The sequence below is a fragment of the Coleofasciculus sp. E1-EBD-02 genome (assembly GCF_040218245.1).
Classification (GTDB): Bacteria; Cyanobacteriota; Cyanobacteriia; order Cyanobacteriales; family Coleofasciculaceae; genus Coleofasciculus.
The window spans coordinates 1-57,671 of record NZ_JAVJQN010000124.1 but is presented as its reverse complement, the minus strand read 5'-3'; the positions used below and the strand labels follow the sequence as shown (position 1 = coordinate 57,671).

Annotated in this window: 48 protein-coding genes and 2 pseudogenes (1 of these 50 running past the window's edge); 14 read left to right on the top strand and 36 right to left on the bottom strand. The window is 46.0% G+C overall.

The window, feature by feature from the left end; genetic code table 11:
- Nucleotides 1–958, bottom strand: the 5' portion of a protein-coding gene (locus tag RIC07_RS20420; protein ID WP_446396120.1) for a DNA cytosine methyltransferase. Its footprint begins 104 nt before the window's first position; the window shows 958 of its 1,062 coding nt (coding positions 1–958); it begins with the start codon at nt 956–958; the stop codon falls past the left edge of the window.
- Nucleotides 959–1,379: 421 nt separating this feature from the next.
- Here RIC07_RS20420 and RIC07_RS20415 point away from each other — a divergent pair, with 421 nt between their 5' ends.
- A complete protein-coding gene (locus RIC07_RS20415; RefSeq protein WP_446396119.1) occupies nt 1,380–1,634 on the top strand; it encodes a type II toxin-antitoxin system Phd/YefM family antitoxin in 255 nt (84 codons plus the stop codon).
- Nucleotides 1,627–1,890, top strand: a pseudogene (locus RIC07_RS20410) (Txe/YoeB family addiction module toxin). Before RIC07_RS20415 ends, RIC07_RS20410 begins: the two are co-directional and overlap by 8 nt.
- A gap of 304 nt (nt 1,891–2,194) precedes the next feature.
- On the opposite strand, the gene RIC07_RS20405 reads toward RIC07_RS20410, so the two are convergent.
- The 5 genes from RIC07_RS20405 to glgB all read right to left on the bottom strand — a co-directional run bounded on the left by RIC07_RS20405 (nt 2,195) and on the right by glgB (nt 10,861).
- Complete coding sequence (locus RIC07_RS20405; protein WP_446396118.1) at nt 2,195–3,589, bottom strand: IctB family putative bicarbonate transporter; 1,395 nt, start codon at nt 3,587–3,589, stop codon at nt 2,195–2,197.
- A 224-nt stretch (nt 3,590–3,813) separates the two neighbouring features.
- Nucleotides 3,814–5,547 carry a tetratricopeptide repeat protein gene (locus RIC07_RS20400; protein ID WP_446396117.1) on the bottom strand — a complete coding sequence of 578 codons (1,734 nt, stop codon included), beginning with the start codon at nt 5,545–5,547 and terminating at the stop codon, nt 3,814–3,816.
- A gap of 147 nt (nt 5,548–5,694) precedes the next feature.
- On the bottom strand, nt 5,695–5,805 hold the full coding sequence (locus RIC07_RS20395; RefSeq protein WP_446396134.1) for a hypothetical protein: 111 nt from the start codon (nt 5,803–5,805) through the stop codon (nt 5,695–5,697).
- 62 nt (nt 5,806–5,867) lie between these two features.
- Complete coding sequence (gene gghA / locus RIC07_RS20390; protein ID WP_446396116.1) at nt 5,868–8,399, bottom strand: glucosylglycerol hydrolase; 2,532 nt, start codon at nt 8,397–8,399, stop codon at nt 5,868–5,870.
- A gap of 197 nt (nt 8,400–8,596) precedes the next feature.
- Nucleotides 8,597–10,861: a 1,4-alpha-glucan branching protein GlgB gene (gene glgB, locus RIC07_RS20385; protein ID WP_446396115.1), complete on the bottom strand. Its 2,265-nt coding sequence runs from the start codon at nt 10,859–10,861 to the stop codon at nt 8,597–8,599.
- Between the two features lie 155 nt (nt 10,862–11,016).
- On the opposite strand from glgB, the gene RIC07_RS20380 reads away from it, so the two are divergent.
- Nucleotides 11,017–11,301, top strand: a complete 285-nt coding sequence (locus RIC07_RS20380) for a rhodanese-like domain-containing protein (RefSeq protein ID WP_446396114.1) — start codon at nt 11,017–11,019, stop codon at nt 11,299–11,301.
- On the opposite strand, the gene RIC07_RS20375 is transcribed toward RIC07_RS20380, so the two are convergent.
- From RIC07_RS20375 to RIC07_RS20330, 10 genes are all read right to left on the bottom strand, one after another.
- Complete coding sequence (locus RIC07_RS20375) at nt 11,294–11,800, bottom strand: DUF4384 domain-containing protein (RefSeq protein ID WP_446396133.1); 507 nt, start codon at nt 11,798–11,800, stop codon at nt 11,294–11,296. The two genes, RIC07_RS20380 and RIC07_RS20375, sit on opposite strands and share 8 nt — an antisense overlap.
- 255 nt (nt 11,801–12,055) lie before the next feature.
- On the bottom strand, nt 12,056–12,496 hold the full coding sequence (locus tag RIC07_RS20370; RefSeq protein ID WP_446396113.1) for a hypothetical protein: 441 nt from the start codon (nt 12,494–12,496) through the stop codon (nt 12,056–12,058).
- Nucleotides 12,497–12,666: 170 nt separating this feature from the next.
- Entirely contained in the window at nt 12,667–13,209 is a 543-nt protein-coding gene (locus RIC07_RS20365; RefSeq protein ID WP_446396112.1) for a hypothetical protein, read from the bottom strand.
- A gap of 275 nt (nt 13,210–13,484) precedes the next feature.
- The gene (locus RIC07_RS20360; RefSeq protein WP_446396111.1) at nt 13,485–14,222 is read right to left on the bottom strand and encodes a Uma2 family endonuclease; all 738 of its coding nucleotides are present in this window, start codon (nt 14,220–14,222) and stop codon (nt 13,485–13,487) included.
- A 255-nt stretch (nt 14,223–14,477) separates the two neighbouring features.
- Complete coding sequence (locus RIC07_RS20355; protein WP_446396110.1) at nt 14,478–14,915, bottom strand: surface-adhesin E family protein; 438 nt, start codon at nt 14,913–14,915, stop codon at nt 14,478–14,480.
- Between the two features lie 128 nt (nt 14,916–15,043).
- Nucleotides 15,044–15,739 carry a hypothetical protein gene (locus tag RIC07_RS20350; protein ID WP_446396109.1) on the bottom strand — a complete coding sequence of 232 codons (696 nt, stop codon included), beginning with the start codon at nt 15,737–15,739 and terminating at the stop codon, nt 15,044–15,046.
- Nucleotides 15,740–15,769: 30 nt separating this feature from the next.
- Nucleotides 15,770–18,214 (bottom strand): CHASE2 domain-containing protein, encoded by a 2,445-nt coding sequence (locus RIC07_RS20345; protein WP_446396108.1) that lies wholly within the window; start codon nt 18,212–18,214, stop codon nt 15,770–15,772.
- Between the two features lie 180 nt (nt 18,215–18,394).
- Nucleotides 18,395–19,693: a DUF1822 family protein gene (locus tag RIC07_RS20340; protein WP_446396107.1), complete on the bottom strand. Its 1,299-nt coding sequence runs from the start codon at nt 19,691–19,693 to the stop codon at nt 18,395–18,397.
- Nucleotides 19,694–20,005: 312 nt separating this feature from the next.
- Nucleotides 20,006–21,388, bottom strand: coding sequence for a hypothetical protein (locus RIC07_RS20335; protein WP_446396106.1), 1,383 nt, complete (start codon nt 21,386–21,388; stop codon nt 20,006–20,008).
- 198 nt (nt 21,389–21,586) lie between these two features.
- Nucleotides 21,587–23,056, bottom strand: coding sequence for an ankyrin repeat domain-containing protein (locus RIC07_RS20330; RefSeq protein ID WP_446396105.1), 1,470 nt, complete (start codon nt 23,054–23,056; stop codon nt 21,587–21,589).
- Between the two features lie 130 nt (nt 23,057–23,186).
- Between RIC07_RS20330 and RIC07_RS20325 the strand changes: the two genes are divergently transcribed.
- The 4 genes from RIC07_RS20325 to RIC07_RS20310 all read left to right on the top strand — a co-directional run bounded on the left by RIC07_RS20325 (nt 23,187) and on the right by RIC07_RS20310 (nt 26,162).
- On the top strand, nt 23,187–23,657 hold the full coding sequence (locus tag RIC07_RS20325) for a DUF4079 domain-containing protein (RefSeq protein WP_446396104.1): 471 nt from the start codon (nt 23,187–23,189) through the stop codon (nt 23,655–23,657).
- Between the two features lie 187 nt (nt 23,658–23,844).
- Nucleotides 23,845–24,957, top strand: a complete 1,113-nt coding sequence (locus tag RIC07_RS20320) for an RNA-guided endonuclease InsQ/TnpB family protein (RefSeq protein WP_446396103.1) — start codon at nt 23,845–23,847, stop codon at nt 24,955–24,957.
- 296 nt (nt 24,958–25,253) lie between these two features.
- Nucleotides 25,254–25,577: a hypothetical protein gene (locus RIC07_RS20315; protein ID WP_446396102.1), complete on the top strand. Its 324-nt coding sequence runs from the start codon at nt 25,254–25,256 to the stop codon at nt 25,575–25,577.
- Nucleotides 25,578–25,676: 99 nt separating this feature from the next.
- On the top strand, nt 25,677–26,162 hold the full coding sequence (locus RIC07_RS20310) for a sterol desaturase family protein (protein ID WP_006098637.1): 486 nt from the start codon (nt 25,677–25,679) through the stop codon (nt 26,160–26,162).
- Nucleotides 26,163–26,290: 128 nt separating this feature from the next.
- On the opposite strand, the gene RIC07_RS20305 is transcribed toward RIC07_RS20310, so the two are convergent.
- On the bottom strand, nt 26,291–29,236 hold the full coding sequence (locus tag RIC07_RS20305) for a GAF domain-containing sensor histidine kinase (protein WP_446396101.1): 2,946 nt from the start codon (nt 29,234–29,236) through the stop codon (nt 26,291–26,293).
- A gap of 510 nt (nt 29,237–29,746) precedes the next feature.
- Here RIC07_RS20305 and RIC07_RS20300 point away from each other — a divergent pair.
- Complete coding sequence (locus tag RIC07_RS20300; protein ID WP_446396100.1) at nt 29,747–30,649, top strand: alpha/beta fold hydrolase; 903 nt, start codon at nt 29,747–29,749, stop codon at nt 30,647–30,649.
- Nucleotides 30,650–30,842: 193 nt separating this feature from the next.
- On the opposite strand, the gene RIC07_RS20295 is transcribed toward RIC07_RS20300, so the two are convergent.
- Complete coding sequence (locus RIC07_RS20295; protein ID WP_446396099.1) at nt 30,843–31,310, bottom strand: CYTH domain-containing protein; 468 nt, start codon at nt 31,308–31,310, stop codon at nt 30,843–30,845.
- A 61-nt stretch (nt 31,311–31,371) separates the two neighbouring features.
- Nucleotides 31,372–31,911: a Uma2 family endonuclease gene (locus RIC07_RS20290; RefSeq protein ID WP_446396098.1), complete on the bottom strand. Its 540-nt coding sequence runs from the start codon at nt 31,909–31,911 to the stop codon at nt 31,372–31,374.
- 406 nt (nt 31,912–32,317) lie between these two features.
- Here RIC07_RS20290 and RIC07_RS20285 point away from each other — a divergent pair, with 406 nt between their 5' ends.
- Nucleotides 32,318–33,406, top strand: a complete 1,089-nt coding sequence (locus RIC07_RS20285; RefSeq protein ID WP_446396097.1) for an RNA-guided endonuclease InsQ/TnpB family protein — start codon at nt 32,318–32,320, stop codon at nt 33,404–33,406.
- Between the two features lie 181 nt (nt 33,407–33,587).
- Here RIC07_RS20285 and RIC07_RS20280 read toward each other — a convergent pair whose 3' ends face one another.
- The 5 genes and pseudogenes from RIC07_RS20280 to yidD all read right to left on the bottom strand — a co-directional run.
- Nucleotides 33,588–35,123 carry a site-2 protease family protein gene (locus tag RIC07_RS20280; RefSeq protein WP_446380649.1) on the bottom strand — a complete coding sequence of 512 codons (1,536 nt, stop codon included), beginning with the start codon at nt 35,121–35,123 and terminating at the stop codon, nt 33,588–33,590.
- 82 nt (nt 35,124–35,205) lie between these two features.
- Complete coding sequence (gene murQ / locus RIC07_RS20275; protein WP_446380650.1) at nt 35,206–36,129, bottom strand: N-acetylmuramic acid 6-phosphate etherase; 924 nt, start codon at nt 36,127–36,129, stop codon at nt 35,206–35,208.
- Nucleotides 36,129–36,503, bottom strand: a complete 375-nt coding sequence (locus RIC07_RS20270; protein WP_446396096.1) for a DUF3110 domain-containing protein — start codon at nt 36,501–36,503, stop codon at nt 36,129–36,131. The genes murQ and RIC07_RS20270 overlap by 1 nt, the downstream gene beginning before the upstream one ends.
- A gap of 69 nt (nt 36,504–36,572) precedes the next feature.
- Nucleotides 36,573–37,277, bottom strand: coding sequence for a M15 family metallopeptidase (locus RIC07_RS20265; protein WP_446396095.1), 705 nt, complete (start codon nt 37,275–37,277; stop codon nt 36,573–36,575).
- 704 nt (nt 37,278–37,981) lie between these two features.
- A pseudogene (yidD, locus tag RIC07_RS20260) lies at nt 37,982–38,194 on the bottom strand (membrane protein insertion efficiency factor YidD); the annotation flags it as partial.
- 49 nt (nt 38,195–38,243) lie between these two features.
- Here yidD and RIC07_RS20255 point away from each other — a divergent pair.
- Nucleotides 38,244–38,951, top strand: coding sequence for a diacylglycerol/polyprenol kinase family protein (locus RIC07_RS20255; RefSeq protein ID WP_446396132.1), 708 nt, complete (start codon nt 38,244–38,246; stop codon nt 38,949–38,951).
- Between the two features lie 23 nt (nt 38,952–38,974).
- On the opposite strand, the gene RIC07_RS20250 is transcribed toward RIC07_RS20255, so the two are convergent.
- A complete protein-coding gene (locus RIC07_RS20250) occupies nt 38,975–39,565 on the bottom strand; it encodes a hypothetical protein (RefSeq protein WP_446396094.1) in 591 nt (196 codons plus the stop codon).
- Nucleotides 39,566–40,537: 972 nt separating this feature from the next.
- On the opposite strand from RIC07_RS20250, the gene iscB reads away from it, so the two are divergent.
- The 3 genes from iscB to RIC07_RS20235 all read left to right on the top strand — a co-directional run bounded on the left by iscB (nt 40,538) and on the right by RIC07_RS20235 (nt 44,192).
- Complete coding sequence (gene iscB, locus RIC07_RS20245) at nt 40,538–41,821, top strand: RNA-guided endonuclease IscB (RefSeq protein WP_446396093.1); 1,284 nt, start codon at nt 40,538–40,540, stop codon at nt 41,819–41,821.
- A gap of 338 nt (nt 41,822–42,159) precedes the next feature.
- Nucleotides 42,160–43,782, top strand: a complete 1,623-nt coding sequence (locus tag RIC07_RS20240; protein ID WP_446396131.1) for a TM0106 family RecB-like putative nuclease — start codon at nt 42,160–42,162, stop codon at nt 43,780–43,782.
- Nucleotides 43,783–43,940: 158 nt separating this feature from the next.
- A complete protein-coding gene (locus tag RIC07_RS20235; RefSeq protein ID WP_446357609.1) occupies nt 43,941–44,192 on the top strand; it encodes a hypothetical protein in 252 nt (83 codons plus the stop codon).
- Nucleotides 44,193–44,254: 62 nt separating this feature from the next.
- On the opposite strand, the gene RIC07_RS20230 is transcribed toward RIC07_RS20235, so the two are convergent.
- The 11 genes from RIC07_RS20230 to RIC07_RS20180 all read right to left on the bottom strand — a co-directional run bounded on the left by RIC07_RS20230 (nt 44,255) and on the right by RIC07_RS20180 (nt 56,173).
- On the bottom strand, nt 44,255–44,446 hold the full coding sequence (locus tag RIC07_RS20230) for a hypothetical protein (protein WP_446396092.1): 192 nt from the start codon (nt 44,444–44,446) through the stop codon (nt 44,255–44,257).
- A gap of 107 nt (nt 44,447–44,553) precedes the next feature.
- The gene (locus RIC07_RS20225; RefSeq protein WP_446396091.1) at nt 44,554–45,192 is read right to left on the bottom strand and encodes a ThiF family adenylyltransferase; all 639 of its coding nucleotides are present in this window, start codon (nt 45,190–45,192) and stop codon (nt 44,554–44,556) included.
- Nucleotides 45,193–45,436: 244 nt separating this feature from the next.
- Nucleotides 45,437–45,658, bottom strand: a complete 222-nt coding sequence (locus RIC07_RS20220) for a hypothetical protein (protein ID WP_446396090.1) — start codon at nt 45,656–45,658, stop codon at nt 45,437–45,439.
- Between the two features lie 228 nt (nt 45,659–45,886).
- Nucleotides 45,887–46,807, bottom strand: a complete 921-nt coding sequence (locus tag RIC07_RS20215; RefSeq protein ID WP_446396089.1) for a hypothetical protein — start codon at nt 46,805–46,807, stop codon at nt 45,887–45,889.
- A 139-nt stretch (nt 46,808–46,946) separates the two neighbouring features.
- Nucleotides 46,947–48,197 carry a hormogonium polysaccharide biosynthesis glycosyltransferase HpsP gene (gene hpsP, locus RIC07_RS20210; RefSeq protein ID WP_446396130.1) on the bottom strand — a complete coding sequence of 417 codons (1,251 nt, stop codon included), beginning with the start codon at nt 48,195–48,197 and terminating at the stop codon, nt 46,947–46,949.
- Between the two features lie 263 nt (nt 48,198–48,460).
- Nucleotides 48,461–49,630, bottom strand: a complete 1,170-nt coding sequence (gene hpsO / locus RIC07_RS20205; protein WP_446396088.1) for a hormogonium polysaccharide biosynthesis glycosyltransferase HpsO — start codon at nt 49,628–49,630, stop codon at nt 48,461–48,463.
- Between the two features lie 199 nt (nt 49,631–49,829).
- Entirely contained in the window at nt 49,830–50,822 is a 993-nt protein-coding gene (gene hpsN, locus RIC07_RS20200; RefSeq protein ID WP_446396087.1) for a hormogonium polysaccharide biosynthesis glycosyltransferase HpsN, read from the bottom strand.
- A 139-nt stretch (nt 50,823–50,961) separates the two neighbouring features.
- On the bottom strand, nt 50,962–52,656 hold the full coding sequence (gene hpsL / locus RIC07_RS20195) for a hormogonium polysaccharide biosynthesis protein HpsL (protein ID WP_446396086.1): 1,695 nt from the start codon (nt 52,654–52,656) through the stop codon (nt 50,962–50,964).
- A gap of 295 nt (nt 52,657–52,951) precedes the next feature.
- Entirely contained in the window at nt 52,952–54,415 is a 1,464-nt protein-coding gene (gene glmM / locus RIC07_RS20190; protein ID WP_446396085.1) for a phosphoglucosamine mutase, read from the bottom strand.
- A 164-nt stretch (nt 54,416–54,579) separates the two neighbouring features.
- On the bottom strand, nt 54,580–54,735 hold the full coding sequence (locus RIC07_RS20185; RefSeq protein ID WP_446396084.1) for a hypothetical protein: 156 nt from the start codon (nt 54,733–54,735) through the stop codon (nt 54,580–54,582).
- A 1-nt stretch (nt 54,736) separates the two neighbouring features.
- Entirely contained in the window at nt 54,737–56,173 is a 1,437-nt protein-coding gene (locus RIC07_RS20180; RefSeq protein WP_446396083.1) for a pentapeptide repeat-containing protein, read from the bottom strand.
- Nucleotides 56,174–56,460: 287 nt separating this feature from the next.
- On the opposite strand from RIC07_RS20180, the gene RIC07_RS20175 reads away from it, so the two are divergent.
- Nucleotides 56,461–57,300, top strand: coding sequence for a prephenate/arogenate dehydrogenase (locus tag RIC07_RS20175; RefSeq protein WP_446396082.1), 840 nt, complete (start codon nt 56,461–56,463; stop codon nt 57,298–57,300).
- Nucleotides 57,301–57,671 lie beyond the last annotated feature (371 nt).

The window sequence follows — 57,671 nt, the reverse complement described above, 5'->3', positions numbered from 1 at the left end:
AAGCAATTTCAGAAACCATGGGAATGCAAACTGAGTTTCCCACTTGCTTATAACATTCTCCTAAATTATTGTGGAGTTTAAAATCCTCAGGAAATCCCATAATCCTATAACATTCTTTAATCGTCAATTTGCGAACGGCGTTTTCTTCAGGAAGATAAATAAAGAATCGCCCCGATGTCTCTTGAGAAGGTATTGTAGGATGTATGCCTTCTACTGAATAAATTCTATTAGGTTGATGGTGAACCCTAGATAAATGATGAGTATTGGGTCTAACTCCTTTTTTCCAAATACTCTTATTATTCCGATATCCTACGAAAATTAATCCCGATTGCTGTTGTTTGGGTTGATCTATTAAGGTATAGCTGTCCGGCTCTAAATATTCAAAATTATCAGAATCGGATAGAAAATTTCTTAATTTCGCTCTAGAATTTATTGTTTTCAATTTATTAAAATTAAATTCTTTGTTCTTGGTAGCAACAATAATTATTCTTTCCCGGTTTTGGGGTACTCCAAAATCTTTAGAATTCAGCAGACTATAATTGACTTTATATCCCAAATCTTCTAAAGAGTACAAAATCACCTTTAGCGTTCTACCTTTATCTTGATGCATTAAATGTTTTACATTTTCCAGGAGAATAACCGAAGGTTTTTTTGCTGCGATTATTTCGCAAATGCGAAAAAACAATGTACCTCGTGTATCCTGAAAACCTCTTCTTTTACCACATATACTAAAAGGCTGACAAGGGAATCCCGCCGTTAAAACATCAAAAGCAGGAATACTATTAACGTCTATTTTTGTGATGTCACCTGCGGGTTTATCTGAAAAGTTATTAAAATATACTTCCTGACACTTGGGATCGATTTCACAAGAATATACGCATTCATAGCCCGTTCTTTCAAAGGCAATTCTAAATCCACCAATTCCAGCAAATAAATCAATAAATTTAATTTTTTCCATCCCTGTTTTTCAGCAAGTTTGATTCTCTATTATAAAACATGGTTGCACGTTCACGAAGCCCCAACAGGCACCAAAGAAAATTATCCAGTCAATACGGCTCCGTTAAGACATCTAAAATCAGCTTCAGATTAACCGACTGCTATTCTAACGCGATCGCGCTTACTTTCAGTGGATGCGATCTTTCCCTGTTCGACGGTAGGGGCGCACAGACGTGCACCCTTTATTATTGTCGTGCATCCTATATTTAACCAGCTATAAGATCACAACAATACTCAGTCTACTAAAATCTCGCGTTGGCGAAGCCTGTTCCGAAGGAACGTATCGCACAATGCCTTTGATCTGTATGCTAGGTCTGCCACTTTCTTGCTAGACTCAGATCAGCTAGGCTATACTTGTACAATTAAGCCGACAGCTTTTAGGAATGAAAGTCGTAACGTTTACTGAAGCTAGAAATAAACTGAAAGCCATTTTGGATCGGGTGGTTAATGATGCTGACTATACTATAATTACCAGACGGGATGCTGATGATGCCGTCGTTATGTCCCTTGAGTATTTCAATAGTTTGCTCGAAACCGTTCATTTGTTAAAGTCTCCAGCAAATGCAGCCCACTTAGAACGCTCCATTGCCCAATACAAACAAGGACAGGTAACAGAAAAAGATCTAGTAGATGAGTAATCGGAAGTTAGCCTGGACTGATGAAGCTTGGGAAGACTATCTTTATTAGCAAAATCAGGATAAGAAGACTCTTAAGAGGATTAATAAACTGATCAAGGCAACTAAAAGTCTTCCCTTTGAGGGGATTGGCAAACCTGAACCTTTGAAAGAAAATTTATCGGGATTTTGGTCACGTCGTATTGATGATACGAATCGTCTTGTCTACGCGGTAGATGATAATTATCTAACGATTATTTCTTGTCGCTATCATTATTAAGACAGTAGGGGCGCACCGACGTGCGCCCTTTATTATTGTCATGTATCCTATATTTAACCAACTATAAAATCACAACAATACTCACTCTACAAAAAATTCGCGTTGGCGAAGCCTGTTCCGAAGGAACGTATCGCACTCTACTGGACTGACACAGCTAAAATTGTGGAATAAATTTGACGTTTAAACCGGGCGCACGCCATGCGCCCCTACAATGCTAATCCACCAATTAAGGTGTGCCACGCCACTACCCAATCAACAAGCGGTTGCGATCGCACAACGCTTTATCCTCTTAGTTATGTGGGTACTAGCTATCCTGCACAGCCGTTGAGGTATCAGCTTGAGGCGGCAGATAATAACTGGCAATAATCGCCACCATTAACCACCATACTGTACTCACCTGAGGACGATACCAAACTGTGTCTACTAAACCATGAGACAACATTCCCGCTATCGTTGCGATCGCGGCAATTAACCAAAAGCCTTGAGGATTCCGTAGGGCGCGGAGTCGGTTAATTTGTTGTACACCACGATTCACCGTAACCACAAGTAGCCAGAGAAAGCAAAATAAGCCAATAAAACCCGTTTCAACTGCCACTTCCAAAAAGATAGAATAGGCACTCAACGCGGTATATTTAGGACGTTGGTATAAGGGATAAATCTTATTAAACGCATCATTCCCCGGACCAATACCAATAATCGGGCGATCGCGAATCATATCAATCACCGCCGCCCATACATTCATCCGGAAGTTATTACTACTATCTTCCCGTCCCGCAAAAATACTCGCCACTCGCACTCGTACTGGTTCAACAAATAGCACCGCCAGAATAATTACCGCCGCACAACTCCCCAGCATCGCAGGCATTGCCCAAGGACGCCATTTTTCTGGTAATTGGATACTATACCAATACACGACCAGAACGGAGAAGACAAACAGACAGGCGACAAAACCAATCCAGCCGCCGCGACTAAACGTAAGAACCAGACAAGCGGAATTCACTACAAACATGGTTAAAGCTAACGCTTTTGGAAGCCATCTCGTCCAAGCAAACATCGCCGCTAAACTCAACGCCACAGCCGGAATCAAATAACCCGCTAATAGATTCGGATTCCCCAAATAGCTATAAACCCGCGTCAAATCCGCCGCTGCTGAATTAGTATCAGTCCAGGTTGCCAACGCTTCTGCGCCAAAAAACCACTGTCGTATCCCGTAAACGCTAACAATTAACGAGGTATGCAGGAAAACGCCGATTACCCAAGAACGCAGACGGGTTGATCTGAGTACCCGTGCCATTAGCGCAAAGAGTAATAAGTATAGCGTCAGTTTCACCAATCCCTGACGGGCTGCCACTTTCACCGGGGACATGGCTGTGGCAACAGTGGCAACTGACCAATACAGTAATACCAACAGATGAATCGGTGTCACCTGGGGGCGTTCTCTCTCATCTGAGACAGTCAGCAGTAGCCAAAACCCCGCACAAGCAATTAACAACACGCCGATGAGTGCAGTAGAGACAAAGGGCGCAACCGCAAACACAATCGCCACAAGCAACGCGCCCAAGGGTTCCGCCCACTGAAGCAGCCAACTCCCCCGCCGCCAAGCTTGCAGCAATCCCACGACGCGATATAAATAGCTAGCGCCGCGCCACTGATAGAAACGTAAATTGGATAGAGTAACCTGTTGCCACACTGAATTCATAGAGTCGTGATTGGTTGATTAGTTACGATGTATGTCAAACATTATTTAATCAGCTTACTTCAGAGGAAGTGAATCGACTTCAGGATAAGGTTTAGCAAGAGGCGGTGAAGCCTTGGAATGGTGCAAGATTTCAGGAGATATCGCATCTGAACGTAGGGGCGCATAGACATGCGCCCTAATTAATGACGCGGCTACGAACATACGACGAATAGACAAACAATTGTTTATCCTTCCATTGTGTCCCTCTCAATAGCCGCCAGATTGATTTGTATATCTGCCCATTGATCAGGAAAATCATCGGGATTGTAAGCATCTAGGGCGGTTTTATAACAGGCTATAGCTTTTGTTCGATTTTGTTCCTTTTCGCCACAAATTCGCTGGCTGTAGGCATTCCCCAAATGATGGTGAGTCTCTGCCCAATTTAGGGGAAACGCCTCAAAGGTGTAAACGTCTAGAACCTCTTCACAGATAGCAATGGCACGTTCTAGATTCTCGGCTTTGTCTCCCTGAATCCGGTTAAAATAAACAGCCGCTAGATTTGTCTGGGTACTTGCCCAATAGTTGGGAAAATCCTCACGGGTGTAGACTTGTAAGGCAGCTTCATAAGATGCGATCGCCTTTTCTAGAGTCTCGGCTTTGTCTCCCTTGATCCGGTGACTGTAAGCAGTCGCCAGATTATTGTGTGTCATTGCCCATTGCTGGGGAAAGGTGTCACGAGTGTAAACGTCCAAGGCGGCGTGATAGGATGCGATCGCGATTTCTAGATTCTCGGCGGGTTCTCCCCGGATTCGATCCCCGTAAGCCGTACCCAGATTGTTTTGTGTCTCCGCCCAATCGCTGGGAAACTCGTCACGGGTACAAACTTCTAAGGCGGCGTGAAAGGATGCGATCGCGAGTTCTATATTCTCTGCTGTTTTCCCCCGCATTCGGTATAAATAGGCAGTACCCAGATTATTTTGCGTATCTGCCCAATCCAGGGGAAACTCCTCACGGGTATAGACTTGTAGGGCGGCGTGAAAGGATGCGATCGCGAGTTCTATATTCTCTGCCCTGTCTCCCTGAATCCGGTTAATATAGACATTCCCTAGATTATAGTGACTCCTTGCCCATTCGCTGGAAAACGCTTCACGGGTATAGACTTGTAAGGCAGCTTCATAAGATGCGATCGCGGATTCTAGATTCTCTGCCTTATCTCCCTGAATCCGGTTACTATAGGCAAGACCCAGAGAATTTTGCGTCATTGCCCAATCGCTGGGAAAAGCCTCACGGGTATGAACCTTTAAAGCCGCTTGATAGCTGGCAATGGCTTTTTCAATATTCTCCGCCAACTCTCCCGGAATCCGGTGACGGTAAGCCGTTCCCAGATTATAATGAAGCGCTGCTGATGCCCAGGTTCCTGGATGATTATCACAGGCAAACATACTCAGCGCTACCTGATACCCCGTAATCGCGATCTCCAGATTCTTGACTTGATCGCCCAACGGAAAATGCCTAATCCGGTTACTGAATTCACCGATAATTAAGGCAAGATTTTGGGCTTGTTCCGCCTTTATCTGAGTCTGAATTGACTGTCCCCAGTTGTCCAAAACTTGAGCAAAATTCTCATCCAACAAATGCACATTTTTCTGGATTAACCCATCGATAACCTCAGGATTCGCCTCACTCTCCAAAATAGAGGATAAGACTTGCTTGAGAAAATCAAGTTGGGCGTCGGGAGTCGAGGGTGAGGAGGATAATCCCAAAATCTGCCCTAGCTGATTCGCCATCCCCGTTAAAAACTCCGCCCCTTTTTCATCGCCTCTTTCTGTCAACACATCCACTACTAGCGCCATGGTTTCCACTAACCCGGCGTCTAGTAACTCGGAGTTATCTTGCAAAACTCGCCCTTCCTCGCCACCGGGACAGGTTAATAGGGTATTAATCAGCGTTAGATATGCTGTATAGCGTTGTTCATTCATGAGGCAATCAGAGGACAGAAACCAGGATATTCTAAATGTTTATGGTATAGCAAAAGACTGATTGAATCGGACACGGCAATGTTACCTACCACAGCTTAGGGATAATTGATTCGGTAGGGACACGATAGTATCGTGCCCTAATCTCATCTAATGTCTGACTCGTTCTAACAGCAGCGCCTGGGTATCTTGTAACTCAAACGATCGCAGATCACTCACCTCCAATTCTGGAGACGCGATCGCAATCTGCCATTTCTCCAGTTTGTAGTAAGCGCTTTAGCGCTTGAGGCACGCTTCGTGCCTACTACGAACGAAAATTTCCCTTAATTCACTCGTTCTAACAGTAACGCTTGGGTGTCTCGCAACTCAAACGATCGCAAATCACTCACCTCCAATCCCGGAGACGCGATCGCAATCTGCCATTCGTCCAAATCCAGTTGTAGCCAGTCTCCCAGCGTCACCGTAACTGGATCACCGCCCATGTGAGACACCATCGCCATCTGATACGGCGTTTCACTCGCCCCCTCCTCTGTAGGTTGACTCCGCAAGCCATAGAAAAGGGTGTAGTTATCCTCACTAATTCGATTAAACCGATCCAATCCCGATAAATTATGGCGCAACCAAGGATGATCATGACGGAAACGACGCAAGGTTAAATTAAACGCCGCTAATTCTGGCACCAAATAGTCCTCATAATTCCACACATTACAAGCTTGGTGCATATCTTCCATAAACGCCCTAGCAAATACCTTCAGCTTCCCGACATCTAACTCCGCCAACACCTGGGATTTTTCCGGTACATTCAGCTTCTGTAATTGCGCCGCCGATTTCCGCTTTGTTGCTTCCTGTTTAACTTCCTCTTTTTCTGACTCCGCCCCCAAATAACGCTGACATAAACTTGCCACTTCTTCTAAATCGTAATTCGTTTCTTCAATGGCGTCATAAAGTCCGCGCATAAACTGACGTAATTCATCAATCTTACGGAACCCCATTTGCTTCAGCCGGGGAAAAATATTGTCTTGGTCATTATACACATACTTTTCCACCTGCCAATCTAAAAATCCTGCTTCTTCCGCCGCCACTTTCACCCCATAGCGATCATCAGTATTGCGGAAAAAGCCCCAGGCGGCTTCCATGGTGCAGTTAATAAAGTCCATCGGTAAACCGGGACTAAACCCATACACCCATAGCGTCACAGCCGGATTATTATACGCCGTATTCAACACTTCCGGTAAACTTTTCCCCAAATTCCAATTAATTGGTAATCCGGGTTCGACTTGGGTTCCTCGGCGTAACGTATCATGGTTTCCACACCCAGTAATCCAGTTTTCGCCAACCTGCATCACATCACAGACTCGACGCCATTTCTTATCCCAAAACTTCTGCAAACCGGGGGTATTATGGGCAAAGATTAAGGGACCCCACTGAAACGCATCGGGCATAAATTCAACAATATCTCGATAGGTGGAAATCTCTTCCCACCCTTGGGCGGGCCACGGGCGTCCATCCTCAAAAATAGCAAAGAGTCGCCGCTGGTGTGACCCAATGTCTTGCACCACTGCGCCCATATCGTTCAGGTAGGCGTCATCATATTCCACCCGCCCGGATAGGGGGTTAAAAAACTTGAAATCCTGGGCACCATCCACGCGAATCCCATCAACGCCAAAATTATTTTTCCGCCGCTGCATTTCTAATAAGATAGCCCGGACAACGGGATTTTGATGGTTCACATCTTGACCGTACATATTCGGTCCTTTCAGGAAGCGCCCATTCAGAACGTCTAAAGCTTGGTTATCTGCATGACCATACACAATATCAAAGATGACTTGGATTGGACCCGTGGGGAAGGTGTGCAGGGTACTAATAAACTCCACTAATTCATCCGGGCGCAGGGTTTCCAAGACAGAGGGATTGGTGGCTGAAGACCCAAAAATAACGATATCATAACCCCAGTTTTGGATATCTGGTTTTTTCAGAGTTATTTTAATATCCTCGGTTTCGTAATCTACCTGTTCGGTTTCCGGGTCAATTTCGTCTAGGTCATCTTCATTGAAGATAAAAAACCCTTGCCCCAAATCATGTTCCATCCGATATTCTACGGTGGGTTCAATGGGGAGAAGTTGCACCGCATCATAGCCGATGTAACATTGTTCGGCTGGGGTTAAAGCGTCATTGGCGTTGATTTTTTCTGCAATCCGTTGATAGATGCGGGTTAATCCTGCCAGTGTCCCTTCTTTAGCGGCGGTGGTGATATGAATCTGTAAGATATTACGCGGTGGATGAACGCGAATAATCCCGGATTCATCGGCGTCCCCTTGACCTAAATACTCCAAGTCGCTGCGTTTTTCTTGTAACTGATTTAGGTCATAGAGTTCGGCGGGGGCGTAGACACCGTAAGGTAAGGAATAGGCTAAAACATCGCTAATGGTTTGGATTTCATTCTGAAAATCTAAGTATTTTAGCCAATAGAAGGAACCCATCTGGTCTTTGGTTCCCGGACGCATTCCGGAAACGACGCCCCAGAAATATTCGCCGTGTTTTTCCAGTTGCAGGTGTTCCCGATGAACTTTGACTTTTTGGTTAGGTAAGGTGGGGTCAATTTCGTTCAGGGGGGTGAGAACTTCCAGATAAATGTTCTTGGGTTGGAACATATCTGCCCCTAATTCCGGTGCCCAGAAGCCTATTTCGGTGAGTCCATCGGCACGGTGATGGGCACCGAGGCGGGTGGCTAATGTTTTGGCTTTGTGGAATATTGTGTCGTCGGATTGTTGAACGCTATCTGCCCAATCGAGGAGTTTTTGGGTTTCGTCGGCGATTAAGGTGATGGGTGTTCTTTTGGTTGCAGTTTTTGTCATGTTTATCTGGTAATTAATTAACAAAAGATTTGTTTTTGTCCCGTAAGCGGTGGCAGATTTTTTCAACGCAGAGGGACGCAGAGGTTCGCGCAGAGGGGCGCAGAGGGTTTTGGGGGTAGGGGCGCATAGCTGTGCGCCCACCGTCCACTTAAACCCTTACAAAGGACAAATGACTAATGACTAATGACTCTCTCCAACTACTTATTCCGGTCTAATTTCAAAATCAAAACGCCTAAGGGAGGTAGGCATAAATCAAGGTAATAAGACCAGCGGGGATGAGACCATTCCCCTGTCCAGCGACCGCCCATATTCCCCATATTGCTACCGCCGTAATTTTCAGCATCGCTGTTTAAGATTTCAGCATAGAAACCGGGTTCGGGGACACCTACCCAATAGTCGGGATGAGGTTGAGGGGTAAAGTTACAGACGGTGACAATAAAGTCATCCGAGTCTTTTGCCTTGCGAATAAACGAGACGACACTATTGTCAGCATCGTTACAGTCAATCCACTCAAACCCTTCATGAGAAAAGTCTTGGCTATAGAGGGCGGGTTCACTTTGGTAAAGGTGATTCAAATCCGCCATAAACCGCTTCAGTTGTTGGTGGGGTGCATGTTGCAACGCTCCCCAATCTAAGTCTGCCCAAGCATTCCACTCATTCCGTTGTCCGAATTCCATGCCCATAAATAGGGTTTTCTTACCGGGATGGGTGTACATATAGGCATATAAGCAGCGGAGATTGGCAAATTTCTGCCAGTCATCTCCCGGCATTTTACTCAGCAGGTTGCCTTTTCCGTGGACGACTTCATCATGGGATAGCGCCAGCATGAAGTTTTCGCTGAAGGCGTACATGATGCTGAAGGTGACGTTATTTTGGTGGTAGGGACGATATAGGGGATCTTTGGCAAAATAGTCCAGCATATCGTGCATCCAGCCCATGTTCCACTTGAAGCTGAAGCCTAAGCCGCCCAGGTAAGTGGGACGAGAGACGAGGGGCCAAGCGGTGGATTCTTCAGCAATGGAGAGGATGCCGGGATAATAGCCGAATATCTGATAATTCAGATAGCGCAAAAAGTCGGCGGCTTCTAAGTTTTCGTTACCACCGTACTGATTCGGTACCCATTCCCCATCTTTGCGATCGTAGTCCAGATATAACATGGACGCTACCGCATCCACGCGAATCCCGTCAATATGATATCGGTCAAACCAAAATAGGGCATTGGCTATCAGAAAGTTGCGAACTTCATTCCGGGCATAGTTGAAGACTAAGGTTCCCCATTCCTTATGTTCCCCTTTGCGAGGATCAGCATGTTCGTAAAGATGCGTACCATCAAAGAAAGCTAATCCGTGAGTGTCTTTGGGAAAATGACCGGGAACCCAATCCACAATCACGCCAATATCATTTTGGTGACATTGGTCGATGAAGTACATTAAATCTTGGGGAGTCCCATACCGGGAGGTGCAGGTGTAGTATCCGGCAACCTGATAGCCCCAAGACCCATCATAAGGGTGTTCGGCAACGGGGAGGAGTTCGACGTGGGTGAAGCCCAGTTCTTTGACATAAGGAATCAGGCGTTCGGCTAATTCCCGATAGGTGAGAAAGCGTCCCTCGGGTTTCTGGGAGACTTTCACCACGGGGCGAGTTTCCCCATCGGGTAATTGGGATGGAGTCTCGGCACTCTCATGCAGCCATGAACCCAAGTGAACCTCGTAAACAGAAATGGGTTGTTCTTGGGGATCACTATGGCGACGGCGTTCTAGCCAGTCTTCGTCGTGCCAAGTGTAGTCTAGACTATTGACAATTGACGCGGTTTGGGGTCTAATTTCCTGTTCAAAGCCGTAGGGGTCGGACTTGTGATAGATATGTCCGACGTGGTTTTTCACTTCGTACTTATAGTGTTCCCCGACGCCAATTTCCGGGATAAACAGTTGCCAAATCCCGTTCCCCAGTTGGCGCATCTGATGTTCGCGTCCATCCCAGTTATTGAAATCACCGATAACGGAGACATTGCGGGCGTTGGGTGCCCATACTGCAAAGTGAACCCCTTGGACGCCATTAAATTCAGTGGGGTGAGCGCCCAATTTTTCGTAAATGCGATGATGATTTCCTTCGGCAAATAGGTGAATATCAAAATCCGTCAAACGCGGAGAGCGAAAGGCGTAGGGATCATAGACTACCCGTTCATGCTCGCCTTCTTTAATCCGCAGTTGATAGTTGGCTAACTCGGGTATATCAATCTCACATTCAAATAAATGAGGATGACTGACAGCCTGCATTGGGTATTCTTCCCGTTCCGTGGGACGAATCACCCAAGCGGCGTCGGCTTTCGGCAGGTAAGCCCGCACAACCCAGCTTGTTTTACCCTCCCGTTCAACGGGATGAGACCCAAGAATTTCAAAGGGATCATGGTGTCGATTACTCACAATCCGATCGATTTGATCTGGGGAGATGGTTATTGTCATGGCGTTACCTTGTTTAACTTCCCAGACTTAATAGTAATCAAGATTTCTCCAGTGGCACAATTTGACGCTGGTGTAGGGGCGGGTTTCACCACTACTGTTTTAGTTTTACCCAGATGCGACTAAACCCGCCCTGACCGAAGGGCGACCCGAGTTAATTGAGTGGACACAGATTAGTGCAAGCAGGTATCCGTGTCAACTTAAGCCAAAACCCTTACCCATTCTGGTTTACAGCTTTTCAAGGCAAGCATAGCCTCAACCGAGACATTTCCTTATCGAACTTGGTAACGAAAGAATCGGCATTGACCATTCTGGATATTCGCGATCGCGCGGCTTTTAACCAGGCTCGGATCAGGGGTGCAATTCCTATGCCGATGGAGGAGTTACCAGATCGCGCCACAGCCAGTCTCGAACCGCAACGTGAGATCTACCTCTTTAATTGAGTGTTGATATAACTTCAAACGTGATCGACATTGCCGCGAATTGGCTAGTATCAACCGGGCTAATTCCTGAAGTCACGGAGACAGAATAGTCACGACTTGGGGTTAAATCAGACAGCAATTGTTCAATCACCTCAATCGGGGCAGGAAGTACCACAGGTTCACTGTCCAAATTTCGACGCTTGACGATAGTTTGTAACGCTTTTAAAGCATTTCGTACAGGCGTAACGCTAGCAATAATTAGAACCTCGGTTACACCCAGAGGTTTTTGGGTTTGCAGGTGAAACGTATCTCGACTAGGGTTGGGAATCAACAGCGTTTCACCTGCTTTCACTTGTGCCGCATCCTCTATCACCGCCCATTGATGGGGAAACAAGAGGGTTATCTCCCCTGTAGCATCAATGACTAAAACACTAACGTAGACAGGGCGAGGTTCATTATTGACGATGTGTAGCTGAACTGGGGTGGCGAGGGGTAATTGAGCAAAATGGGTAGAATTGATGCCTTGACCAGAAGTGGTGATAGAGTTTAATTTAGGTCTACTGCGTTTGGGAAAGACTCGGTTGAGGCTCTGTCGCCTCCTGTTCTTGAGGCGGGTTTTGATAATTGTCAGTAACCTGGTATGTTTCCGGGGTAGATGTTTTGTGGGTATTGATTTTGGCTGGAGAAGTGACGAATGAACTCAAATCTTGAGGTTCATCGTTAGCTGTACTGGTAGATAAATCCGTTTCGATGGGAGTTGGTTCAGTTGGATTGGCTAAATCAATATCCTGACTCCAATCGGGAATCTCTTCACCAATTTGCCGTCCATAGATCTGAAGTTTATTTTCTGACGACCACTATTGCTATTTATTTGTACTTCAGCTATGGCATTCTGAATGATTAGCTTTGACAATACTTTGCTTTTGAGAGAACCATCGTTTATAGCATCAGCAACTTGTAGAGCTTGCTCATGCTGCCAAGTGTCAGCGTATTCTTCACCCAGCTTAATTAAAGTTTCATCTTTTAATTCAGTAATCTCTATAACATTGGCAACTTTAAGAGCTGATTCTAGCCTATTGAATTTTCCCTCCCTTGAGTCTCTTCGATAATCAAAAGATACGCCGCGTATTCGATAAAGAGAATAGACTGAATATTTAGATATTTCTGAATAAAAAGCTGAAGGATCTACATACTGTACAGCTATTTGATGCAACACGGTTGCTTTTGTCTTAGGGTTTTCTATCGTACTGGCTAGTTGAGCTGCTTGATTCAGTATTGTAGAAGCTTGGTCATAAATATAGTAAGATGTTGCCCAAACAGCGGCGTAAATTACAAAGAAGCTATTGAAACAAATTTATAACCCTAGAACGGCGATTAAAATGCGACTTATCTGTTTGTGAATACGGACTTTTTGGCGTTGAGATTTTGATTTAGGGCTGGCTTGGCTGAGAGAATTGGCGATTCCAGAGGTTTGATACATCTGTGCCGTAACCACTGGCAGGATTTCGACGGTGGGGGTGCGGCTTTGGCTTGGGTGACGGCGAGATACCCTTGATACTCTTTCAGCTTGGTTTGAGCCGCCCCATAGTCTGAGCTAGAGGTAGGTACAGCCTTTAATAATCGAATCGCTTCTTGCCAACGACTTGTCGCTAACGCCCAATCCTCGCGCACGAATGCTTGTTCCCCAATCACCGTTGCACCTGTGGCTGTATCCAGGGCTTGTTGATAAAAATTAGGGGGTTTTGCCGCCGCTTGGGATGGCGATGGCTGAGGAGTTGAGGATTCTTTCGCTGTTTTTGATTTAGGCAGAGTATTGGCAGCTTCGCTGGTAGAAATAATCGGATTATGATTACCACAGGCAACTGTACCAAGTGCCAAGAGGCTGGATAAAAGAACTAATGTACTCTGGCGGAGAGAAACTTGACTCATGATTGATGATCCTCAGTCTTCGCGTTCTAATCCTCTATACTTCTGAGGGATCAATTGCTATGCACAAGTTGAGCTGTTCGTCGTCAGGACTTTAGCTTAAACAAAATGTAGGCGAGTTTCCGGTATGTAGTGGACTGACACAGCTAAAATTGTGGAATAGATTTGACCGTGAAATTGGGCGCACGCCATGCGCCCCTACAATTCTAATCCACCAATTAAGGTGTGCCACGCCACTACTTACTTACACAATTTAAATTTGTCTGAGTGAACCACACTTACAATTGTTCTGGGTCAATTCCTCTAGCTCGTAGTTTCTCCATCAACGCTTGATAGCGCTGTTGTTCTTGTTCCAATTGAGCCATTGCTTCCTCGGCGCGTTGACGTTCTTCTTCTGCTCGTTGACGTTCTTCTTCTGCCCGTTGACGTTCCTGTTCTCGGAGATGATCGAGTTCAACTGGAGTAAGAAATCGTTGTCCATCGGGGCGATAAATGACCAGGGTATCAGGGGTGAGTTCAAACCGTATTCCTAATCGTGGACTCACCCATCCATTCATATCTTCAATGGGGTCTAACCATTCTCCAGACCGCAATAAGCCAGTTAATTCGATGTCATCTGGATCATAAATGTAATATTCTTCAACACCGTAACGTTGATAAAATAAGAGTTTTTCTGCCATCTTTTTGGCACGGTTTCCTGGGGAGAGAATCTCAAAGACAACCTGGGGGACAATATTCTCTTCTCGCCATTGCTGATAGGAACCTCTGTCACCTTTCGGTCTACCGAAGACAACCATCACATCAGGGGCTTGGCAAGCTTTGGGTTTTCCCTGAACAGGATACCAAAGTAAATCGCCAGCTACGAATATATCAGCATTAGCCGCAAATAATATTTCTATATTTTCTTTAACTGTCACAATCCAGCGAAATTGTTTGGTGTTGTCTGCCATAGGTTGACCATCGCTGTCGGGGTAGATGATATCGGAGGCTGAATCAGTTTGCAATTGTTGGATCATATCACTGAGTCCATTGAGTTGGGTTAATTGAGGAAGGAAAAATCGTGTTAGTTCATTTATTTTTATGCCATAACGTAGGGGCGCACTGACGTGCGCTCAGAAATCTCGCCAATTCTATGGTACTATTGTAGCCTTGCCCAATTAAGTCTGTAGCCAAGGCTTTAGCCTAAAAAAAATCCTGGCTGAAACTATTGAAATACCATTGTTTTAGGTAATGTTATTTCCAAAATGGGATGCTCCCAGAAAACTGCGATATTACCTTGAGCAAACAAACTTGAGTGAAGCTTCTGCGGCAGAACCGGGTTCAGGTCTACCTCCTCTGCCATCTTCTCCATAGTTATAATCTTCAATTGTTTGTCCGTTAGCATCCAGAAACCGCACAAAACGCACCTGATAAATCTGATTCTGGCAATCCACCGCTATATAATATGTAGTGCTGTATACCTCTTGCCCAGGTACGAGATTCGGGTTGGGTTGTCCGTAGACTACATTTGACCAGAAGTAGCGCAAGCGCCCTCTGCCTTCAATCGTGGAGACATCAACGTGATAGGCGTTATTGTCTGTGTCGGTTTTGACTCTCACCCACTCACCCGCGATCGCAACAGGTGAGATGAAAATGGCGCTGGTGAGGGAAAGGAGGGTGAGTACTCCTTTGAGAGAACGGCGGTTGAGTTGAATTAAGGGATTCGTCATATCGATAGCCGCTTAAGGGTTTCTACCTGTTTATACATCTGAGGGGAAGATGCTATGCACCAATAGGTTATTCCGCTATCCTGGAATAGATCATAAGTTGGATTGACGCCGCAAACCCAACATCCTAATTAACCCGAACAAAACTGCTGGCGAGTTATCTGAAGAAAGTCAGTCAAAGCCATTGACGGATTTTCTACACTGTATGCCTGTTGCAACACATCTGCCCACATCTGACGAGTGGCAAAATATTCGGCTTTAGCATAAGCGATCGCCTCGGCTGACGCTCCTTCTTCTTGCAATTGCGCCTCTATCGTCATTAAATCCGAAGAGATGCGATCGCGTGTCTGTCGATCCACCATCTGAAAGGCGAGTCGGTAAAGGGGAACAGAATTCTCGGTAAATAATACCCAATAATAACGCTCTCCCGGTTGCAGCGCTTCCCCATCATACAAAAGCGTAGTCTCAGATGAACTCACTGGTTTACTCCACACCACATCCTGAGTAACATGATGCCACAGTTCAAATTTGCCAATCTGTTCTCCATCTTTGACTCGCCACATAAATAATGGGCGATTACTCCAAACTAAGGGAATCGCTAAGGGATTATAGGCGGGAGAAATTGGACAAACGGGACCTCGACTTCCTCCCGTTCTTCCCCGCGCTGGGGGTTCAGTGGTATTGTCGGATGATGAGTCAGTTTGATATAACTCTGACCAGGGTAAGGGTTGATTTTGAGCCAGCATTATCCTGGGTAGAACTAGCTGATATCCAACCAGGCAACTGGTTAACGTGATTAACAATAAACCTAGTTTGTCATTTGTCATTTGTCATTCGTCCTTTGTCATTAAGCTACACTATTTACGGCTTATCGGTAGCAGATAAATCCCCAAAGCTGCCCCAGGAATCAAACAAGGTAACAACATAGCACTGGTAATATAAAGCTGTAAACTAATCCCGCCATAAATCGCACATCCACTCACGAAAACTACCCAGCGTTTCCCCTTAACATTTCTCGGCGTTACTCTCAACCCCAATCCTGTTACCGATGATATCCCCTTTCCCAATACTACCGCTAACACCAACATCCATAAATCCGGAATTGGGACAACAAAGCGTTGATTTAAATAATGGTGAATTAAATAAGCGTGAATTTCCCCACCTGTCACCGTCTTGCGCCCTTCAAACCAATACCCCAATCCGACAGGTAACGGTAACAAATCCTCCCCTTCGTGCTTGATTCCCGCTTCCCCATATCCCCCTGGTGCAATCATCACCACCTGCTGAGACACATTCATCAATTGCGGCGACATGGCTGAATCTTCCAGAAGTTCCCACGCCGGAATCGTTTGATAAACCTGTGCAGGTGGAATGGAAAAGTCAATGATGGGATGGAACCACATTTGACCAAATTGGTAAGAAAATCCAGTAATTGACTGACGTTGCGATCGCGCCGAAAATACACCCCGATAATCTCGTCCATTTCTGTTTTTGAAATCCTCGCGAATTTGAGATAACAACTCCGTTTGACTTGTCAGTTGAGGAGTAATAACCGAGGGCGAATTGGATTCAGTGACTTGAGTCAATTCATGCGCCAAGGCTAATACATAAGCAAACGGCAATTTCTCAGACGCCGAACCCTCTGGTGATACCAGTTTCATATACCAAAACAGCAGATGAATTTCACCCGATAAACTCCAATTCGGACTAGCAATTGTGGGGAGTACATTTAACCATCCTTCTGTCTCATGAGATACCGACGCAAAAACAAAGGTTGTCGGTGTTTTCTGTTGTACAGCCGCTTGCAACGATTGCACTAAACTATCGTCATCTTCCCCATGAGGACGATCTAATAAATAATCAATTCCCACAACTTTAGCATCGGTTTGGCTTAACTTATCCACCAACTTTGCCAAATACTGACGATCCATCGGCTTGGGATCAGCAATAGCCGCTTGTCGAATCGAGGTTTCATCAATTTGTACTAACAACACCGGAGGCGGTTTTGTTGTTGAGATTTGTCCAGTCATTTGACGATATATCCCCTGAACCCAAACTCGCCGTTCTAATAACCAATCCTGTATAGGTAGTGATAGGCTGAGTACCGTGAGCAAAGATAGCGCGATCGCCTCTTTCGATGTCGGTAAAAGCTGCTTAAGCTGCTGCTTTATACCAGAAGGTGGAATCCGAAATAATTCAGCCTCGGCATGGCAAAATAAAGAAGGAATTAAGTAAGCTGAAGGATAGGTAAGATTCTTTTCCAACTTCAGCACTTGACAGGCGGCAATTAAACACTCCTGTACATTTTGATGTTGTCCTAATGCTTGCAGAAATCGCAATAAAAATACCTGCGCCACATCATTATGGATGGGTTCGCGCATCACAGCGACTTGGGATAATCCTAAATCAATTAAGGAATGGGCAAGACTTAATCCCTGACAGGAATTAAACAAGGCAAACTGTAATCCTCGCTCTTTTGCCAAGAGTAATTGGGGGATGATGTCCCGAATTGAAATAGAAGCATTGGGAGCAATTCCTAATTCTCCGCCCGTTAACGGTGTCTCATTACTATGTCCCGCAAATAACAAAACATCCCATCCCTGTTTATCAGCAATTGCTGCTGATATTTGCAGCTTTAATTCCGCAATATCCTGTCCCGGTTGCCAACCCATAAACTCAATATCGGCTATTCGAGATAGAGATTGCACCGCTGCGCGATCGCCTTGAAAATTGAGTCCAGTATCATCGCCTAAAATCACTAATACTCTTACCTTTTTCCGCCGAGATTGAGAGTTAGTACCAGCAGCTTGCCGAATCGTTACCGGGGTTCTGGCTAGGCGAATTCGGTCAGACGTTGACCATTCGGCACCAATTTCCCAGGCTTCCCAGGGTAGGCGTTCTAAGTCCACAGAATGACAGGTTAAAAATAAATTGATTGTGAGCGGTTGGTTGTCACTGGGGAGAGGGGTTTGCTGATAAAACTTAGCAATTTCAGCCCGAATTTCAAATAATTCCGCACGACGTAACCAATGGTGGAACTCAGATAATAATTTAGCTTCGGCTTGTACTAATTTAGTGTGCCAATCAATCGGAGGTGTGCTTAAACTTCCACTCCCTTCAATCCATCCCCGCAAGGCAGATTGATAATAACTCAAGTAAATTCGCTGCCATTCTTGGTAAAATGTACTCAGCGATTCCGGGTAAGGAACTGTCGCGCACAGTTGTTGTCCTTTTCCCCATGATAATTCAAAGACACAGGTTTGATTAAATCGTCGAATTGTTAAAAATTTGTCATTTGTCATTTGTCATTTGTTATTCGTCATTTTTCATTTTTCATTTTTCATTTGTCATTGGTGTGAAATTTAACTTAAGCTTAACTCCTCACCCCCAACCCCTCTCCCACGCCAGCCCTCACCCCCAGCCCCTCTCCCAAGCTTGGGAGAGGGGAGCAAGAGGGGAGAAAGAGCGGCTAGAATTAACAATCAATTGGGGCGGAAAACAAAAGGAGGCAAAGTTAAAGATGCTCCAGATTCATTAGATAATGTAACCGTAAATGCTTCCTCTACTGTACCGCCTACTTGAGCATAAATATATGTTTCCTCTGAATGAGGTTCTAGAACTCGTTCAATTAAAATACTATTTAAATCCCTCAAGAAAAATTGGATAGGCTGGGAAATCGTTGTCCCCGGAGTTGCTCCTAAAATTAATAATAATGTCCAAGCAGGGAGATTGTCAGGTGAGATCAGCGACCAAGTGATAGCATAGAGGCGTAAGGCATTATTTCCTAGCATAAAATCAGCATACCCCCCCCGCGCTATAGGTGGAATCGCTTTACCTGTGCGTTCTAGCTGCTGGAGAAGAACATTTAATTCTTGAGTTGGCGATCGCAAGGGAACAGCGTCTGGCGTTAGTGCAGGTAATAGAACCCATGATAGTTTCTGGGATAGTTCGTCAATTTCATCATTCAACCAAAGTCCCACATTAATCAGCGGTTCTTGCAGCCTTTGTAGCGTTGTTGAAGCTGTTGGCTTTGGATTCAATAACCATTGTCTTAACTCAGAATTTGTGAAAATAGCCACAGCTTGTTCCCAATTTAATACCTCCGATAATTCCCAATCGTCTGATTTCAATTGGGGGATAAGTGGCTCGAATTGAGCGACGGATACTGTTTCTTGACTCCTTGGGGGAATCGCGGGTAACTGAATCGCTTCCGGGTTGAGACAGCGCAAGTATAGTAGCAGGCGATCGGGATTTTCTAACCAATCTAGAGGTAAATTATAGGTCCAATCAGGTTCTGGAGCAAGTTGAGTTGTCGCCAATTGTGCTTGTAATTGATCGTAGCGAATTAATCCCGTAACTTGAATCTGTTTAAGTTCCTCTAATATTTCCACAATAATATAGAAATGTGCAGTAAATTCAGGTAAATCAAGGATGGCTCTGGGAACAGGAACCGTCTCTGATGCTAAGCATCCAATCGGAATAATGTCAAGGTTAAAATGACCGACTTTTACCTGGCAAACGGCTCCCAAAATATTGGCATAGTCCGGATAAAACACTGAACAGTCTTTATCGTCTATAGGCAGATCAGACGCCCAATCCTGAAGCCATTGTTTAAAGCCAAATAGGGCTAATGCATTTAAATAGGCTTGCCATTGTCGGGATTCGTGCTGAATCGGTTGGATTAGGTGTTTTGCCTGCTGAATTTGAGTATCCTCTAGAGTGATAGTCGTAATGGGTAAGGCTTCAAATTCAAGTGTTCTGTCACTGAAGTCGTTAATCATGACGCTAATTTTATAACTAGGTTTACTGTCTGAAACAGGCGAGAATCATTTCCTCTATTCTTCTATAGTTCTGAGCCTAAGATAGGTATGCAATTTTTGGGAATAGGGAACACCTCGACTTACCTCGACTTACTTCGGCTTGCCTCGACTTCGCTCGGCAACACGCTCAGTAACACGCTCGGTAACACGCTCGGTGTGTCTTATGAAATAGAATTGTAGGGTTAGGTTTTACTACAAACTATAACGATGGCGTTGACAAGAATCTTGTGTGCTTCCCTGAGATACTCCCTCGGATGATTGCCCAAACCCTAATCACGAATCAAACCGATCAATATATTGGCAAATTCGTTGAGCAAATAAACTTTTTAATGCAGCCTTTTTGTTCTTAAGTTCAGCCTCAATTTCTGCCTCCTGAATCATTTTGTCAATATCGTCTGCTAAAACCTGTTCAATCTGGTGATCAAGTGCTATGATTTGCTCTGGATCAGTACAAGCTTTTGCCAAGTCTACAATACACTCCAACAAACAGTTGAGCATCTGTCCCCTCACGGCGGCTCTGATTTGCTTGAGTTTCAACAGCCGACTTACTTGATACTGCGCCTTTAATCCCACTAAACTGGCAATATCTGCCATGGATTTTCCTTGACAGTGAAACCCGCGTAATGCCACTATAAATTGCTGACATTTCTCCGATTTTTTCCGATTGAGCTGAACCCGTTGCTCCTCAATAACTTGCTGAATTGCCTGATCTAAACAACTGACAAATTGTTGACGATAAGCGGTTAAAAAGAGTTGTTCTGTCTCATCAATGGTGGATGGCTGGTGCAAGTTAAGACTGACAGTAGGATCATCAAGGGATTGACTGGGTAACTTTCCCCGCCTCACAGACAGGCGATAGTCTCGTAGCCGTTGGGCTAGGGTTTGCAGTTGTTCCATAATATCGGGAGGAGATAGTCGGATGTTGGTTTTCCGATACACCTGATCCGCCATCTGCTGAAGCTGTGCTGGCGTGGGTAAGGCGCATTGTCCCGTTTGATTCGAGGATATGCGATCGCGACGGTAGATGCTATGATAACTTTTGAGCAGAATACGCGCCTGCTGAATTTCGCGATCGGTTAGGTGATAAAACTCCCGATAGATGCGTGAGAGTTGATTGGGCGTCGTATCGTTTAAAATTGCCCAATCACTAATTAAATACACTCCTTGTTCCAAGAGAAAACGATTCAATTCCCGATGCTGTTTCACCAAGCGATTCGTCCAAGTTGTCAGACTAGCGCGTTCGGGGTCAAAGGTTTGTAAAATGTCTGTGGCTAAAGAAGTAAATTGAGTAAGCGTGGGCGTTTTGTCAACCCCTAAATCGGTAAGGACAAAGGTAAATAAATCATACCGATTGAAACCATGATTGTTACCAAATTTGACTTCAAGTTGAACACAGACTTGTTCAATTTGTCGGGAAACAAAGCAGCGCAAGCAGAGTTGGGCGAGGGTGGAAAATTCGGGATAATCTGTTGATTCCTCACCGCGACTCCATTGGATTAATTGGCGTTGAATTGGTTTGTCTGGAACAGTTCCCTCAGAGACGAATTGGGAAAATTGAGTTTGGCAGAACGTTTTCGCGGCTGGGATAACCTCTCGTTTACATCCAGCGATGGGATCTAAACGAATCAGCGTCCAGTATAGCGATGGCGCACTCATGATTTATTCGTCATTCGTCATTCGTCATTTGTCATTTGTCATTTATCATTCGTCATTTGTCGAATATTTCTTGCACTCTATCGGGGCGGGTTTTGCAGCAAAGCTAGGGATAACAACCAATATTAGTCCCTAAACCCGCCCAGACGTTCCACCGGAACGTCTCTACAAACTCATCTCCCCCATCTCCCCTATCCCTTTTTACTCCGCCGCCCCTACAGCTTTGAGAACCCCCACGACTTCCGGATACCCATTAAATTCAGCAATCATCATCGCCGTATAGCCCCCCCGATTTTTGAGGGTGACATCCGCACCTGCGTCTAATAAACATTTCACAGCAGGGATATAACCGCGATGGGCTGCCCACATTAAGGCTGTCGCCCCCGCACTATCTCGCTGATTCACATCAACCCCGGCTGCTAATAATGAGCGTATCAGTTCACTATCCCCTTGATCAGCCACCTTCATTAACAGGGTTTTCCCTTTTATATCGGTCAGATTGGCATTTGCCCCGGCTTGGAGCAATACTGTTACCGTTTCGGGATATCCCTGAGATAGGGCAAGGGTAAGTGGGGTTTCACCTTGGTTGGTGGCATTTACGTCAGCGCCATGTTGCACTAGCGCGATCGCAATCTCTGTGTGACCATGTAAAGCAGCTAGCATCAGTGGGGTGTCACCGAGCTTATTTTTCAGGTCTACGTTACCATTACGCTGGAGTAACGCCTCCACAACTGCCGTATGCCCTTCTACCGAGGCTAAATGTAAGGCTGTCTCCCCATCTGCATCCTGGAGATTAATCTCTGCACCCGCCTCCAGTAATGCCCGCACAATGTCACAATGACCCCCGGCTGCTGCCGCCATTAGCGCCGTTCCCCCCCTGGGATTGGGGTGATTTACATCCGCACCCGCCGCGACTAAAGCCTGAACCACTAACGTATGCCCTTGATCCGCCGCTAACGTCAGCGCCGTTTCACCATCCTCATCTGGCAAATTGACATCAGCACCATGCGCCAACAATGACTGAATAATCGGTAAATAGCCTAACTCCGCCGCCTGAATGAGTGCGGTTCTGCCATCAACGTTGCGAGTATTGGCATCAAACCCCCCCTCCAGCAATCGGTTCACCATCTGAGTATGACCCTCACTCGCCGCTAGCAGCAATGCCTCTGAACTGAGTGTGCCATCTGCCCCAGCTTCAAGTAAGAGGTTGACAATTTGAACATGACCACTTTCCGCCGCTAGCTTCAGGGCGTTATCGTTATCTTTATCTTGGATATTGACATCAGCACCTGCTGCTAATAACCGTTGCACCAGTGTGAGATGACCTTTATGTGCCGCCACCATCAGCGCCGTGCTACCATCTTCATTCTTGGCGTTAACATCAGCACCTGCGGCAATTAGCGTTTCCACTGCATCCACCTGATTCGCGGCGACGGCTAGCATGAGTGCGGTTAAATTGTACCGTTTTCGCGGCAGGTTAACATTAGCACCTGCGGCAATGAGCGATCGCACGATTTCGGTATAACCTCGTTGAGCGGCGATCATCAATGCTGTTGTGCCATCGCCATCGGTTGCATCGATATTCACCCCCTGACTCAGTAGGGCTTGGATTTGGGTCAAGTTACCACTTTGGGCGGCTTTCAGCAGTAAGCCATCAATGTTTTGGATCATCGCTGTTGTCTAATTGCAGGGGAAATCTACCTCTTGGGAGGGAAGCCAGTTTCGTTATCAGACTTTAGACGAAACCGCAGCTATGCTATGTTAACTTTTGTCACTATATTAAAACTGCTCCAAGAAGCTTATGAACTTCGACATCCCAGAACCGATTAAAGTTTACTCCCAATTCTTTCACCCTATAGTGATGTGGCTCTTGCTGGCAACTGCCATTTATGCCCTGTATCTGGGGATCAAAATTCAACAGACGAGAACGGCAGAAGGTGAACTCCGCAAAGAGCTAGTCAAGGGCAAATACAATATCAAACACCATCAAATTGGTTCAGCCCTGTTAGCCTTTATGGTGATTAGTACCGTTGGTGCAATGGCGGTGACTTATATCAACAACGGCAAGTTGTTTTTCGGTCCCCACTTGCTGGTTGGCTTAAGTATGACTGCTATCATTGCCACGTCAGCGTCTCTGACACCCTTTATGCAAAAAGGTCAGAATTGGGCACGTTATAGCCATATCGCTCTAAATGCGGCGCTTTTAGGACTGTTTGGCTGGCAAGCGGTGACGGGCATGCAGATTGTGCAGAAGATTATCAGCAAAATGTAATATCGCAAAAGGCAGAAGGCAGAAGGGACGAAATAAGGGAATGATAAAGCTTGAGAGGCTCCGCAGGCGACGGGGTTCAATACCCCGCTCTCATGCCAATAATCTATCGGGGTGACAGTTAGCCTCTGTCAAAATACATAACTTTTTGTGCTAATCTAAGTCGATCAAGGATGTAGGAGGTAAAACCGTGAAGCGTACCGTATCCATCCCCGTCAACTTACCCCATAAACGGTTTCTGCCTCTGATGGGGTTTTGTGCTGATATTTTTAATCAGCACATTGACTGGGCATTAAAGGAACGGACGTACAACAAAAACCAAGCTCACAAGGCTTTGTATGCTTCACTCAGATGGCAATATCCCGATGTGCCATCTGCTCTCCTGCAAACGATTCGGGATAACGCAATGGAGGCAGTTAAAGCCACTAAATTCAAGCGCCATCCTCAGAAAAAGCCAACATCAGGATTGCGTTACGACAAGCGCACCATGACACTGAGGGGGCATCAATTAACCCTTTCGTGTATTGGTAGGCGTGAAAAACTGCTCCTGAATGTGCCGGAACACTTCAAAGAAATCTTTGAGACTTGGGAGTTTCGCAGTGGAACCATAACTTACTCAAAACACAACAAACAATTTTGGGTAAGGTTAGTATTTGAAACGGTTGACCCTCCACAGGTGAAAGGAGAAATACAAGGAATTGACCGAGGTTTGTATCATCAGGCTGTTACCTCTGACGGTCAATTTTTTAGCTCATCCCAAATCCGGGGTGTACAAAGACGCTACTTATACAATCGCCGTCAGCTCCAACAAAAAGGCACTCGTAGCGCCAAGCGTCGTTTAAAAGCGATGTCGGGACGCGAGAAGCGGTTCATGAAGGACTCGAATCATTGTGTGAGTAAGAAGCTAGCCAACCAGCCAGAAATAGCAGTTTTTGTACTTGAAGACTTGTCCAGTATTCGCAATCGGCGACGGGGCAAGAAGATGAATAAGTGGCTGGGGAGTTGGGCATTTTATCAGCAAGAGCAGTTTTTAACCTACAAAGCAGAAGCTTTGGGTAAGCGAGTCGTCCATCAAGATCCTCGCTATACCTCTCAAAAGTGCAATGTCTGCAAACACATCAGGCGAACAAATCGTCACAAGTCTCGTTTCTGTTGTCACAATTGTGGCTATCAGACTCACGCTGACCTTAATGCTGCTCTTAATGTCCGAGACGACTACATTCTCTCTTGTACCCTTCAGGGGACGCAAGAGCAGGCGTCAGTCAATGCGCCCTATGTTTCGGGCGAGATTAATCTCGCCTAGTTACAAGCCCCATCCCCTTGTGGGTGGGGCAGTTGACTAAACTCACGCCTCGCTGGTACTCTCACATTGGGCAGAATGGGGTGAGTAACTGTAACCAAAACACTGACACATTTACCCATTGCTACCCAAAAATGGGTAAGTTTTTATCCGGAGAGAGTCAACTGATGTGGTATACAATAAGATCAAGTCTTGTGAATTGTCCATAAGAGCAATGCTGTAACCGCAAGGGTTTCGGGCTTTTTTATTCAGAGTGATAGGTCCGGACAGATCAAACGAACATCTTCGTGGTCGAATCAATGGTTACACTTACATACTGCAAAGGACTTCCCACCCCAGCTTCTGAGTTAAACCCATTGGGTTTCACCTCCCTGGAAATGTTTCTAGCCGAATACTCATCTATATTTCATCAAGCAGCATCTGAGACAGCTAATCATCTCCTCTGGGATAATGAATTCAACAAGTCTCAATGGAACAGGTATTTACAGCAGACGTATGGGATAAATAAGCGCCACGCCATGGGCAGATATCGATCCAGATGGGTTTTACCATTAACATTTGCTTGTCACCCTGATATAACTAAACCCGCCCCGATTAGAGTGCTTTTCGGGAAGCGAGTATAACAAAAGACAAATGACAAATGACGAATGACAAATGATGGATAATATACTGATAAGCAAATTATCGCTCAATTCATTAGTCGAACGTGTGAGGAAAAAGAGTTGATTAGCCCAATCATCTGTTTTGTTCTGGCATTTGTCCTCGCTTCCTTCGTGGAGTACTGGATGCATCGCTTGATGCACGCGAATGCCCGCATTGGTGAACGTCACCGGGATCACCACCGCCGCAACGAAGGACAGGGAGTGCTGTGGGAGTTCCGGGATTATGTGCGGGGTAGCTTTATTGTTATGTGCCTCCTATTTTTCTATTCGTGGCAAGTTGGACTCGGTTGGTTCCTGGGTGGACTTTTTTATGCTGCCTTTTCTGCCTATGCTCATCAGCTACAGCACGAAAATCCAACCAAGTGTTTCTGGATGAAAATGCCTGTTCACTATGTTCACCACAAATATCAAATGTGGCATCACAATTTTGGTTTAGCTGTCGATTGGTGGGATCGGGTTTTCGGGACGTATAAGTCTGTGGAATGGCTAACCGATGAGGAATTGCAGCAACCTGAACGTGGGTATTTACAATTGCGCTGGCGGTAAAGGTGCAGGGGGAGTTGGGGAAGCAATGTAGAGACGTAGCATGCTACGTCTGGAAGCAGGGGGAAAATGGGGAAGATAATGACAAATGACAAATGACAAATGACGAATGACAAATGACAAATGACCAATCACAATGGAATTTTTACGATAAATTCGGTGCCTTGTCCCGGAGTCGAAATGCAACAAATTTGCCCTTGGTGTTTTTCGACGACAATCTGATGGCTAATCGATAATCCTAACCCTGTGCCACTACCCACAGGCTTAGTGGTGAAAAATGGGTCAAATATTTTCGGCATAATATCTTCGTTGATACCCGAACCATTGTCGGCAATTCGGATAACAATAAAGTCACTTGTCGCTCTTACATCATCCGTGGTTGGTTGTTTGCTGCCAGTTTCTACTTCAGTAGAGATAGTAATTATTCGGGGTGATGGTTGGTTCTCTAAAGCATCGATCGCGTTATTCAGGATATTCATAAATACCTGATTTAATTGACTGGCATAACAGGTGACTAATGGGAGTTGACCATAGTGTTTAATCACCTGAATCCCTTGGGCATTACCCACTGCTTTAAACCGATGCTGTAAAATTAAAAGGGTATTATCAATCCCTTCATGAATATCAACTTTCTTGATTTCTTTTTCATCCAAGCGGGAGAAGTTTCTTAACGAGAGAACAATGGCACGGATGCGATCAGTGCCAATTTGCATGGATTTGAGCAAATTTTGCCAATCGTCGAGCAGAAAGTCTAGGTCAATGTCTTCTATAAGTTGTTGAAGTTCTGCTGTGGGAGTGGGATAGGTCTTTTGGTAAGTTTGAATCAAACGAACTAAATCTTGAAAATATTCCTTGGCAGGGGTCAAATTACCGTAAATAAAACTAACTGGATTGTTGATTTCGTGTGCTACACCTGCCACCATTTGTCCCAGACTGGACATTTTTTCGCTATGAACCAATTGGGCTTGGGTGCGTTTGAGTTGATTTAAAGTGAGTTCTAGATCTAACGCTTGTTCCTGAGTCTTCTGTAATAATTGTGCTTGCTGTACGGCGACGCCAAACTGAGTGGCTATTTGCACCACGACACTGATTTCCGATTTTCGCCAAGCGCGAGGACTGGAGTTTTGATAGGTGGCAAGTAATCCCCAAAGTTTTTTACCACAAAATATGGGAGCAATAATGTAGGATCGGGCTTGGAATTGTTCAAGGAGTTCGATATAACAGTCCGTAAATCCAGCGTTATAAATATCTTCGACGACTCGATAACTTGCACCTTGGCTGTAAGCACCGCCTCGCGTTTCTTTTAGATAGGTATCCTGTAGCGAGTTATCGGATTGGAGATTGGTAATGTTAGGGTTTGGACAAGAATAAGGCGGGTAAAGTTGGGGATAGAAACTTGAAATCGAGAGGTTTTCTGAGCCATCCAAGGTTTTAAGGGTACAACGTTCTTCTTCTAAAGCATCGGCTTTGAGATCAGGGTTATTTTGCTGTTCGAGGGTTAACGTCACCCAACCCTCCGCCACAGACTCGGCGACAAATTCGCCACTCCAATCCGGATTAAACCGATAGATGGCGACGCGATCGCAGTTCAAGACATGGCGCAATTCTTCTGTTGTCGCTGTGAATATCTTGTCAATATCCAGGGTTTGACGCATCCGTTGCAAGACTGTCGCGATCGCTCTCTCCCGCACCGCACTCTCTCGTAAGGCTTCCTCTGTGCGTTTGCGTTCAATGGCTGTGGCAATGATATTGGCAATCGCTTGCAAAAAGTAAATATCATCATCGGTGAATTGGCGTTTTTGGGTGGTATGAACCGCTAATACGCCAAAGGGTTGATTTTGACCGGGAATTCTCGTACTCATCCCACTGACAATCCCATGATCCTGGAGTAAAGGTGAACCCTGAAACCGTGTCTCTGTGGGTAAGTCGGTGATAATAATCGGTTCCCAACAGATCAAACTATAACCGAATTGAGATTCTTTTCCAGCACTCACTGTAGCTTGACCCACTAATCCCGCTTGCCAACCGAATCCGGCGACAAGAAGCAATTCCTCACCATTGGGTAAACGTTCCAGAATTTGGCAATAGTCTACATTCAACGTTTGGGCAACCAGAGTGACTGTCCAATCCATTAAGAGTGATAAATCTGCCTCAATTAATGCCTCTTGACCCAGTTGTGCGATCGCGGCGTCTTGGCGTTGGCGAATCCGTAGCGCTGCTTCGGCTTGTTTTCGTGGGGTAATATCGGTCACCCGTACCAGATGCATTGGCTGACCTGCCACATCAATTTGCCGAATGGCTAAGTTACCCCAAAATACCTTACCTTTTTTACTGACATATTCTAACTCTTGCTGCCAAAAGCCGTAGCGTTTAACCTGATTGGCGATAGAACGCAGTTCTCCGGTTGTAAATCTTTTTTTTTGGAGAAGATGCCCCTCGGTATTGAGTAATTCTTGCTTACTTTGGGCTTCAAAGAGTTCCACAGCACGGCGATTACAATCGGAAATTACCAGAGTTTCTGCATTGACCAGAAAAATGCCATCAGCCGATTCATTAAATATCGATTCAAATAAGTCCTTAGTACGAGCATTTTCTTGGACTGTGCTAAACGACTGGGAGGTTGACTTCCTTAGCCAACGTGTGATCAAAATGATCATCCATGTCGTGGTCACGAATAGTCCTAGACATAAACTAATCGTCGTGCGCGTGTTAATAGCGTTATGCTGGAAAAATTTGTTGGTTTTAGCTAAAATTACATGACTAGAGGAATTGCCGATAAAATTTATAATGTTCGAGTTGACTGGATCGGGTTGTATAGCTGGTCGATTGGGTAAACTGATTGGACTCAGATGAGAAGTCGCTGATTCAGGGGCGAGGGATGGCTGAACGCGATCGCTAATTTCGTAAGCTAATTGAGAAGCTACCCCATGGAAAGCTTGTCCATTGCTGAACGTCAAATATCCCACTGACCCTACCATTGCGGCAATTGGCACAACAAGGAGGATAATCAGGATGCTTCCCAGGGACGTTTGCCTCAACTCCTGGGCAATTAGGTGGTATATTGTTTTGATATACATAGGAGGTGCATAGATAATCAAAACCCTACTTCAGACTAACATCCCCTAGAGTGTCAGTTCGTATTCAGGATTGCTGTAGCCATTAGCACCAGACAGACTAACAGAGTAAGTAGGTAGGGACAATTAAAGTTAACGGTGGGGATTGTCATTCGTAATATTCGCTTCCCGAAAAGAAGCAAGGTACGTTTATGTAAGGGTTTGAGACGTATTGACAAAATTCAATCTAGTTAAGTTTATTTCCACCAATCTACTTATCTGGATCAAAGGTATTTTAGTAAACAATTTTAATTTTATCCTCGATAAATTTTAAATTTTACTTTTATGATAGTTATTTTAATCGCCATAGCTGTTAGGATACATCCGCACCATTGTAGAGACGTTGCATGCAACATCTCTACTTGGACTTCTAGCGATGAATGCAAAATTGAACAAGACTTGATATAATTTCCAATATTTGTTCCTAAACCCGCCCATTGAGCCTACTGTTGGGTCGAAACTCACTTTCACTTCATGTTTGCCAATTTCCTTCCCGCCCAAATCCAGCAGCTTACTGAGTCTACCTCAATTGACCTTGCCCAGGCGATCGCACGCCAAGATATTCTCACACCCCTGAACCCCCAACCCATTGCCACAACTTATGTTCACCAGGGAAAAGGGGGAACACCCATCCTGTTATTACATGGCTTTGATAGTTCCATCTTTGAATTCCGCCGCCTGTTTCCCAAATTAGCTGAACACCAGGAAACATGGGCGGTAGATTTATTGGGATTTGGCTTTACAGATCGCACATCTGGGATCAAGTTTAGCGCCAGCGCCATTACCACTCATCTTTACTATTTCTGGAAAACCCAAATAGAAGTCCCCGTAATTCTAGTTGGGGCGTCGATGGGAGGGGCGGCGGCGATCGATTTCACCTTAACTTATCCCCAAGCGGTGGAAAAGCTGGTATTGCTGGATAGTGCAGGTTTCACCAGTCCCCCGCCTATTGGTAAATTGTTGTTTCCCCCCTTTGATCATTGGGCGGTTGAGTTTCTGCGGCGTCCCAAGGTGCGGGAAAATATTAGTAAGAACGCCTATTGTGATCCCAGATTTGTTTCTGTTGATGCTTTACTTTGTGCGGCACTGCATCTAGAAATGCCGGGATGGCATCAGGCATTAATTTCATTTACCAAAAGTGGCGGATATCCGCCGTTTGGTCAAAAACTTACCCAAATTCAGCAGCCGACGTTGATTTTATGGGGGAAAGATGACCGAATTTTGGGAACAAAATATGCTCACAAGTTTGAAGCGGCTATTCCTAATTCTCAACTAATATGGATTGATGACTGTGGTCATGTCCCGCACCTGGAAAAGCCTGAAATAACGGCAGAATATATACAGCAGTTTGGTGAGGCAGGGCGGGTTTTGTTGTGAATTGACAGCGCTCGACAGAGGGTTGAAACCATTGCCCATGACACACCGAGCGAAGCCGAGGTGTTGCCTATTGCCTATTGCCTCTCCCCACCACAAGACTTATTCAGCAGCCCCTAATTGGTGAGGCAGGGCGGGTTTTGTTGTGAATTTATTGGTGAATATCTGAATTTAGTCCCTAAACCCGCCCCTACACTTATAACCACTGACTAAAGGGATGGCGAACTAAATTCGCATTGTAATAGTTAGGATCTCCAGTTACTTCTTTACCAATCCAATCCGGTAAGTCTACATCTTGATTTTCTTGCGTTAGTTCTACTTCGGCAAAAATCAATCCTTCATTCTCACCGATAAACTCATCCACCTCCCAGACTAAACCCTGACACTCTATCCGATAGCGTGTCTTTTCAATTAAAGGGCGATCGCACAATGTCTCTAGCATTTCTTGAGCATCTGATCCGGGAATAGGATACTCGTACTCGACTCTGGAAAAATTCTCGGTTTTCCCTTTAATCGTCAGATAGCCCTGATCTCCAACTAAACGCACGCGCACCGTCGTCAGGTTTTGGGTAGAAATATAACCTTGACGATAGAGCATTCCTTGACCAAGGGTGCGCCATTGATCGCCTTTCACTAAAAATTTTCGTTCAATTTCGATTGCCATTGTTAGAATTTTGGCTATTTGGGAATAAAAAATATATTATCTGTTTTAATACTCGCTCTCTCTACGATTCCTGTCCTCGAGTCATTGCCATTACAGCATTGACAGTAAGTTCAGGCAAATTACCCAAAGCTGGTAACCTGTCCGATCCTGAGCATACCATCGGCAGGTCATCTCCCTGCCAAACCCATATCTGTTGACGGGTGGGGTCAATTAACCAGGCTAATTGTGTGCCATTGCTCAGACAATGGATAATTTTCTTTTGTAAGTCTAGGGTACTTTGGTCAGGGGAGCGAATTTCAATCAGCCAGTCTGGTGTGCCATCGAACGGTTCATCCTCATCAGGAAGACGCGCGATCGCAATAATGGAAATATCCGGCACGGGTGAGTAGGGAGGCACTAAACAGCGTAACTCTTGAACCGCTTCAAACTCGTCAGTATGACGGTTGATGTAATTAACCAGATTCCGTTGTAGGCGCGAGTGAAACAGAGTCGGCATTGGCTTTTGGATAGCACACCCATTTAGAAACTCCCAAGCCGGAGAAGACTCGATATTGGGTTGAGACAGAAACTCAGCGAGTAGGGTAGTGATGACTGGACTCATGAGCAAAAGGCAGAGGGCAGAAGGTTTATCACTCAGTCAGAGCGGGTTTTGTACAAAGGTTACTATCAATCAATAGCGAAAAGAAAATCCGATTACCCGCCCCTACAAACCCGGTTTACTGAAAGTCGTGAAGGGTTGACAACTGTAACCTAATCTCTACTCAAAGCTACTCACCGCTAGACATTTTGAGTAGCTTTTCTCTGTTTCGCGCCATTCGCTCAATCGTATCGCTGAGGCTGTTTGCCCCTATTTTTACCCTTTCTTCCTCTAGCCAATTTATCGCTGTTTCTGTCAAAGTCATTGTGAACCGTCGTTTAGGCTCGTTATAAATTTTTTTCCTAGGCATCCTGTTACACTTGTGTCATCATGTATAATATGAGTATAACAGTCATTGGATAGATAGACTATGCTGTTAGGGTTCAAAACCGAATTGAAACTCAACAATAAGCAGCGAACGGCATTAGCCAAGCATTGCGGTGTTTCCCGTCATGCCTGGAATTGGGGCTTAGGCTTAACTAAGCAGATACTCGACCATAATCGGGATAACCCAGAGAATAAAATCAAGTTTCCCACTGGGATTGACTTACACAAGTGGTTAGTAGCGCTGGTTAAACCCATCTACCCTTGGTACTATGAGGTGAGTAAATGCGCCCCCCAGTTTGCGCTTAGACAATTAGCCCAAGCTTGGAAAGATGCGTTTAAGAAAAACAAAAAACCGCCTCGGTTTAAGCGCAAGGGAAAGCATGATAGCTTCACTCTAGACGGGTCAATTGAGCTTGACCATTTCAAGATTAGAGTCCCTAGAATTGGTTGGCTGAAAACCTATGAGCGGTTACCTGTTCGATTTCAACCCAAAAATGTGACCATATCTAGGACGGCTGATAGATGGTTTATCAGTTTTAAGCTAGACTATGAGCCAGTCAACCGCCCCAAACCTCACCCTGTGGTAGGTGTTGATTTGGGAATCAAAGCATTAGCCGTCTTATCCACTGGAATTGTGGTAGAAGGCGCTAAAAGTTACCGGAAGTATGAGAAAAAACTCTCACGGCTACAATGGCTAAATCGTCACAAACAAATTGGCTCCTCTAACTGGAAAAAAGCCCAAGTCAAAATAGCCCGCTTACACCGAAAAATAGCCATCATTCGCAAAGACACGTTACACAAACTCACCTCCTATTTAGCCCAAAACCACAGCCGAATAGGAATAGAAAACCTGAACGTGTCAGGCATGATGGCTAATCACAAGCTGGCAAAAGCTGTTCAGGATATGGGCTTTTTTGAGTTTAAACGCCAATTAGAGTACAAGTGTAAGCTGTACGGGTCAACCTTGGTCGTAGTAGACCAATGGTATCCCTCAACTAAAACTTGCTCTCGCTGTCATACCGTCAAAGATGAAATGCTCCTATCTGAGCGGATCTTTCAGTGTGACAACTGTGGACTGGAAATTGATCGCGATTTTAACGCCTCCATTAATTTGGAGATAGCCGCCAGTTAGGTGGTGATAGCCTGTGGACTGGTTGACCCTTCGACTCCGATCAGGGTCAACACCGAGCGTAGCCGAGGTGTTGAGTGCCGTCACTGCCAGAATGAAACAGGAAGTAAGCATCAAGGTTAGGTCTGACTACGGTTGATCAGCTTTGAGTAGGTCTTTCATAACGGTCAAAACTCCCCCTACCTTAGCTACCAATACCCAAACGCACCGCTAACGCTGGCGTGAAGGGAATCAATGTTGCCACCATTAAAAATAGCGCCACTAAGCCTAAAATTGCTCTCGTATCATCCGGTTCCGTAATTTCATTGAGACTCGGACGCTCCAAAGAACGCTGCAAAAACAAAATGATAATTGCCCAATACAAAATCAATGGATTCGAGGGATTCGCTAATGCCACAATTCCCAAAATAATTAACGTCGCAATCGTCGTGCGGCGAGCCGTTTTGCGTCCATAGATAGCCTGAACAACCCGCCCCCCATCTAACTGTCCGGCTGGCATTAAATTCAACGCACTAATCACTAACCCCAGCCAACCCATAATCGTTAAGGGATGAACATCAACAAGGGGTGCTTGCAGAGAATTTCCCAAAATAATCCGGGCTAACCCACCAACCAAAACCGAACCTTGGAAAAATTGAGCCGGAACCTGAAAGGTACTGCCTTGATGAGACAAAACCAAGCCCAACAGCAGTAGGAAAACAGACGCAATTCCACCCGCCGCCGGTCCAGCTAAGGCAATGTCAAACAAGGCTTTACGGTTAGGAACCAATGATTCAAAGCGGGTAATTGCCCCAAAGGAACCAATTTGTAAACTGGGAATAAAAAATGGGAAACTCAGGCGCACCTGATGACGCCGTGCTGCCCACAAATGACCCAGTTCGTGAACTGCCAAAACTGTGCAAATCCCCAAACCTAAGGGCAAGGTTTCCTTCACCCGTTCAGGTGCGGTAAACAAATCAAAATTGAGCAAAAATCCAGCCGCTTCTAAGCTAGTAACAATGGTAGCCACCAGCAATACCCCTGCCAAAATTTTCTGGGGAATCGTTAGCGGTTGCGGATCATTACTACTGGGTAGAACAATCACCACAGGTTTTCCTTCGGGATCTTCAACTAAAAAGAGTCGGTAGCGGTCATCCAACCGTTGTTCTAAACTGGCAGATAAACGGGAATGCACCGCCTCAGGCTCACCGCCACGCAGATTCCCCTTAAATATCACCCCTTCCTGATAGGGAATGGTTTCTGTGGCAAAGAATGTATCGATACCAAAAATTCCCTGGATAGTCTTCAGATCGTCTGGCGAAATGGGTATAACTTCAGTCCCTGCCGGACCACTACTCTCTGGTGATGGGGCGGTTGCTGAGGTGTCTTCTTGCGGCGACACATTTTGACTGTCGTTGGTATCAGATTTCTCATGGAGTAACTGGTTGGCACGCTTCTGCAAGACGGCTTCTTGACCTTCTTCCCGCAACCGTTTGCCGAGGAAAATATAGATCCCGGTTGAAACCACCAATAAAAACAAGATACCAACAATATTCAGATAAATTCCGGCAGCCAATAAAACAAAAAATATCAGCCAGGGAACCGTCAACACGAGGGACTGCAACCAGGCGAGGATGCCGAGTTTGCCGTAAGTTCTGGCACGCCTATATCCCCAACCGATGACGCCAAGGGCGACAAGGAGAAGTAAAACTGTTGCAGTCGTCTCTGATCCGTTGAACATGTTTAATGAAACTTGTAGCAGCAAAAGCCAATAGTTCTACTGTAGCTGAGTGGGGATGCTGCGGAAAGTCGCTGTTAACAAATCAATCACCACTGTTCTGGTAACTGAGTAATGCTTGTCTGAGATTTCCTTGCTGTTGACTCAACAGGCGATCGCAGACTGGGGCATCTTCTCCTGTCCAATGCATCAGCAGTGCCAGTTTCACGCGGCGTCCGCTGCGTTCGAGTAAAAATCCGGCTTCGTCTCGACTCAGGTCAGTCAGGTCTTGTAGAATTCGTAAGGCACGGTCATGGAGTTTTTTATTGGTGACCGCGACATCGACCATGCGATTACCGTAAACTTTACCCAGTTGCACCATTACACCTGTAGACAGGATATTCAATGCCATTTTGGTCACAGTTCCGGCTTTTAAGCGTGTCGAACCCGCGAGAATTTCTGGTCCGACGAGTAAGCGAATATCTAAATCTACCTCATAACTGACTTGTTCAGCGGGAACACAGGCAAGCAAAATTGTCGTAGCGCCGCGTTGTCGTGCGGCTTGCAACGCCCCGCGTACATAGGGTGTTGTCCCACCAGCGGTAATACCCACCACCACATCCAATTCCGTCACCTGACGGTGCGCGATCGCGTCACTGCCATCTTCTTCCCGATCTTCCAAGTTTTCTGAACTTCGGATTAACGCCCCGGCGCCGCCAGCGATAACGCCTTGTACCAGTTCGGGATGTGTACAAAAGGTGGGAGGACATTCAGCCGCATCCAGTACCCCTAAGCGTCCGCTAGTCCCTGCACCGACATAAAAGAGACGCCCTCCCTGTTTCAGGGCTTTTGCCGTGCGCTCAATGGCTTGTGCTAGTTGAGTTCTAACGGCGGCGATCGCACGAATTGTTTCCTCATCCTCGCGATTAAACAAATCCACTAACTCTAGCGAGGTAAGCTGGTCGAGATTTTGACTTTGAGGGTTTACCTGTTCCGTTAGCAGATAACCCCGTTCCTCCAACTTTTTCATTACAACAATCCCTCTAGCTGACGGCGAATTCGGTCTAGATCAGACATCTCTGGTTCTTGATTTGGCGTCCCATTAGGTTGCCAGTCTGTTTTTTCCACATTTGTTTCCGGCGGTAATGCCAACATCCCGGTTTCAACGAGTTGGCACTCATAGCCGGCACTTTGGCAGAATTCTTCAATTTCCTCAACCTCCAGCGCTTCCACAGAGGGATTGGGGAAATCCTGGGCTTCCAGCATCCCGCCAAAACGGATGGCGTCATCCTCTGACTCAAACATCAACACCACATTGCGATCGCTGATTTGCAGGGTGTGAATCCCCTCGTTTTCGCTACGAGCATTGAATAAGAGAACATAGACTTGTTTCGGTGCAACCATAACCTATTCAGATGGGAGTGATCGACAGACAAAAAAATCGTCTTTACCCAGAATATCGGTTTAATTCCCTTAATCACCAGCTACTCGACCATAACGAGCGATAAACCTCTGGCTGGGGTTCTGTTGATGGCACAACCACGCCCACATCTGATCGCCGCAGCAGAAGTGCCACCACTCCCCTGGATGACGCTGAAATCCTGCCTTTTGCATGATATCCCGTAACAATTGCCGATGGGCATGATAGGGGAGGTGCAATTCTTGGGCGTAATAATCGGGATGAGAGCGGGGTGAGAGTTCGTCAATCTCCGAACCCATGTCAATCGTCTCATTCTTCTCATTGACGAGCGTAATATCCACGGCTGCACCCGTACTATGAGGTGGTGGGGTTAAGGGATCAGGACTCGGTAATGCCCAAATTTTATACACTTGCTGCCATATTTTCTGGCGTTCTGATTCCGATAGAGTCGCTGGGTTGAGGTTTTGCGATCGCACTACTTCTGCAAAGGTATGGTTGACCATAAATTCCTGAACCGCTACAGGACGATAGGCATCAAAAATCAGGATACGCCAACCCGGACATCGCTGTTGCAGGTAATGTTGAGCTGTGATTAATGCCTCTAACACTGTCTGGCGCAAATGGTAGGGCGATGTCTTCCCGTAAGGAGCGCCCAGTTTTTCATAAGGATGAAGGGATTCCACCGCGAACCGTTCCAAGGGTATGGGAACTAGGGGTTCTCCACAGTCTCGAATCGGAATCTGGTAATAGGGTTTCATTGTTCTTGTCCGTGATCATTAGTCCTTTGTTTTTTAGACTAATGACTCAAAACGCATACAAGAAATCCCCTGACCGTCAGAACAAGCGCTCAGGGGCTAAAGAATACAGTGTTTCCTCTTAGAACATATCCAACTCAAAGAGCGAAATAATCCGTATATTTCCGGAACTTTGCTAGGTAGTTCATTTGTATCACCGTGCAATTACGGAGAAAATTGTGTACTTTTGTAAATAAATGTTAAATTAATCAAAGAAGACAGACTGTCAGGGTAAGACCTACAAAGAAAAAGGACTTACGTTTAGACACGGAGATACTGCTTAGATAACTCAATGGCGTAAGTCCTTGATAAGTCGTATGTGCTTAACTACTATTGTGTATTTCTACTTACGTAATTTCCTCAGCAATAGTAATGAATCTTAATACGCGATTTAGCGGATTTATCTCTCTTGGCGAAATCTGTAAAACTCACCTCTACAACTGGGCGGGCGCGAGTTAAGTTATCAGTTTGAGCTAAAACGTTATTGGTAAAACCCGCCCCTACAAATCGGCTCCCCCAGCTCCCCCAGCTTCCCCAGCTCCCCCAGCTCCCCCAGCTTCCCCAGCTCCCCCAGCTCCCCCAGCTTCCCCAGCTCCCCCAGCTCCCCCAGCTCCCCCAGCTTCCCCAGCTCCCCCAGCTTCCCCAGCTTCCCTCTCATCCTTGGGAGTTGCGTCCGGAATCGGATCATAACCGCCCGGATGAAATGGATGACAACGTAAGATGCGCCGTAGTGCGAGGTAACTTCCACGCCAGGGACCAAAGCGTTCAATGGCTTGTAGGGCATAGGTTGAACAGGTTGGATGAAATCGACAGGTTGGCGGAAAGATCGGGGAAATTAAGGTTCTGTAGGCTCGAATCAGCCAAATTAATAAAATTTTCATGATTGTAATAGAGTGTTATCAGACACTCCTCTGTTATTCGGGTTCACTCTTGCTTGACTCATTACCTTGGTTTGAATCAATTCCGGCGTTATGGCTCCACATTAGTATTGTGGCACTGGGGCTAGGTGTGATTGTGCTATCCGCTGAGACAATCCATCGCCGGACTTCTACGAGTTCAGAATTAGCCCGCAAAGTTGTTCACATCGGGACGGGCAATGTGATTTTGGTGGCTTGGTGGTTACAAATTCCCGCCTGGGTGGGTATAGCCGCATCTATCATCGCTAGCGCGATCGCACTTTTGTCGTATTATGTGCCATTTCTGCCCGGTATCAACAGTGTGGGACGTAGAAGTTTTGGTACGTTTTTCTATGCGGTGAGTATGGGCATCCTCATCGCCTGGTTTTGGTCGCCCCATCAATTCCACTATGCTGCTATTGGCATTTTAGTCATGACCTGGGGAGATGGACTAGCGGGATTAATTGGTCAGCGATTTGGGCAGCATAAGTACCAAATCTGGGGGATGACAAAAAGCTGGGAAGGTTCTTTGACAATGACTCTAATCAGCTATGGAGTCAGTTGGTTAATTCTACTTGGGGTTCAGGGTAATATTTGGCAAACGTGGTTACTCCCTATCGCTGTGGCGTTAGGGGCTACAGGTTTAGAAATGTTCTCGAAGTGGGGCATGGATAATCTTACCGTACCTGTAGCCAGTGCTGCTTTGGCGTTTTACCTTCATCAACTATTTCCCTTAGTCTGAGTTTTGAGTGTGTAGGGGCGGGTTTAAGTCAGTGACATTCGCTTGAAAATAGTCCTAATTGCGGCAATAGCGATACAAGCGATACCCCCTATTTCTAATATCCAGTTCATCCTTAATCCGACCACTTGCCAGCTTATCAAGGCATCAATATGATGAAAGGATGAGGCGCGAATGACAATAAAACAAGAAAGGAACATTAAACCTAAAAGCGCTAACCGATAGGTTCGCCGTTCAGCATAAATGGCGCGTCCGATTACCGAAACTAAAAGCAACGCCGCAATCACAATTCCTACAATAAATTGCGTCTGAACCATCCGACGCTGCTGATACCAACCCTGAGATAGCGCTAATTCCTTGCCGACTACAGTCACCAAAGACTGTAGATCTAATTGCTTATTAATACCCAGCAATAATAAAAGAATGGCGAAGAATCCCCATAGCCAACGAATTTGACTCACTCGCTGTAGAGGGAAGACGAGCCGATGAGGTAAGGCACTGATCAGGCACAATAACGCTGTGATAAAATACGCCACGACTGTAAACCAGCCCATAAACGTAGGATCACCGATTCCGGGTTGCCAGTGACCATTAATAATAACTGCGAAAAGTTGCATCCTGTGTGGAAAAAAGTTTTAAGTTTTGAGGACAGTCGGAAAAGGTTGAGAACGAATAGCACCGATGTCAGCGAAGTTCGTAGTTGCGCTGTCTTCGCCATCAGCGTTGGTATCACTGACTATAAACCTTTCACTACAGTTGTTTGGGTTGAACACCTCCTATTCGCCAGCTGTATCCGGGGAGGGAACAGGGGTCAGGCATAGCTCAGTTGTTGCGAGGTAAGATTTGATTGGGTCATCCAGTTTTTTGGATTTATCGTTCCATCTTAACTTAAGATGAATGTCACTGACTTAAGGATGGTGGGCAATGCCCACTCTACTGGCTTGGCAAGCTTAAAACAGTGGTCAAGTATTTTCAAGGAACCCTTATGAGAGTAGCGATCCAGAAAAATTTTACCCACAACTTTAAGCTTGCCAGCCTACTACGATAGATAAAGGGTTTTGGCGCTCCCCAAATGCTTAAGGAGCGTGCTATTCAACCTAAGATGGGCTGCTCAAGTATTTCTGCCGCGCTGCACTAGCGACTCCGTACCTACTGGACTGACACAGCTAAAATTGTGGAATAGATTTGACGTTTAAACTGGGCGCAAGCCTTGCGCCCCTACAATTCTAATCTACCATTTTAGGTGTGCCACGACACTACGTCGCCCCGCTATCCCTCCCCGTGATGGCGCGTCAACTACCGCACACCAACCCTTAGTGGTATGGTGTGGGCTTGAAAAAGCCTGTTGACCAGACGGCTCACCTCGACTTATCTCGGCTTCGCTCGATACAAGTCGCGGGCGTGAGCGGAGCCGAACCGAGCAGCCGTTAAGACTAAGAGTTAACGTTCGTACCAAGGGATGCGTGCCAGTTCCTTGCTCTACAACTGGGTAATTAAACAGGTCATTCGGAAAAGCCAGTGTTACTCAGAAAGTACCGGGTCTTAACACCGTCGAGGCAAACTTTACCAAGAAATTGAGAGATGCAGTAATGCGTGTTTTCGTTCTAGATAAAAACCTGAAACCTCTTGACCCTTGTCATCCAGCAAGGGCTAGAGAACTACTCTCGCAAGGGAGGGCTAAGGTATTTAAGCGCTATCCATTCACTATTGTTTTGCAAGACAGAGCCGCTGAAGAGTCTGTTACTCATCCGCACCGAATTAAAATAGACCCTGGCAGCAAGACAACGGGTATTGCAGTTGTTCAAGAGAAAACAGGACGTGTAACAAGCGCTTTTGAAATCTCACACCGAGGGCAACAGGTTAAAGATTCCCTTGAATCCCGCAGATCATTAAGGAGGGGGCGACGCAATCGCAAAACTCGTTACCGCAAACCCCGCTTCCTGAACAGAACCCGTAAAGATGGATGGCTACCACCATCCCTTGAGAGTCGAATTGCCAATATTGAAACTTGGGTGAGGCGAATCAGAAAACTTTGCCCAGTTACCGCAATCTCTCAAGAGCTAGTCAGGTCGAGAAAGCAGAATATCCAAAACCCTGAAATTAACGGGGTTGAGTACCAACGAGGTGAACTGTTTGGTTTTGAGGTCAAAGAGTATTTACTCGCCAAATGGGAAAGAAAATGCGCTTACTGTGGCGTTAAAAATGTCCCCTTCGAGATTGAACATATCATTGCTAGAAGTAAGGGAGGTTCCAATAGAGTCAGTAATCTCTGCCTTAGTTGTCATTCCTGCAACCAAGCTAAAGGGAACAAACCCGTTGAAGAATTCCTGAAAAAGAAACCAGGAGTCCTCAAGCGGGTATTAGCTCAAGCCAAAGCACCTCTTAAAGATGCCGCAGCCGTTAATGCTACCCGTTGGGAACTGTATCGAAGGCTTCAGTCAACTGGTTTGCCAGTAGAGGTAGGTTCTGGAGGTCGAACAAAGTTCAACCGTAAAACGAAAGGCATCGAAAAAACTCATTGGACTGATGCAGCTTGTGTTGGCGTTTCAACGCCTAAAAAACTTCTTCTTAACGGAATTAAACCTTTGAGCGTTAAAGCCAAAGGTCACGGAAAAAGACAACGTTGCGGAACCAATAAATTTGGGTTCCCAATGCGTCATGCTCCGCGAAAGAAATTCTTCATGGGTTTCCAAACTGGAGACTTGGTTGAAGCTAATGTTCTAACTGGAAAGTATGCAGGAGCCTACAGGGGTCGAATAGCGATTCGATTCAAGCCAAGCTTCAAGTTAACCACAGGAAGTCAAAAATTCGACGTGCATCCAAAATATCTGAAAACAATTCATAGAGCTGACGGATATGAATATGCATTCTAAACACAAGGATTCGCTGTCACTCAATTTATTTGTTGGCGGCAATTCCCCAGACGCTGACCTTTCAGGTACAGGCGTCCGCCCCCTTGCCGCATTTAAGGTGGAGGACGGGGATTCCCGCGATTCATGTTGAGTTTTAATTGTGTAGGGGCGGGTTTATGAACTTTCGCACCAGCTATTAATGATAACGTTTATTCAAAACCCGCCCTAACCGAGTTTTAAGTTATGAGTTTTGAATTATGAATTTAAAGTCCTTGTTCCCTGTGCTACGAAAAATGACGGAGCGTGCTTGGCGCTTCGCGAATATGAGCAATCCCCAATCCCCCATCCCCAATGAAGCTATGCTGCTGACGGATGAATTGCTCCTCTATTACAAACGCTGTCGGCGTCGAGCGTTTCTCGATTATTCTGGTGATCCGAGTCAAAAAGATCCGCCCCAAGATTTTCTACTGAAACTGCGCCAAGATAGTTCGGCGCATCGGCAAGCTATCCTCAAAAGCGCAGAATTCGAGGGAAGCTATGGTTCTGCCGGAGAAAGTCCACTCCTATCCTTATTACCGACTGGAGCAAACCTGACACCGATACAAACCCCTAACTATGGGCGAGATGATTGGCAAGCGGGAGCGCAGGCGACGTGGGAGTTGATGCAGCAAGGCGTCGATTGTATCGCTAAGGGACTTTTGCTCAGGCAAACGGTTGAGGGAGTCACGCTGCTGGGTGCTCCTGATTTATTGCTCAAACAGCCAGGACAGTCGATTTTTGGGGATTGGATGTATGTTCCCGTCTCGATTAAATTCGGCAGGCGGGCTAAGGCAGATTATCAAATCATCGCGGCGTTTCATGCCCATCTTTTGGCTGAAATACAAGGAAGTTTGCCCAGTCAGGCTTGGTTAATTTTACGGCGTCAAAATGCCTACTCGGTGACTCTGGATAAATGGCTACCCTTGATGCAAGCGGAGTTGGCTGACTGTATCCAAACGTTGGGACAAGCTCAAGCGCCGGAAGTCTTTATCTCACGGCAAAAATGTGGGCTTTGCCATTGGCATAGTAGCTGTTATGCGATCGCGCAGTCTCAAAAGCATATTTCGTTGATACCCGGTGTTACGCCAAAGCGCTACCAGAGTTTACAGGAGTTAGGGATAACGACGGTAGAATCCCTTGCCCAAGCTGAGATTAGCACCTTGGCATCCGAGTTTGGCAGCGAAGTGGGATTAAATTTAGTGCAACAGGCTCAATCGATTCAGCACAATCGGGTGATTCTGCGTCAGAGAGTTGAGTCAGCTAGAGAGACTCCACCATTCGACAGGTTGACGGAATCGGAGAACAATGCCAATGGTGCTGGAGTTAATTCTTACTCAGAGTTTCAGCCTTCCATGGGATATACGGATCGATTACCCCAAGCCTCTGTCGAACTCTTCTTTGATATCGAGGCTCAACCCGACTTAAACCTGGACTATTTACTAGGTATCTTGGTAGTTGATCGCTCCACCAATACCGAGACATTTCACCCCTTCTTGGCAGAACATCCCGACGATGAAGCCCTGATCTGGCAGCAATTTTTAGAGTTGGTGTGGCTCTACCCGGATGCTCCCATCTTTCATTTTTCGGATTATGAAGTTGAAACTGTCAAGCGCTTAGCTAAACTTTACAAAACCCCATTCACCCAGCTACAGCCCTTACTGTCGCGCTTTGTCGATGTTCATCAGCAAGTTATGAGTACTGTTACCCTACCCGTGGAAAGCTATTCACTCAAACATTTAGCGCGGTGGTTAGGCTTTGAGTGGCGCGATGCGGCGGTAACGGGTTCTCAATGCGTCTGTCTCTATGAACAGTGGCTGACAACAGGCGATCGCACGGTACTGGAGATTATTCAACGCTACAATGAAGATGATTGCCGTGCTACTTATCACTTGAAGGACTGGTTATGCGGATTTTTGCAGGCAAATGCTTCCACCTCTGCCTGAAGAATACGAAGTTATGCAAAGATTTCTGAAAAAACCCGAACTGGTTATTAATATTACAATTTTCTCTAATCAATCAATGTTAGCGTAGATAACATTGAGGGTTTCGCAGTCGTTGAATCGGATGGAAGCCCTCTAGGAACTTTTAAGAGGTGATCGCTATGCTTCCAATCTTCCTGATTCTCTTGATCAGCGCCATCGCAAGTCTCTGGCTGTCTTTACGCGCCTCTCACGAAGTTTCCCGGGTTTTAGCTATAGGTAGTGCTATATTTTGCTTAATTTTTGGGTTTGCTATGGCACCATGGGCTATTCAGGTTTTGATTGTTCTGTCGCTTCTGGGCATCGAACGGTTATATCCCTTCCGGAAAACAGCCGCTGAATTGGTTACTCTTTCTCCGACCAAAAGACGATGATTTGTTTGTTGAGGTCTACTCCAGACTATCATGCATTCAGCCAGGGAGTCTATTCCCCCAATCTATAACAGAAAAAATTTAATAAATAGAATGCCCCAGCTTTTGCGCTGGGGTATTTTGACTGTTTCAGCTTTGCGGGCTGACCCATCAAAATAATCTTCGGTGACCTTGGCGATAAAATCTCGTTTACGACAACCTGTGAGTTTCTCGCTGGCATCTTTGAACGTAGCTAGTACAGTTTGAGCTGGTATCATCCTGATTCTCTTGTGATAGCGTGCAATAGCATTGCCGCCAGTTTGCCTCCCTACCCTTTACAATGACTGGTATTCTATTTTTCCGTAAGTCCCTTATTCACCAACCCCTACGGATTCAAAGGTTTAACGGCTAAATCGGCTAACGTAATCGTGAAATTTTGTTGCTTTTCAGTAGCGACAAAGGTAATAATCACCTCACCAGCAACCGCCACCGCCAGCATAACTAAATTTCGTGCTAAGGGATAATCACAAATATCATCATTGACTGGTGAGGGAACGCGATAATTATCGTTCCAAATGATTTCCGCATAGTCACTTGCCAATCCCACATGCAAACAGGGAATTTGCACTTGTTGACAATAGTCTTTCACCGCTTGACGGGCGACACTATTGTCAAAGGTATCAATGACTAACTGACTATCCCGAAGTAATTGAGAACAGTTGTCCGCCGTTAGTTCTTTGGCACGCCCATCTACGGTGATACCCAATGCACGATAGAGCGTATTTGTCAATATCTTAGTTTTATAAGCACCAATATCAGATTTGTAATAGGGTTGAGTAGAAAGATTGCGTTCCTCAATGCGATCGCGATCGATTACCCGTAACCTGCCAAATCCAGAACGCGCCAGGTTTTCGGTCAGATTTGCCCCCAGCGCCCCAGCCCCGCATACGGTTACCGGAAACTCCTGCAACCGTGTCATCAGGGCGGGTGTTCGATAGAGGTTTTCGTGAAAGAAAATAGACATTAAGTAGGTGGGGACAATTAAAGTTAACGGCAGAGATCGTCATTCGTCATTCGTCATTCATCATTCTCGTTTTCATCGAGAAGCAAGCTACGTTTATGTAAGGGTTTGAGGAACATTCACAGAACTTAACCTAGTTCGGTTTATGTCCACCGACCTACTTAGTAATACAATTGGGCAATCACCGCGTTCGCGAAGCGTGTCCGCCGGACGTATCGCGACATAGCTAATGGCTAGTTTAAAACAACTAACCGTTCTCAATGACTTTAACAAAGCCATGTCGCACCCCATAGATTAATCGAGTCACCGCCTCCTCATGATCTGAGGTAAAGGCATTATCCATCGGTGTGATCAGCAATTCATACCAGTCAGAGTGACTGATTTGACCCTTTTTCATGCTTTGAGCAAAGAGTTGACTAAAGTCAAACGAGTTACTGATTTTTCTCTGGTGCGCTTTTTTTGTCAGCATCTTATGTCTCTGGGTTTAATAGAGATTGTGGTAGACGATAACTAGATTGTAGTCAAGATTCAGGGGTAGTTTTTTGAAATCTTCGTAAAGAAATGTTGGTCAGTAGGGGGATAAAATTAAAGTTGACGGTTGAGATGGGAAACGGGGAACAGAGAACAGTCAGAATTTGACGCTTGTTTACATTTCTTAGTGCAGGGGACAGCATTCATGAACCCTACGCTAGCTGTTCTAGAATCGGGCTTCGATCACACCAACCAGGGATTGTAAATCAAAGTCGCGATCGCAACCAGAAAGACAGATTCCCGAACTCATCACCGTCAAATCCCCCTTAGCGATCGCAGAAGTATGACGTTCCCCATCACGAGTCGTCCATTCCACTTGCCAAAACTCGCCGCGATCGCGAAATGTCCGCAATCTTCCACCTCCCATCTGTAACGCATCCCGCAACTGCTGTTCATCAGTTCGCTCAGCTTCCCCAGCTCCCCGCTCAGCTTCCCCAGCTCCCTCTGCTCCCCCAGCTCTCCCTGCTTCTCTCGCTTGACGTCGATGTTGTTCTCGCTGCTGATAAGCAGGTGTTTGTTGCAATACGAGTTCATAAACCGTCAGCATTTCCGGTGTCATTCCCGCAAACCGCACCTGATCCGGTAGAGTAACTTGTTCTAACTGTTCTCGTAACTGTTCAGTCGGCTGAGGTTCAGCGCGTCTGTCGATTTCATCAAACCAAAACGCCGTACCATCAAAACGGGCAATAATCGGTTCAAATGCAGCACCTTCGCTAACTAGATGTACAGGTACAGGTTTAACCATACCCAAACGTTGCTGCATATCCGATTCATTAATGGGATAGGCTAACCAAGTCAATGAACGCAACGGATAAGCTAATCGTAAGCGCAGAGGTTTTAGTAATTTCAGATACTCCGCTAATTGAGGTAAACTCGCCTCTTCCACCACCTCAGCCGTTTTCTCATCCACAGGACGAAAAATACCCCATCCTTCAAAGTCAGGCGGTTGAGGAGTAAACGTATAAATCAGATTAGCCACTGACGTGCGAACCTTTCCCCCTTGAACACAGGGAGCAAGAAACTCGGTATCCTGAAGTTGGGTTTCTTGGGCGGCGATTTGGTTGAGCAGGTTATCAATGTCTGCCATTATCAGTTATCAGTTATCAGTTATCAGGTGTCAGTTATCGGGAGATGGCGAAGATTGTGTAGGGGCGGGTTTCACTACTAGCTTTTGAAATGGTGCGTTACGCTCCGCTAACGCACCCTACACCCGCCCCGACTGTACATCAATTATCAATTATGTTTTGATATGCCTCAATCATAGTCTGCGCGATCGCATCCCAACTATAATGCTGTAGGGCATAATCTCTAGCATTGACTCCACGCCGTTTTTGTTCCCCAGCATCCCTTAATGCTTCCCGTAACGTTTGCGTCAACGACGCTACATCACACCCACAAACCCATCCCGCCTCCGCCCCCTTCACCTCTGGGCAAATATGCACCTGATCTGAAATTACCACAGGAGTCCTCGCCACCATCGCTTCGGCGACAGCAATGCCAAAGTTTTCATAATAAGAGGGTAAAACAAATAGATCCGCCTTTTGGAGCAACGCCGCTTTTACTTCCCCCTCAACAAACCCTGTAATTGTCGTATGAGACGATAGCGGCGACGCCTGAATCTGTTGTTGAACTTTACGTTCATACTCTGGATCTTGGGGATTCGCACCAGCTAAGATAAACTGAAACCCTAACCCTTCAGCCAAAAGCGCTTCTAACGCCGGAATCAGTAAATCCAATCCCTTCTTCGGATCAATTCGAGACATAAATAATAGGATTGGGGATTGGATAGAGACGTTCCCTGGGAAATCTGTAGGGGCGGATTTAGGGACTTTTGTTTCGCTATTAATGATATCGTTTGTGCAAAACCCGCCCTGACGTGGAGACGCGCCATGGCGCGTCTCTACATCCTCCGGAGGCGTAACCCCCAAGGGAATCACAATATCCGGCGCATTCGTACCAAACCGTTGAGAAATTTTCGCCTCTTGTTGACTGGTAAAATGAATACCCGCCGCCCCCGCTAAATTAGCGCCTTCCCACAATCCAACATACACTTGTTTTAATCGCCGTTTCTTCTGTAAATCCGCCGGATCAAGCGTACCCAAGGGACGCAAAATATAGGGTAAATTTCGTTTTCGGGCGACTGTCGCAGCAGCCGTACTCACGGGTGAAAACAGGGCGTGAATATGCGCCAGATCAAACTCCCCTGCATGTTGCCACAACCAACGTAATAAATCGAGGGAAAACTTATAGCGACGGAACGGAGAACACCGGAAATATCGCACCTGATAGCCATCCTGGGGAACAGGTTTATCTAAAGGAACATCCAGTGGCGGTTGACCAAAATCCCCATTACTATCAGTCGTCAATATCGTAACATCTACCCCTTGATTCGCTAGCGCTTTAGAAAGCCCCAGCACCATTTGACTCGGACCCCCATAAACCAGCGAAATTGAAGGGACAATTTGTAAAATTCGCATTTTTGTCATTCGTCATTTGTCATTTGTCATTCGTCATTTGCCATTCGTCATTTATCATTTGTCATTCGTCATTTGTCATTCGTCATTCGTCATTCGTCATTCGTCATACTCACTCCCTTAAAAAGAAACCCACATCATATCATCGCCAATTATTTCCAAATCCTATAAAAATCAAGTCCCAATCCTATCACTCCCTCTGCGCCCTCTGCGTAAACCTCTGCGTTCTCTGCGTTAAAAAAATATAATTTCGATACCCCCTCTCATCATTCAATAAGTCTCTGATAAAAATCCAACAACTGCCGCGCCAAAGCCTTATTCGTATACTGCCTCATAGCCCGTTCATACCCCAACTCAGCCAACTGATTCACCAACTCCGGCTGTTCCATCAGCGATACCAACTTGCCACGTAACGCTTCTACATTCCCCTCCGGAAACACCAAACCCGCATCCCCAATCACATTAGGAATTTCCCCCGAATCCGACCCAATCACAGGCACTTTCGATGCCATCGCCTCAATCAAAACATGACCAAACTGTTCCTTCCATCCCGCCGCCGTTAACGTTTTAAACTTGTACGTCGTCTCAGATGGCAAGACTAAAATATTCATCAAATTGATATAATTTGGCACTTCGTCATGAGGAACACTTTCCACCCAAATCATCCGGTCTTTAATTCCCCATTCCACCGCCTTTTGTATTAACACAGTTTGCAAAGAACCCCGCCCTAGCAGTAACCACTTCCAGCGATGTTCCTGGATACCCGCTAAGGCTTCCCCTAACGTTAATAACCCTTTTTCCTCAACAAATCGCCCTACAAATCCGACGACAAACTCATCGTCTTGAAGTCCTAGCTTACGTTGTAACTCTGGCTGGGCTTGGGGACGAAATCTGCTTTCATCTACACCTAATTGGGGCATCACGGTATAAGCCCCTTGATAACCATGTTGCTGGAGGACTTCCACCGCATCCTGATTTCCCGCAACCAGTCCGTGGGTATTCTGAAGGTTATAATCATGCAATATTGACAAAGGAAACTTAACCTGATAGGGTAAATTCCACCAAGTAAAGAAGACATTTTTTGCCTTAAGTCCTAACAGTTGATTCAAGGCAATGAGTTGGGCATATCCTAATGCTTTTGCACCTTGTTCAACTTGAATGATCTGGGGTTTAAAGTCTCGCAATAAGCCAAGTATATCCGTGCCGAAGGTGAGTAATCCCTGGTTGTTTTGGCTAAAGTTAGAGATAGGGACAACTCGAAATGAACCCTCTTGACGCGGTTGGGTTTCAATGATTTTATTTTGTACGCCCCCTGGACGCCAGCGACGGGGTACGACTACGGTGACTTCAATATCAGGTTCTAAGTTGGCGAGTTCGCGTAGCTTTTCGCAGTTAAGATCAACAATATAGGTATGACTGGCAACTAGAATTTTCATTTTTTTAGAGGGAATAGGAAATAGGGGAGATGGGGGAGATGGGGGAGATGGGGTAGATGGGGGAGATAGGGAGTTATCTCAACACTGAGTTAGGGCGGGTTTTGTACTAAGGTTACTATCAATCGCGACAAGAGAGTCCCTAAATCCGCCCCTACAAACCATGCCAATTGAAAGTCGCGAAGGGTCAAAACGTCCCCAATCAACCATCAACTTTTTTATCCAACTGGGTATAAACTTGTCCCTGATCCCAAATGGACTGGATTTGAGTTTTCAGGGCGTCGATAAATCCGATAGTGTAGAACCCTGCACGAGTAACAATTTTAATAGGGGAACCACTCTTGTTACAGGGTGGATTTCCGAGAACGTGACAATCAAAAAGCTTGGCGAATAAGCGTACCTGCTGACTGGGGGTGAGGTTTTTCAGCGCCATCAGAAAATGATTGTGGTAAAACGTGACTTGGTATTTTAGCGATCGCGTACTAATATCATGACAACCGCCCGTCTCTTCGCCTAAATGCACCAAAGAGGCATCGGGATCATACCAAATCTGATACCCCGTTTGCCGCAATCGCAGACAAAAATCTGACTCTTCCCGCACCGCACTTCCGCGAAATCGTTCGTCAAACCATATCCCATGCTTGGTAAAAATCTCCCGACGGTAGGACATATTACAGCCTCTAGCGGAAATCACCCACTGCGGTTTAATCGTATGCACTAGGTCAATGTGATACCAAGCAATTCCGGGGTCCATCGCCTGAGGGGGTAACTCCTCAATTTCATAGTCTCCTTGATGTTTTTTCTGAGAATCGGCTAGCTTCATTCGGTCAAACACTCGCCCCGCAACCGCCCCAACCTCCTGACGTTCATAGTTCCGGGCGTGGGCTTGCAAATACCCAGCAGGCATTTTCACATCATCATCGATAAACACAATAATTTCACCCGTCGCCCGTCGCACAGCATAATTTCGCGCCCCAGGTAAACTCGCCCAGTTCACCCGAAACCATTTAATTTTCTGGTCATTCGCCAGTTGTTGTAAATAGGCTTCGATTTCAGGTTTGTGGTTTTGAGTTTGATCAACCACTAAAATCTCAACAGCGGGATAGTCTTGCTTGAGTACATCTTCTAAGGTATCTCGCAAGGGTTCCTCGCGTTCATAAGTGGGAATAATGACTGAAATTAACGGCTCATTCACGGCTATTTTTTGAAAGGGTAATTGTTGATTGTTGATTGTTCATTGGTAATCCTCTTCCCCTGCTCCCCCTGCTTCCCCTGCTTCCCCTGCTTCCCCTGCTCCCCCAGCTTCCCCAGCTCCCCCTGCTTCCCCTCATACACTAAGAGGCTGCTGGGGTAGCAATTCGTGGTTTAGATACCTTTTTTTTACCGTTCTTTTGTACGTCAGATTCATCCTGTTGTTCGACAAGTTTCTGTTTTCGCAGTTCCTGTCGGTCTATCTTGGGTAAGGCTAGGATGACCCCTGCAAAGAACCAGTAGTAGACCGCTACGGGGTCTGTATCCAAAGGATACCAATAGGTGTTATAACTGATAATCAACACAAAAACCCAATAACTAGAGCCAAAACTACGTAAATTTTTGTCACGCACTGACTGTTTGGCTTTAAATGTAGTAAATGTCAAGTGCGTCACAAACGCCAAAAATGCTAGGGTTCCGATGGTACCGACTTCAAAGATAAGTTTGGGATAATAGGTTTCAACCAGTGAAACATCCCCAAAGGTGCGAGTAGAATTCGTGGCTCGTCCTAAACCATTACCGAGCCATCCCTCAGTGTTATAAGTCGCCCATTCAAATTGTTCTTGAATGAATGCTTGTGGGGGTGAAGCCTCAGCACGACTCTTAAAACTGTCAATTCGTTCCTGAACCAGTTCGGGATTCATGGCTAAACCAATCGCAATCAGCAAGCCGAGTCCCACGCCTATTGGAATAAACCGCTTGAGATTCGTTATCTGACCTGTGAGGATCAACAAAAGTATCGTAATAGCTGGAACCAAAGCCAAGGCAATTCGCTGACCGCAGATTACCGCATTGACAAAAACCAGTGCCATACCTGCCAAACCTCCAATCCGCCACAAAAAAGACGAATCGCTAAATGCGGCGGCAAATGTCAATGCGCTATTGCCTATCAAGAACCAACCCCAGTGCCAAGGAGACACAAAGGTTCCTGGCAAGCGAATCATATTCTGTGATGGACTGTACAGCAAAGCGCCACCAATATAACAGCGAGCCTCTAAGCTTGCCTTAAATAATTCAACCCCGGAGAGGTGATCCGTACCTCTACAGACACCCTGCTTGAGCATCATGTACTGCCACAGCCCGAGCAGACAGCAAATAATTGCCAGACCTAGATGTAAGCGGCTACAAAAGAGCAACTCCTTTTTACTTTTGAGCAAATGTTGAGCGCAAAAAATCAGGGGAACATATCCTAGGAAAATTTTCAAGCCCAAAATTCCTTGAAGAAAAGGTTGTCCTGACGCCTCGCCTGTTAAATGTAAACCGTTGACAAAGAATAATGTCAACAGAGAAAACACCAAGCAAATACTCAGTGTTGACATCAGGCTTTGGGGAACAAAGAAGGGTTTCTTTTCGCGTCGGCACTGTTGATATAAGCCAATTAGGGCAGGAAAATATAATCCATCTTTGGCTAATTGGAGTAGGGCGCTACCGCCGAGGGTATATACAACCGTGCCGCTAAAGGGCATATAAATGAGAAATAACCACAGTGCCTTGCGGGGATATTTATAGGACAGACCAAAACAAGGTATGATGGCTCCGGCGATTACGCCCATCTTTGGTTCAGCAACCACACTCGCGATCGCCCCTAGGAATATCCCCGGCAATAGCGTCATGAACAGCCATTGAATCAGTTCTTGGCGCTGCTTTTGCGCTTTACGCTTTTGGGCTAACTGCTCCTTCAAACTCAGGAGAGGGGCTTCAGACTGCTTTGACTGCTTTTTTCCTTTTTTTGAAGTTTTCGATTTTTTTGATTTTGATTTCGATTTCGATTTAACCATGGCAAAGCTGTCACGTTGCCCATTTCTTTCGATTGTGGCACATCCACACGCCAGGGTGCAGGGGTAGGGGAGCTGGGGACGCAATGTAGAGACGTAGCATGCTACGTCTGGGAGCTGGGGGAGCAGAGGGAGCTGGGGGAAGTTCTCATATCCTTTCCAGAACCGTTATCATTGCCTTCTGCCTCCTGCCTTTGAACTTAAATGGAATGGTACTGACTGGTATGCTGGTGGGCAGTGCCCACCCTACTGTATATCAATGGTTTCGGCGATCCCAAAATGCTTATTTCAGTGCCATTCAAGTTAAATGTTTTTCCACAACAGAAACCAGTTTAGCTGTCCAGTGCGTCGCCATTTGCGCTTCAATGGCTTCTACCATCACCCGAATGACGGGTTCGGTTCCCGATGCTCGGACTAAAACTCGCCCTTGATCTGCCATCACAGTTTGAGCTTGGGAAATCGCATCCATCAGGGGTTGACAGTCTTGCCAATGTAAACGGCGATCGCGGTTTTCGACGCGCACATTTTGCAGGAGTTGGGGATAGGTCTGGAAGCTTTGATCTACTAAGGTTTTCAAGGAAACCCCCGACTGACGTACCAATGAGGCTAAATGCAGCGCCGTTAACATACCATCGCCAGTCAAGCCGTAATGGTAGCAAAGAATATGCCCTGATTGTTCACCACCCAGCATAGCTCCACTGCGATCCATTGCCGCTTGCACATATTGATCACCCACAGCCGTTCGTACCAGTTTACCGCCACTGGCTTTCCATGCCCGTTCAAAGCCCAAGTTAGCCATAACCGTGGCAACAATTAAATCATCTGGGAGTTGATCCCTTTGTCGTAACGTTTGTCCCCAGAAATAGAGAATATAATCACCATCAATAACTCGACCTTGGCTATCAACTGCCATCACTCGATCCGCGTCACCATCAAAGGCAAACCCCATATCAGCCGACTGTTCTCGTACCACCTTCTGGAGACAGGCTAAATGAGTTGAGCCACAATTAACATTAATGCGATCGCCATCAGGTTGATTATGTAAGCAAATAACCGTTGCTCCCAACTCAGAAAAGACTTGTTCCGCTAACCTCACCGAAGCCCCCCACGCCAAATCCAGGACGATTTTCATCCCCTGTAAATGGGTTACAGAGTGCAGGGGACGCCGTAATGATTCCAAATAACGTCCCACTAATTCCGGTCGGTGATAATGCTGACCTTGAGTATGAGCAATCACAGCCGTATCCACTATACCTCGGATACCTGCCTCAATCTGTTGCTGCAATTCCCCTGGCAGTTTTGTTCCTTGAGCGCTAAAAAACTTAATCCCATTGTCTTCTGGGGGATTATGACTAGCAGAAATCATCACTCCACCCATGGCTTCTGAGAAACGGGTAAGATAAGCAACCCCAGGTGTAGGACATAACCCGATATTCCAAACCTCCAATCCCGCTAAGTTTAAGCCTTTACTCAGCGCCGATGCCAACATATCGCTGGAGTTTCGCGAGTCCTGTCCAACAATCACTGGACCCAATGCTGAGGCTTGCGAATGTAAGACCTGACCTGCCCAAAACCCAATTTGTAGCGCTAATTCAGCCGTAAGCAGTTCTCCTACTCGTCCCCGAATGCCATCCGTACCAAATAGGGGAGTCTTTGGCAGGGTTAGCGATAAATCCGTTAGCGTTCCATGAGTTGCAGATTTGTATAGATGTCTGGGGGTAAAACGATGGAAGTCCTGACGGCGGACAGGAGACGTAACCATAACTTGAATTTCCTCACACAACACAATACTGTGGAGGATAACACTTTCTTCTATGGTTGTTATAAGTCATTCGTCATTTGTCATTCGTCATTTGTCATTTGTCATTTGTCATTTGTCATTTGTCATTTGTCATTTGTCATTCGTCATTCGTCATTCGTCATTTGTCATTGGTTATTTGCTCCCCCAGCTCCCTCTGCTCCCTCTGCTCCCCCAGCTCCCTCTGCTCCCCCAGCTCCCTCTGCTCCCCCAGCTCCCCCAGCTCCCTCTGCTCCCCCAGCTCCCTCTGCTCCCCCATCTCTCCGACACCCGACACCCCACACCCTACACCCCCTTCATCAACGGCTTACCAAAGGCAGGATGGTAGTAAGCTGTCCAGGTTTGATTGTGAGAGTTGGTGATGATGGTTTGAGTGGGAGCTTGGAAGAAAGGACTCGACTTCCTAAAATCCACTGCCATTTTTGACTGGTCGATCCCTTGGTTAAGGGTTTTCCGGAACTCTTGAATGGATTGGGATGTTTTAATTCCCCACTTTTCCCGAACACTCGGTTCTAGCTTCTTGAGCAATGTGATAATATTCTGCTGGGTAATCGTGGCATCGTTAAACGGGACAATACCTAAGTAAGCAATAATCAACAACTCAGAATTACTGGCACTGAAAGTCAAAGAGGTTTTCCGCACGCCAACGTTCACATTGGGGGCTGTATTGAGAACGGGGAACGTCTGCGCCAGTTGATGATAAACCCGGATTAGAGTTAAATTCGCGGTTATATCTAAAGGAGCATCAATCAGAATCGTGACAGTGGGTAGGGTTTCATTAAAAAACTTGTGCGATACTTCTTCCGTTGACAGGTTAACCACCCGGCTGCGATCGCCCTCTGGACTCAAATCAACCCACTCGCAGACAATACCTTGGGTTTTCAAACCGACACGAGACACGCCATGCAATTTTGCTCCCGTGAGAGTTGCCCCAGTTAAATCTGCCCCAATCCAATCGGCATGAATTAATCGCGCTTGGGTCAGATCAGCATGGACTAAACTGGTGTTGAGCAAATTGGCATGAGTCAAATCTGCCCCGGTTAAATTCGCACCACTTAATTTCGCCTCACTCAGATTTGCCCAACTGAGATTAGCACCACTCAAGTCAGTCCAGCGCAAGTTCGCACCACTGAGATCCGCACCCGCTAAATTGGCACAACTGAGATTGGCTTGTTTAAATTCAGCCTGTCGAAAATTGCTATTACTCAGATCACTACGACTCAAATCGGCGGCGTTTAAATTGGCACCTTCGAGTATTGCTCCGGTGGCAAATGCCCCGCGTAGGTTGGCTTCGCTCAGATTCGCCCGGTGTAGTTTGGCGTCTCTCAGGGCGGCTTCTCGCAGATCTGCACCACTGAGGTTGGCTTCTGTGAGGTTAGCACCACTTAACTTGGCACGAATTAGTTCCGCCCGAATCATCGCCGCCTGCGTCAGTTGCGCTCCCCCCAAGTCGGCTCGAATCAAATTGGCAACGTTGAGATTGGCTTTGGTTAAGTTGGCTTTGGTAAGATTTGCACCACTGAGTCTGGCTACATTGAGTCGCGCCCGACTCAAATTGGTTCCAATTAAATAAGCACCACTGAGGTTGGCTACACTTAAGTTGGCTTCACTTAAATCGGCTCCACTGAGATTAATCCCACTCAGATTGGCTTCGGCAAGGTTTGCACCGGAAAAGTTTTTCACGCCAGCCGCATATTTTTTGAGAATTGCCGTCACATTCATTAATGCTATCCTTAATTGAACTGCCAGAGGATACGTTTTCAAGGAAAGCGCTACCGAGTGGTGTTGTTATCGGATCAAGTTTCCCAGTAGAGTGTCAAGGTAGAGTTGAGTGGGATCGGTTAAAGTCATTCTCCCTTGTCTTACTTAATCCTCTCCCACTGGTAAAGGGTAGCGCCTAGCCTAATCCAATAATGATAGTTGGGAAGGGTGCTAAGACTCTCTCACTCCAGCTTTGCCTAAAACATTTAAATGAGATTTGATCAGCTTAGCGTGGATGGCATGGGATCATGAAGATTGGGATTGTTGGACTTGGACTCATTGGCGGTTCCCTAGGACTAGATTTGAGAAAATTAGGTCATTCTGTCTTGGGAGTGTCTCGCCAAGACTATACCTGCAAGAGAGCCATTGAACTCGGTGTCGTGGATGACGCGAGTGTCAAAATGAACCTTTTGGCAGCGTCTGATATTATTTTTATTTGTACGCCAATTTCAGCGATCGCGCCAACGCTTCAGGCGTTAATTCCCCATCTATCCCCTGACGCGATTATCACGGATGTGGGTTCGGTGAAAACGGCGGTGGTGGAAGCGGTGACCCCTCTGTGGCATAATTTTGTCGGTGGACATCCGATGGCAGGTCGAGAATCGAATGGGATTGAGGCGGCGGTATCGGGGTTATTTACTGATTGTGCTTATGTGTTGACACCTCTGGATACGACGCCAACCGACGCGGTGAAACAGGTTGAGCATTTGGTGCGATCGCTTACCAATCGGGTTTATTTCTGTAGTCCTCAGGATCATGATCGCGCCGTGGCTTGGATTTCTCACCTACCTGTGATGGTGAGTGCGAGTCTAATTAATGCTTGTATCGATGAAACTGATCCGATTGTCCTAGAGTTAGTGCAGAAATTAGCCAGTTCCGGGTTTCGGGATACCAGTCGGGTGGGTGGCGGAAATCCAGAGTTAGGGGTGATGATGGCGCGTTATAACCGGGACTTTTTATTGCGATCGCTCTTATCCTATCGTCACCGTCTCGATGAATTGATTGAACGGGTTGAGCAAAGCGACTGGCAAGGCTTAGAACAGCACCTGCAAGACACTCAAGCCGCGCGATCGCAATTTTTCTCCTAATCCCTAAACTCAAAATCTCCCCACTGTTTTCCTCACAAGATGCCGTGAACAGTCAGAGTGGGGTCAATACGGCAATGGATAGAGAAGCCGGATCAGCAGAAATTAGAGCTTGAGCATTATCTTATGTACCGCTTCTAAAAACCTAGACAAACCTACCCATAAGTAATTCTGCCTTGGTATAAGTCCACGGTGTAACTTTTGGTCGATGACCGTTAACGCTTGCGCTTGGCTGATACCCGGCATTGTTGCTCGATATCAGCCTTAACCAACGGCTCCCAGTTAGAGACACTATAGTAATCGTGTCTACGATTGACTACAGGGCATCGACCAATAAAACTATTAAATTGATATAGAGCACTCCATACGTGCTT

Coding starts and splice junctions, on each gene's coding strand:
- RIC07_RS20415 (WP_446396119.1), top strand. CDS start 1,380: ATGAAAGTCGTAACGTTTACTGAAGCTAGAAATAAACTGAAAGCCATT.
- RIC07_RS20405 (WP_446396118.1), bottom strand. CDS start 3,589: ATGAATTCAGTGTGGCAACAGGTTACTCTATCCAATTTACGTTTCTAT.
- RIC07_RS20400 (WP_446396117.1), bottom strand. CDS start 5,547: ATGAATGAACAACGCTATACAGCATATCTAACGCTGATTAATACCCTA.
- gghA (WP_446396116.1), bottom strand. CDS start 8,399: ATGACAAAAACTGCAACCAAAAGAACACCCATCACCTTAATCGCCGAC.
- glgB (WP_446396115.1), bottom strand. CDS start 10,861: ATGACAATAACCATCTCCCCAGATCAAATCGATCGGATTGTGAGTAAT.
- RIC07_RS20365 (WP_446396112.1), bottom strand. CDS start 13,209: ATGAGTCAAGTTTCTCTCCGCCAGAGTACATTAGTTCTTTTATCCAGC.
- RIC07_RS20360 (WP_446396111.1), bottom strand. CDS start 14,222: ATGATCCAACAATTGCAAACTGATTCAGCCTCCGATATCATCTACCCC.
- RIC07_RS20355 (WP_446396110.1), bottom strand. CDS start 14,915: ATGACGAATCCCTTAATTCAACTCAACCGCCGTTCTCTCAAAGGAGTA.
- RIC07_RS20350 (WP_446396109.1), bottom strand. CDS start 15,739: ATGACAAATGACAAACTAGGTTTATTGTTAATCACGTTAACCAGTTGC.
- RIC07_RS20345 (WP_446396108.1), bottom strand. CDS start 18,214: ATGACAAATGACAAATTTTTAACAATTCGACGATTTAATCAAACCTGT.
- RIC07_RS20340 (WP_446396107.1), bottom strand. CDS start 19,693: ATGATTAACGACTTCAGTGACAGAACACTTGAATTTGAAGCCTTACCC.
- RIC07_RS20335 (WP_446396106.1), bottom strand. CDS start 21,388: ATGAGTGCGCCATCGCTATACTGGACGCTGATTCGTTTAGATCCCATC.
- RIC07_RS20330 (WP_446396105.1), bottom strand. CDS start 23,056: ATGATCCAAAACATTGATGGCTTACTGCTGAAAGCCGCCCAAAGTGGT.
- RIC07_RS20325 (WP_446396104.1), top strand. CDS start 23,187: ATGAACTTCGACATCCCAGAACCGATTAAAGTTTACTCCCAATTCTTT.
- RIC07_RS20315 (WP_446396102.1), top strand. CDS start 25,254: ATGGTTACACTTACATACTGCAAAGGACTTCCCACCCCAGCTTCTGAG.
- RIC07_RS20305 (WP_446396101.1), bottom strand. CDS start 29,236: ATGTATATCAAAACAATATACCACCTAATTGCCCAGGAGTTGAGGCAA.
- RIC07_RS20300 (WP_446396100.1), top strand. CDS start 29,747: ATGTTTGCCAATTTCCTTCCCGCCCAAATCCAGCAGCTTACTGAGTCT.
- RIC07_RS20295 (WP_446396099.1), bottom strand. CDS start 31,310: ATGGCAATCGAAATTGAACGAAAATTTTTAGTGAAAGGCGATCAATGG.
- RIC07_RS20290 (WP_446396098.1), bottom strand. CDS start 31,911: ATGAGTCCAGTCATCACTACCCTACTCGCTGAGTTTCTGTCTCAACCC.
- RIC07_RS20285 (WP_446396097.1), top strand. CDS start 32,318: ATGCTGTTAGGGTTCAAAACCGAATTGAAACTCAACAATAAGCAGCGA.
- RIC07_RS20280 (WP_446380649.1), bottom strand. CDS start 35,123: ATGTTCAACGGATCAGAGACGACTGCAACAGTTTTACTTCTCCTTGTC.
- murQ (WP_446380650.1), bottom strand. CDS start 36,129: ATGAAAAAGTTGGAGGAACGGGGTTATCTGCTAACGGAACAGGTAAAC.
- RIC07_RS20270 (WP_446396096.1), bottom strand. CDS start 36,503: ATGGTTGCACCGAAACAAGTCTATGTTCTCTTATTCAATGCTCGTAGC.
- RIC07_RS20265 (WP_446396095.1), bottom strand. CDS start 37,277: ATGAAACCCTATTACCAGATTCCGATTCGAGACTGTGGAGAACCCCTA.
- RIC07_RS20250 (WP_446396094.1), bottom strand. CDS start 39,565: ATGCAACTTTTCGCAGTTATTATTAATGGTCACTGGCAACCCGGAATC.
- iscB (WP_446396093.1), top strand. CDS start 40,538: ATGCGTGTTTTCGTTCTAGATAAAAACCTGAAACCTCTTGACCCTTGT.
- RIC07_RS20240 (WP_446396131.1), top strand. CDS start 42,160: ATGCTGCTGACGGATGAATTGCTCCTCTATTACAAACGCTGTCGGCGT.
- RIC07_RS20235 (WP_446357609.1), top strand. CDS start 43,941: ATGCTTCCAATCTTCCTGATTCTCTTGATCAGCGCCATCGCAAGTCTC.
- RIC07_RS20230 (WP_446396092.1), bottom strand. CDS start 44,446: ATGATACCAGCTCAAACTGTACTAGCTACGTTCAAAGATGCCAGCGAG.
- RIC07_RS20225 (WP_446396091.1), bottom strand. CDS start 45,192: ATGTCTATTTTCTTTCACGAAAACCTCTATCGAACACCCGCCCTGATG.
- RIC07_RS20220 (WP_446396090.1), bottom strand. CDS start 45,658: ATGCTGACAAAAAAAGCGCACCAGAGAAAAATCAGTAACTCGTTTGAC.
- RIC07_RS20215 (WP_446396089.1), bottom strand. CDS start 46,807: ATGGCAGACATTGATAACCTGCTCAACCAAATCGCCGCCCAAGAAACC.
- hpsP (WP_446396130.1), bottom strand. CDS start 48,197: ATGCGAATTTTACAAATTGTCCCTTCAATTTCGCTGGTTTATGGGGGT.
- hpsO (WP_446396088.1), bottom strand. CDS start 49,630: ATGAAAATTCTAGTTGCCAGTCATACCTATATTGTTGATCTTAACTGC.
- hpsL (WP_446396086.1), bottom strand. CDS start 52,656: ATGGTTAAATCGAAATCGAAATCAAAATCAAAAAAATCGAAAACTTCA.
- glmM (WP_446396085.1), bottom strand. CDS start 54,415: ATGGTTACGTCTCCTGTCCGCCGTCAGGACTTCCATCGTTTTACCCCC.
- RIC07_RS20180 (WP_446396083.1), bottom strand. CDS start 56,173: ATGAATGTGACGGCAATTCTCAAAAAATATGCGGCTGGCGTGAAAAAC.
- RIC07_RS20175 (WP_446396082.1), top strand. CDS start 56,461: ATGAAGATTGGGATTGTTGGACTTGGACTCATTGGCGGTTCCCTAGGA.